This window comes from Shewanella sp. S1-49-MNA-CIBAN-0167 (genome assembly GCF_040310145.1).
Taxonomy (GTDB): Bacteria; Pseudomonadota; Gammaproteobacteria; order Enterobacterales; family Shewanellaceae; genus Shewanella; species Shewanella psychromarinicola.
The window spans coordinates 57,672-115,342 of record NZ_JBEOPO010000011.1 but is presented as its reverse complement, the minus strand read 5'-3'; the positions used below and the strand labels follow the sequence as shown (position 1 = coordinate 115,342).

Annotated in this window: 45 protein-coding genes (1 of these 45 only partly in view); 29 read left to right on the top strand and 16 right to left on the bottom strand. The window is 43.5% G+C overall.

All coding sequences use genetic code 11. The features are described from left to right. Positions 1 to 363 precede the first annotated feature (363 nt). Positions 364 to 1,056, top strand: coding sequence for a fumarylacetoacetate hydrolase family protein (locus AAEZ00_RS07290; protein WP_124011918.1), 693 nt, complete (start codon positions 364 to 366; stop codon positions 1,054 to 1,056). A gap of 307 nt (positions 1,057 to 1,363) precedes the next feature. On the opposite strand, the gene AAEZ00_RS07285 is transcribed toward AAEZ00_RS07290, so the two are convergent. Genes AAEZ00_RS07285 through AAEZ00_RS07260 form a run of 6 tightly spaced genes read right to left on the bottom strand, consistent with a single transcriptional unit; the run spans position 1,364 to position 20,133 of the window. Next, positions 1,364 to 1,621, bottom strand: coding sequence for a hypothetical protein (locus tag AAEZ00_RS07285; RefSeq protein WP_164839507.1), 258 nt, complete (start codon positions 1,619 to 1,621; stop codon positions 1,364 to 1,366). Between the two features lie 50 nt (positions 1,622 to 1,671). Continuing rightward, positions 1,672 to 3,297 (bottom strand): eicosapentaenoate synthase subunit PfaD, encoded by a 1,626-nt coding sequence (gene pfaD, locus AAEZ00_RS07280; protein ID WP_124011917.1) that lies wholly within the window; start codon positions 3,295 to 3,297, stop codon positions 1,672 to 1,674. A gap of 28 nt (positions 3,298 to 3,325) precedes the next feature. Then, the gene (locus AAEZ00_RS07275; RefSeq protein WP_351088487.1) at positions 3,326 to 9,223 is read right to left on the bottom strand and encodes a hotdog fold thioesterase; all 5,898 of its coding nucleotides are present in this window, start codon (positions 9,221 to 9,223) and stop codon (positions 3,326 to 3,328) included. Continuing rightward, positions 9,220 to 11,379: a PfaB family protein gene (locus AAEZ00_RS07270; RefSeq protein ID WP_124011915.1), complete on the bottom strand. Its 2,160-nt coding sequence runs from the start codon at positions 11,377 to 11,379 to the stop codon at positions 9,220 to 9,222. The genes AAEZ00_RS07275 and AAEZ00_RS07270 overlap by 4 nt, the downstream gene beginning before the upstream one ends. Continuing rightward, positions 11,376 to 19,268 carry an SDR family NAD(P)-dependent oxidoreductase gene (locus tag AAEZ00_RS07265; protein ID WP_351088486.1) on the bottom strand — a complete coding sequence of 2,631 codons (7,893 nt, stop codon included), beginning with the start codon at positions 19,266 to 19,268 and terminating at the stop codon, positions 11,376 to 11,378. Before AAEZ00_RS07265 ends, AAEZ00_RS07270 begins: the two co-directional genes overlap by 4 nt. Further along, the gene (locus AAEZ00_RS07260; protein ID WP_351088485.1) at positions 19,252 to 20,133 is read right to left on the bottom strand and encodes a COG3415 family protein; all 882 of its coding nucleotides are present in this window, start codon (positions 20,131 to 20,133) and stop codon (positions 19,252 to 19,254) included. Before AAEZ00_RS07260 ends, AAEZ00_RS07265 begins: the two co-directional genes overlap by 17 nt. Positions 20,134 to 20,900: 767 nt before the next feature. Here AAEZ00_RS07260 and AAEZ00_RS07255 point away from each other — a divergent pair. Further along, positions 20,901 to 21,809 (top strand): 4'-phosphopantetheinyl transferase family protein, encoded by a 909-nt coding sequence (locus AAEZ00_RS07255; RefSeq protein ID WP_124011912.1) that lies wholly within the window; start codon positions 20,901 to 20,903, stop codon positions 21,807 to 21,809. Positions 21,810 to 21,910: 101 nt separating this feature from the next. Here AAEZ00_RS07255 and queF read toward each other — a convergent pair whose 3' ends face one another. Beyond that, a complete protein-coding gene (queF, locus tag AAEZ00_RS07250) occupies positions 21,911 to 22,768 on the bottom strand; it encodes an NADPH-dependent 7-cyano-7-deazaguanine reductase QueF (protein ID WP_124011911.1) in 858 nt (285 codons plus the stop codon). Positions 22,769 to 22,822: 54 nt separating this feature from the next. Here queF and syd point away from each other — a divergent pair, with 54 nt between their 5' ends. Further along, positions 22,823 to 23,473, top strand: coding sequence for a SecY-interacting protein (gene syd, locus AAEZ00_RS07245; RefSeq protein WP_124011910.1), 651 nt, complete (start codon positions 22,823 to 22,825; stop codon positions 23,471 to 23,473). 76 nt (positions 23,474 to 23,549) lie between these two features. Here the strand turns inward: syd and AAEZ00_RS07240 are convergent, their stop codons facing one another. Next, positions 23,550 to 24,323 carry a Zn-ribbon-containing protein gene (locus AAEZ00_RS07240; RefSeq protein ID WP_101032300.1) on the bottom strand — a complete coding sequence of 258 codons (774 nt, stop codon included), beginning with the start codon at positions 24,321 to 24,323 and terminating at the stop codon, positions 23,550 to 23,552. Then, complete coding sequence (locus AAEZ00_RS07235; protein ID WP_124011909.1) at positions 24,324 to 24,692, bottom strand: hypothetical protein; 369 nt, start codon at positions 24,690 to 24,692, stop codon at positions 24,324 to 24,326. A gap of 157 nt (positions 24,693 to 24,849) precedes the next feature. Between AAEZ00_RS07235 and AAEZ00_RS07230 the strand changes: the two genes are divergently transcribed. Beyond that, on the top strand, positions 24,850 to 25,233 hold the full coding sequence (locus AAEZ00_RS07230; RefSeq protein WP_124011908.1) for a DUF3192 domain-containing protein: 384 nt from the start codon (positions 24,850 to 24,852) through the stop codon (positions 25,231 to 25,233). A gap of 34 nt (positions 25,234 to 25,267) precedes the next feature. Here the strand turns inward: AAEZ00_RS07230 and AAEZ00_RS07225 are convergent, their stop codons facing one another. Further along, on the bottom strand, positions 25,268 to 25,504 hold the full coding sequence (locus AAEZ00_RS07225) for a DUF2789 domain-containing protein (RefSeq protein ID WP_124011907.1): 237 nt from the start codon (positions 25,502 to 25,504) through the stop codon (positions 25,268 to 25,270). A 174-nt stretch (positions 25,505 to 25,678) separates the two neighbouring features. Between AAEZ00_RS07225 and AAEZ00_RS07220 the strand changes: the two genes are divergently transcribed. The 5 genes from AAEZ00_RS07220 to AAEZ00_RS07200 all read left to right on the top strand — a co-directional run bounded on the left by AAEZ00_RS07220 (position 25,679) and on the right by AAEZ00_RS07200 (position 31,176). Next, positions 25,679 to 26,308, top strand: coding sequence for a GNAT family N-acetyltransferase (locus tag AAEZ00_RS07220; protein ID WP_124011906.1), 630 nt, complete (start codon positions 25,679 to 25,681; stop codon positions 26,306 to 26,308). A gap of 66 nt (positions 26,309 to 26,374) precedes the next feature. Continuing rightward, a complete protein-coding gene (locus AAEZ00_RS07215; RefSeq protein ID WP_124011905.1) occupies positions 26,375 to 26,692 on the top strand; it encodes an Mpo1-like protein in 318 nt (105 codons plus the stop codon). A gap of 1,118 nt (positions 26,693 to 27,810) precedes the next feature. After that, the gene (gene msrA / locus AAEZ00_RS07210; RefSeq protein WP_124011904.1) at positions 27,811 to 28,404 is read left to right on the top strand and encodes a peptide-methionine (S)-S-oxide reductase MsrA; all 594 of its coding nucleotides are present in this window, start codon (positions 27,811 to 27,813) and stop codon (positions 28,402 to 28,404) included. Positions 28,405 to 28,589: 185 nt separating this feature from the next. After that, a complete protein-coding gene (locus AAEZ00_RS07205; protein WP_124011903.1) occupies positions 28,590 to 29,171 on the top strand; it encodes a beta-class carbonic anhydrase in 582 nt (193 codons plus the stop codon). Between the two features lie 1,297 nt (positions 29,172 to 30,468). After that, positions 30,469 to 31,176, top strand: a complete 708-nt coding sequence (locus AAEZ00_RS07200; protein ID WP_124011902.1) for a hypothetical protein — start codon at positions 30,469 to 30,471, stop codon at positions 31,174 to 31,176. Positions 31,177 to 31,358: 182 nt separating this feature from the next. Here AAEZ00_RS07200 and AAEZ00_RS07195 read toward each other — a convergent pair whose 3' ends face one another. Beyond that, positions 31,359 to 31,745 carry a DUF3301 domain-containing protein gene (locus tag AAEZ00_RS07195; protein ID WP_101032291.1) on the bottom strand — a complete coding sequence of 129 codons (387 nt, stop codon included), beginning with the start codon at positions 31,743 to 31,745 and terminating at the stop codon, positions 31,359 to 31,361. Then, positions 31,742 to 32,755, bottom strand: a complete 1,014-nt coding sequence (locus tag AAEZ00_RS07190) for a DUF3549 family protein (protein ID WP_101032290.1) — start codon at positions 32,753 to 32,755, stop codon at positions 31,742 to 31,744. The genes AAEZ00_RS07195 and AAEZ00_RS07190 overlap by 4 nt, the downstream gene beginning before the upstream one ends. A 48-nt stretch (positions 32,756 to 32,803) precedes the next feature. Between AAEZ00_RS07190 and AAEZ00_RS07185 the strand changes: the two genes are divergently transcribed. The 5 genes from AAEZ00_RS07185 to purU all read left to right on the top strand — a co-directional run bounded on the left by AAEZ00_RS07185 (position 32,804) and on the right by purU (position 37,368). Next, a complete protein-coding gene (locus AAEZ00_RS07185; RefSeq protein WP_124011901.1) occupies positions 32,804 to 33,166 on the top strand; it encodes a YqcC family protein in 363 nt (120 codons plus the stop codon). Positions 33,167 to 33,224: 58 nt separating this feature from the next. Then, entirely contained in the window at positions 33,225 to 34,106 is an 882-nt protein-coding gene (gene truC / locus AAEZ00_RS07180) for a tRNA pseudouridine(65) synthase TruC (protein WP_124011900.1), read from the top strand. Positions 34,107 to 34,435: 329 nt separating this feature from the next. Then, entirely contained in the window at positions 34,436 to 34,900 is a 465-nt protein-coding gene (locus AAEZ00_RS07175) for a flavodoxin (RefSeq protein WP_124011899.1), read from the top strand. Beyond that, a complete protein-coding gene (locus AAEZ00_RS07170) occupies positions 34,852 to 36,330 on the top strand; it encodes a PTS transporter subunit EIIC (RefSeq protein WP_124011898.1) in 1,479 nt (492 codons plus the stop codon). Before AAEZ00_RS07175 ends, AAEZ00_RS07170 begins: the two co-directional genes overlap by 49 nt. A gap of 165 nt (positions 36,331 to 36,495) precedes the next feature. Further along, the gene (gene purU, locus AAEZ00_RS07165; RefSeq protein WP_124011897.1) at positions 36,496 to 37,368 is read left to right on the top strand and encodes a formyltetrahydrofolate deformylase; all 873 of its coding nucleotides are present in this window, start codon (positions 36,496 to 36,498) and stop codon (positions 37,366 to 37,368) included. Between the two features lie 393 nt (positions 37,369 to 37,761). Here the strand turns inward: purU and AAEZ00_RS07160 are convergent, their stop codons facing one another. The 4 genes from AAEZ00_RS07160 to map all read right to left on the bottom strand — a co-directional run bounded on the left by AAEZ00_RS07160 (position 37,762) and on the right by map (position 42,644). Continuing rightward, entirely contained in the window at positions 37,762 to 38,106 is a 345-nt protein-coding gene (locus AAEZ00_RS07160) for a DUF3718 domain-containing protein (RefSeq protein WP_124011896.1), read from the bottom strand. 267 nt (positions 38,107 to 38,373) lie between these two features. Beyond that, positions 38,374 to 39,198, bottom strand: a complete 825-nt coding sequence (dapD, locus tag AAEZ00_RS07155; protein WP_101032284.1) for a 2,3,4,5-tetrahydropyridine-2,6-dicarboxylate N-succinyltransferase — start codon at positions 39,196 to 39,198, stop codon at positions 38,374 to 38,376. A gap of 50 nt (positions 39,199 to 39,248) precedes the next feature. Beyond that, positions 39,249 to 41,822 (bottom strand): bifunctional uridylyltransferase/uridylyl-removing protein GlnD, encoded by a 2,574-nt coding sequence (glnD, locus tag AAEZ00_RS07150; RefSeq protein WP_124011895.1) that lies wholly within the window; start codon positions 41,820 to 41,822, stop codon positions 39,249 to 39,251. A 24-nt stretch (positions 41,823 to 41,846) separates the two neighbouring features. Next, on the bottom strand, positions 41,847 to 42,644 hold the full coding sequence (gene map / locus AAEZ00_RS07145) for a type I methionyl aminopeptidase (protein ID WP_124011894.1): 798 nt from the start codon (positions 42,642 to 42,644) through the stop codon (positions 41,847 to 41,849). A 349-nt stretch (positions 42,645 to 42,993) separates the two neighbouring features. Between map and rpsB the strand changes: the two genes are divergently transcribed. The 15 genes from rpsB to rnhB all read left to right on the top strand — a co-directional run. Continuing rightward, positions 42,994 to 43,722, top strand: coding sequence for a 30S ribosomal protein S2 (gene rpsB / locus AAEZ00_RS07140; RefSeq protein WP_101032281.1), 729 nt, complete (start codon positions 42,994 to 42,996; stop codon positions 43,720 to 43,722). Positions 43,723 to 43,839: 117 nt separating this feature from the next. Beyond that, on the top strand, positions 43,840 to 44,691 hold the full coding sequence (gene tsf / locus AAEZ00_RS07135; protein ID WP_101032280.1) for a translation elongation factor Ts: 852 nt from the start codon (positions 43,840 to 43,842) through the stop codon (positions 44,689 to 44,691). Positions 44,692 to 44,759: 68 nt separating this feature from the next. Next, positions 44,760 to 45,497, top strand: a complete 738-nt coding sequence (gene pyrH / locus AAEZ00_RS07130) for a UMP kinase (protein WP_101032279.1) — start codon at positions 44,760 to 44,762, stop codon at positions 45,495 to 45,497. A gap of 133 nt (positions 45,498 to 45,630) precedes the next feature. Continuing rightward, positions 45,631 to 46,173, top strand: a complete 543-nt coding sequence (gene frr / locus AAEZ00_RS07125; protein WP_283107434.1) for a ribosome recycling factor — start codon at positions 45,631 to 45,633, stop codon at positions 46,171 to 46,173. Positions 46,174 to 46,254: 81 nt separating this feature from the next. After that, complete coding sequence (gene uppS, locus AAEZ00_RS07120) at positions 46,255 to 47,079, top strand: polyprenyl diphosphate synthase (protein WP_101032277.1); 825 nt, start codon at positions 46,255 to 46,257, stop codon at positions 47,077 to 47,079. A gap of 20 nt (positions 47,080 to 47,099) precedes the next feature. Then, a complete protein-coding gene (locus AAEZ00_RS07115) occupies positions 47,100 to 47,957 on the top strand; it encodes a phosphatidate cytidylyltransferase (protein WP_101032276.1) in 858 nt (285 codons plus the stop codon). Between the two features lie 5 nt (positions 47,958 to 47,962). Then, on the top strand, positions 47,963 to 49,153 hold the full coding sequence (ispC, locus tag AAEZ00_RS07110; protein WP_124011893.1) for a 1-deoxy-D-xylulose-5-phosphate reductoisomerase: 1,191 nt from the start codon (positions 47,963 to 47,965) through the stop codon (positions 49,151 to 49,153). A 12-nt stretch (positions 49,154 to 49,165) separates the two neighbouring features. Further along, positions 49,166 to 50,536: a sigma E protease regulator RseP gene (rseP, locus tag AAEZ00_RS07105; RefSeq protein WP_351088484.1), complete on the top strand. Its 1,371-nt coding sequence runs from the start codon at positions 49,166 to 49,168 to the stop codon at positions 50,534 to 50,536. A 31-nt stretch (positions 50,537 to 50,567) separates the two neighbouring features. Then, positions 50,568 to 53,057 carry an outer membrane protein assembly factor BamA gene (gene bamA, locus AAEZ00_RS07100; protein WP_101032273.1) on the top strand — a complete coding sequence of 830 codons (2,490 nt, stop codon included), beginning with the start codon at positions 50,568 to 50,570 and terminating at the stop codon, positions 53,055 to 53,057. A gap of 65 nt (positions 53,058 to 53,122) precedes the next feature. Then, on the top strand, positions 53,123 to 53,620 hold the full coding sequence (locus tag AAEZ00_RS07095; RefSeq protein ID WP_101032272.1) for an OmpH/Skp family outer membrane protein: 498 nt from the start codon (positions 53,123 to 53,125) through the stop codon (positions 53,618 to 53,620). 5 nt (positions 53,621 to 53,625) lie between these two features. Then, positions 53,626 to 54,651 (top strand): UDP-3-O-(3-hydroxymyristoyl)glucosamine N-acyltransferase, encoded by a 1,026-nt coding sequence (gene lpxD, locus AAEZ00_RS07090; RefSeq protein WP_101032271.1) that lies wholly within the window; start codon positions 53,626 to 53,628, stop codon positions 54,649 to 54,651. Between the two features lie 31 nt (positions 54,652 to 54,682). Then, positions 54,683 to 55,144 carry a 3-hydroxyacyl-ACP dehydratase FabZ gene (gene fabZ / locus AAEZ00_RS07085; RefSeq protein ID WP_101032270.1) on the top strand — a complete coding sequence of 154 codons (462 nt, stop codon included), beginning with the start codon at positions 54,683 to 54,685 and terminating at the stop codon, positions 55,142 to 55,144. Next, positions 55,141 to 55,911 carry an acyl-ACP--UDP-N-acetylglucosamine O-acyltransferase gene (gene lpxA, locus AAEZ00_RS07080; protein ID WP_101032269.1) on the top strand — a complete coding sequence of 257 codons (771 nt, stop codon included), beginning with the start codon at positions 55,141 to 55,143 and terminating at the stop codon, positions 55,909 to 55,911. The genes fabZ and lpxA overlap by 4 nt, the downstream gene beginning before the upstream one ends. A gap of 9 nt (positions 55,912 to 55,920) precedes the next feature. Further along, positions 55,921 to 57,069, top strand: coding sequence for a lipid-A-disaccharide synthase (lpxB, locus tag AAEZ00_RS07075; RefSeq protein WP_101032268.1), 1,149 nt, complete (start codon positions 55,921 to 55,923; stop codon positions 57,067 to 57,069). Between the two features lie 20 nt (positions 57,070 to 57,089). Continuing rightward, positions 57,090 to 57,671 carry the 5' portion of a ribonuclease HII gene (gene rnhB / locus AAEZ00_RS07070; RefSeq protein WP_164839506.1) on the top strand. It continues 57 nt past the right edge of the window, so only the first 582 of its 639 coding nucleotides appear in the window; it begins with the start codon at positions 57,090 to 57,092; its stop codon lies off the right edge, out of view.

Below are 57,671 nucleotides of genomic sequence, written 5' to 3'. Positions count from 1 at the left end.
TGACTAAATCGTTAAACTGGGGGGGTATTTCAGGCCTGTAATATCAGCCTTTACCTGTATTGGCGTAAACAGGGGTTTATTTAAAGTTAGTCATATTATCAAACCTGCCACGGTTTTTTGCTATTAAGGCGTATTGAAGCGTCAATCGCGGGCCTATTGTCAGTCGATAGCACTTCGATACCACTTCGATAGCGGAACAATGGGCTGGTTGATAACCGTTTGTTGATAACCGTCTATTATCCTTAATTGAAGTGACATATTAATAGACAAGCGATCATACTAGGCTTGATGTGTTAACGTCGTGATGCTTTTGTTGCTAAAGCGGTTAATTGTTCTCAATATGTCTAATCATTCGAGGTTAATGTGGATCGACAATCAGTAACGCTAACACAAGTTAATGGCCAAGTTTTACATATCATCCCATCAAAAATTATTTGTATTGGGCGTAATTATGCAGAACATATTCACGAACTAGGCAACGAAATACCTGATGATATGGTGGTGTTTCTTAAGCCTAATTCAGCTATTACCACCACGTTACGGAGCCATTTGGATGAGCCTTTACATTATGAAGCCGAGTTGTGTTTTATGGTAAGTAATGGCCAGTTTAGTGCCGTTGGAGTTGGGCTTGATATGACTAAGCGGCAACTGCAAGCTAAGTTAAAAAAACAAGGCCTACCCTGGGAGCGAGCTAAAGCCTTTGATGGTTCGGCCCTGTTTAGTGACTTTATTCCAATTACTCAAGGTATGCATAATGGGTGTTTTCAGTTAACGATTGATAACGTTGTGACTCAATTGGGGCATCAGCAATTAATGATGTATCAACCACAAGCTATTGTTAACGCCATTCGTGAATTTATGACCTTAAACGATGGTGACATTGTGATGACAGGAACACCTAAAGGTGTAGGTGAGGTGGCAGCCAATAGCCAATTTGAGCTTAGCATGTGGGCTAATATGCCATTTAGTGATTTTAAAACCGCTTTAGTCGGAGACAACACCATTGCGCAATCCTCTGGCGCCGCTGATATTGTGGCGCGCTGGCAAGCTAAATAACCCCAACTTGGTTTAGGGGTGGGATACGTTAGTCAAAAGCAGAATATTGAGTCTATTTCATAACCGTTTATTATCCCGAGCAGAGATTAAACAGGGCTTTTTACGCTGACTGCGTTTGTGATTTCTTTTTTTTGTTATCGCTTACTCATGTAGAACAACGACCGGTCATCACTCTGGCTTGTATTACATTGCGGCGCAAACTGGCAAGTAATTGACTTACAGATAAAAAATGGCCCAAACCCTCTTTAGTTAAAGAGGGTTTGGGCCATTTCGGTAGCATTATGTCATTAACGCTATGTCATCAACGCTATTTCATTAGCGCCACAGCTTCCATGTCTAGCTCGATGTCCGTGCAGCCTTTAGCGCAATAAATCCCTGGGGCTTTATTATTTTTTGGTGCCTTTTTGGTATTAGGCGGCAATAGAAGTGTTAGCGGTTTATTGCAGTCGGTGCAAGTCGCACTATTGCCTTTTAGCATGCGCTTAATCAGGTTTTTTTGCTGGTTAAACGACACAAGTGTCGGGTCGTTAACCGCCGAAAAATCGAGTTTTTGGATATCGCTCATGTTAGTTCCTATCTTTATCACTTATCTCGCGGTGAAGCGTGATAAGCCTATTATTTAATTTGGTCTACTGGGCGCCAGCGCTGTAATGCTACGGGAAGGCTAACACCTTGTGCCGTTAATAAATTCACTCGAGCTAAATAGGCTGCACCGTGCATTAAATGCTTGGCCAAATCGACGGCGTGACGTTGAGTGTAATCATCTAAATAGCTGCCTTTAGCCCACGCATTGAATGCTCCAAGCGAAGGACCGGCCCAAATTTGATAATCCATCTCGCGACCCACTTCACCCGTGTTTGACCAGCGACTTGATAAGCCTAAATACCAACGGAAAATCAATGCCATTTTACGTTTTGGATTGTCTTTAGCGCGTTCAATCTGTTTGGGATCTCGTTCATTAAAATGTGCCACAGTGCCGGCCCAAATATCATCAAGGCTTGAGCGAAATACTTGTTTTTCAAGTTTTTCACGCTCGTCGCTTGGTATGGCTTCGATTGAGTCATAGCGAGTATAAATTTCGTATAGTTTGTTGGCGCGCATGGGAAATAATGTGCCGCGTTTGACCACTTGTAACTTAACGCCCATTTCGAACATATCGGCGGCTGGCGCCATCGTCACATCGGCCATTTCTGTGGTGGCCAGTAATTTACGCGTATGTTCGCTGGCGCCGGCTTCCACGCAGGCTTGGTTGATGGAGCCGGTAACAATATAAGCTGCGCCCATATGAAATGTCGCCAATGCAGCATCAGGGGTGCCCACACCACCACCGGCACCGACGCGAAGAGGCGTTTTGTAATTGTACTGCGCTTGCACTTGATCTTTTAGTGCCAAAATAGTCGGCAGTAAGGTGACTAATGGACGATTGTCGGTATGGCCACCAGAGTCGGCTTCTGCGGTAATATCATCTGCCATTGGCACTAATTGCGCTAATGCCATTTGTTCAGGTGTAATCAAACCGTCATCAACCAGTTGTTGGAGCATTTTTACTGGCGCGGGTTGCATAAACTTAATCGCTACTTCAGTACGGCTGATTTTAGCGATCACTTTATTGTCGATTTGAATATCACCGTGAACGTCACGGCTTAAGCCTGCTGCGCGGTAATAGACAATTTGAGGGGTTAACCCCAAAAATGCAGATGCTTCGACGGTACGTACTTTATGCTTCAAAAATAGCTCGACACTGCCACGCTCTAGTGCGGGCTCACTCGGGCTGTGAATTAAATTAAACGCATAAGGGCCATTAGGCAGCGCCGTTTGAATGCGCTTAATGGCTTGTTCAACTCGTGATGGAATTAACCCCGCTGCGCCAAATGAGCATAAAATACCGGCTTGGCCTAATGCGATAACCAGCTCTTCAGAGGAAATACCATTCGCCATGGCGCCAGCATAATAGGCGTATTTTACCCCATGCACGCGGCGGAAATTACTGTCGCCTAAACTTTGGGTGCCAAGGGCTGGTGCAAAGGCGCTGACAGGTAGCGCATGGGCTGCTACGGCATCGGTCACCACTTGAGCCTGTTGCGCCACACCTAAGCCTTGCTGTGTATCGTTAACCACATAACATGGTTGCGATAAATCTTTGAGCTTTTTGTTCATCCCAGCGTGATCAAAACAGCTGTTTTGCAAGCTAACTTGCCATGGCCAAGGTGAAAGCTTTTCGTGTTGTAATTGAGTTGACATTATTTTTATTTCCTTGAAAAGCGAGCGGCTAAGCTTCTTCAATACAAATTGCGATATCTTTGACTTCGTAAATACGCAGGCTATCTTTACTTAAATTGGCATCACCAATAATGATGCGTTTACCGTGTTCATCTTTAATGGCACTGATATGAACATCGAGCGACATTTGTTTGTTTAATGGATTAATCTGACCGCGATATTTCCATTTTATATCAGATAATATCTGCCCAAATTTCGGGTTAGTGAAACCTTTACCTAAGTCTGTACTGATGGCGTAAGTTTGCATTAACTCGATGATAGCTTCAACGCCTAATGAACCTGGCATTACCGGATCTTGATGGAAATGGAATTGGAAGAACCAATCACTTGGATCAATCGTGCGAGATGCCGACAAATAACCGTTACCATATTTACCGCCTTTAAGCACCATTTCAGCCGTGTCGATAAAGTTAAGTTGGCCACCGGCTAAACGATAATGTGGCTGGTGGGCAGGAGCATTGAATAATCGCGACTGCTTATCCAGTAAGTTGACGCTGACATCTGCAGCCACATTATTGTCGAGGTGCCATGGCTGGGTTATTTTGCCATTATCTATGCCGAGCTGATTTTTAAGTGCGTCACCTTTAAAGTAGCCAAATACTGCGCTGCCGGTGTAAAACGGCTCGTTATCGACGCTTAGCTCAAACGTGAAGCTTTGAATAATATTACTGCCAGCGATGACAGTAGACAGCAAACGTGAGTCATTGACGATAGTTTTGCCGCGTAAATCGACTTCGCGCAGCAGGGTGCCGTGACCATCTAAGTTGCGGAAAAACAGTTCTTGCCCAGGAAAACCAAGAGTGGTGCCCATGTAGCCGGAAATAAAGCCATTAGGTTGTAATGAAATCTCCATTAATACCGAATAAGGCATTACCGTCTGGTGGCTGTTGTTAGCAAAGTACCAGGCATCTGCCGGCACTTCGTATTCAGCGATACAAGACGATGGCTTTTTCAGTTCGCCGCGCTTACCGTTAATGTCAACCACGCGAGTGGTTAACTGTAAATCGCCACAAGGCGTGCGCGGTGGGATCAGTCCGCGGTAGATACTAAAGTCAGGCCCGAAGCATTTTTCGATATCGCCAGTGGCAAATTCGAACATATGGTATGGCGTAAATGGCACGGTATCGGGTACGCGGTTGGCATACTTTGAATCGGCGCTTACTTGTGGCGCCTCAACGTGTTTAAGTGGAATAACGCCCTTGTTACTTGGGGCATTTAAATCTGGAACTTGCGCCATTAATGGGGCTTTGTTGGCAATATGTTTGCTGCTAGCGTTTGAATTTACAGCAGGGCTAGTGCCTGCTGTATCTAACGACAGAAGCGGGTAACGAGTGCATTCAGCTTCTTCTTTAATCATCACCCCAAGATTTTGGAAATCAACCACCACCTTGCCATTGAGCAAAATATCAATATTAGCTTTGGCGTAGGGACGAGGATGAACACCTATTTCGGTGACCTCCATGCGATAAGTCAGCTCAGCGGTTTGTGGTAACACTTGGCCACGACAACGCACTTTTTGTGAGGCATTTTCCAGTGGCTGGAAGCGACCATTGTCAACCAGAGTGTGCATCCCAATGTGGACCATAAAGAATTGCAGTAATTGACCACAACCTTCTGCCATTAACGAGCCAGCCATGACTTGGTCGCCTTGGAAATGACACGGGAAATACCAGTGATCTGGCGCAATGTGTTTATGACCTTCAAGTAAGCCTAAGCCCCACGCGCCACCGTGCACTTGAAGCTGGCTAACACGCTCAATCATTAAGAACTTTTCTGAGGCAAAACAAAGCGATTTTTGCAGCCCATTTTGCAGTTGGTGACCAACATGTTCACCGCCAAAACAGCTGCCAATATCAGCGGTTAATAAATGATGAATTTGGCCATAGTCAAACGCCGTTTGGTTACAATGCAGTAATGGTGTAAAGGTTGGTTTATTCGGATTATTAAGTACTTGTTGACGAAGTTTGATTTCCTCTTCGGTATGGATCACCCCTTTCCCATCGGCCAGTTCTTGGTCGGTAAAGAAGCCTGCGCAGCCGCCATCCATTTTGAGGATCATCTTGTCGCCAACAAAGCATTCGTACGAGAAGAAGAATAATAGCGTGTCGCCATTGCTGGCAAAGTTGTTGATTTTAATGTCGTAACGCAGGGTATCGCCGCCGCGAGGTAAATCAGCTAAGAAGGTCAGGGTGCAATCAAGTAATCGATAAACCCGCTCACCCTTGTTTTCAAAATCGATGCCTAAATAACTGATCAACATTAAATCGCACTGACCTGATTCAACGGCTACAGCCCAAGGGATTTGACCATCGACTAAGTAGGGCGCATCAACCGGGATGTCGTATTCTGTGGTCATTGAACAGGGTTGGTATTGATTTATGGTCGCATCAAGTTTAGTGACGCGCGACACCAATAAATAGTCGGTGGTTGGCAGCCTTACTCGGCGAGAATAACTGTCGATAATGGCGTAATCTGGACCAAATACCTTGGCAATATCACCTTCAGCATACTCGACTAAATCAGCGTAGTTCCAAATACATGGTTTGTCTGCCGGCGTCGGCGCGGTGTAAGCAGGTACGAAGGCATGATTGGGCTGGATTAACTGCGCAGGCATAGCTGTTGAGGCGTTAACGTCAATATTTACAACAGGCTGTGAAGCAACTGAAGCCAGAGGCGCTGGCTGGGCGGTAAAACCGGCCAATTGAGATCGTAATAAACTGTCGGCCACTTTCAAGCCTGCATCTCGGCTGGCTAAATAAGCTAAATGCGCTTGTTGTGCTAACCACTGATTTTGTTGAAATGCCGTTAAATGTGCAGGTGGAATCGTATGATTTGTCATACAGGCAACCCTTGGTTGCTTTGGAATCGTTTTATCGGGCATATTTTCTGACATAAGAGGCTCGGCGATATTCTCGCTATTATTGACGCTAAGAAGGCTATTATCACGAATAGTTGGTTGCTTACTTTCAATGGTGTTGAACACCGTTGGGGCGATATCAGCACATTGATTGATAATACTGTCGAGCGCATCAAGTGGGCTGTCGATAATGTGTTGGTAAATATCGCGACCGCCTAAACTGACTTGCTTAATTAAACTTACCTTACTGCCCGTGGCTAATTGTTGAGTTAAATTATTGCTCAGTCGAGCGTGCAATGCTTGTTGTTGCGCCGCCGAAACCGACAAATTCACTTGCGAGTATTGTTTTTCACTATTGGTGAAGACACTGGCATTGATAGCGGTTTTATTGATGTGACGTGTTTGCACTAAAGCGTGCAGCACACTGGCCATGCCAGAGGCGGCAAATGTATGACCGAGAATGTCATGGGCTTTACAGATTAGCGTCGCTGAATTAGCGGCTGTCGATGCATCCGCTATCCCTTGGGCAAACTGCTGGCCTTGCTCTGAGAATAAGCATTCCGGCGCTTGGTTTAACTCGATAAGGTCTGCCGCAATGGTGGCGGGCTCTTGCGACAATGGATCAAAATCAATGCTGTCGATACTGGCATAGCTGTGAAGGGTAGTGTGTTCGGCATTGGTTTGTTGCAGCACTAGCGCGCCAGCCCCTTCGCCTACTAGCCAATCAGTTGAACCCAAGCCTTTGGCATTAAGTTTAGCGGTATTGAACAACATGTTTTCAATACTGCCAGACAGATCCACGGCGGCAATAACGATTGCATCTAAAGGCTCTTGTAACGAGCCAAGGGCAAACAAGTTTTGTGCCACATCAATACAGCGATTAACTGACTGCTCGCCCGCTGAAATGGTAAACGCTGGACCATTGAAATCCCACAATGAGGCGATCCGCGACGCCATAATATTGCCAATAAAGCTGGTGTACTGGTTAAGCTTGGCTGCATCTAACACACTGTCCATTGCAATCGCTTCTAAGCTGTTATATTCCGCACTGGATAACTGGATCCCTTGGGCATTAAGGCTTTGAGCTATTTGGCTGTGTAAGTTAACTCGTCCGCGAAATTGGTGTAACTCAAGTTCGGTTTCCATGGCGACTAACACGGCGACTTTGCTGCCTGGTGTTAGCTTGGCATCGACAATGGCTTCATTGGCTATTTTGATTAACAGCAGCTGTTGAGAGATCAGCCGGTCATCTTCATTAGGCGGCACTTTAAAACGTAAGAAATCAAAATCGAATTGATCAATATACGCGCCTTGTGGTACTTGATTAATGCCATATTGGGCCAATAACTCTGGGTGTTTGTCTAAGCCTTTCCAGCGCTTTTTTGGCAATGGGATAAACAGTGCTTGCTTGGCGATGATGTTATCAGCCAGTGCATCGATACTGCTGCATTGGCCAAAATGCGCGGCCATACCGGTAATGTGCATCGGCGTTTCTGCATTGACTAATGCACTGTTATTAGATTGGCTATTATTGAGCAAAGCCTTGGTAGCGACGGCTTGAGCCGGAGCTTGATATGACTCAATCAGTAAATGGGCATTACAGCCACCAAAACCAAATACCGATACCCCCGCATGGCGGGCTTTATTGCCTGCTTTATCGGGCCAAGGCAACACCACGTTTGGTAAGGTTGCTTGACCAAATAATCCATTAGGCGAGGCGATAGGCGCACTAATATTAATACTGGGTGGCAACACGCCTTGGCGCATCGCAAAAATCATTTTCATGATCCCGGGCATGCCTGCGGCGGTGAGTAAATGGCCTAAATTGGATTTTGCTGAACCAATCAGTGGTGTCGCGCTGCCTTGAAGCTTATCTTCAAAAAACCGCTCCATTGAGGTGAGTTCAACTTTGTCACCTAATGGCGTACCGGTTGCGTGACATTCAATCACTTCAATACTGGCGGGGGTAATACTTGGGTCTATTGCCGCTGCATCGCGATAAGCACGTTCAAATGCTTGTACTTGGCCTTTACTGTTTGGGCTTAACACAAACTGGCCTTTACCGTCGTTTGATAAGCCGATCCCACTGACTAAAGCGTAAATATGGTCGCCATCACGCTCAGCATCTTCAAGACGTTTAAGCACTAATACCCCAGCACCTTCGCCAGCGAACAAGCCTTTACTGTTTTGATCAAACGGAGCTGAAATGCCGTGGTCGGGATAGGCGTGAAATATCGAAAATCCCATATTGATAAAGAAGGGATCGGCACCTGACACTGCGCCGGCAAGCATCATGTCTGCTTTGCCAGTATGCAAGTAATCGCACGCCAGTTTTAAGGCGTAAACCGAGCTGGCACATGCCGCATCTAAACTGAGCTGCGTACCACCTAACCCCAGAGCATCGGCAACGATTTTTGAGGCGTTATGGGCAATGGCACCATTACGCAAATTAACGGTCTGAGCTGTCGCATGTGCATTAGTTTGTGGCTGCTGGTCAACAGATTGCTGATCAAAGTGCTTATCATAACGCTCATTAAAAGAATGCAGGCTGAAGTTTGGCTGTTGTAGTTTGGTTTGTAGGGCTTTTTCTACCGCACTATGATAAAGCGGCACAAATAGCTCGTTAGATTTTGCCGTAGGAAATGATAAGGTTCCCATGACAATACCTGTGCGTTTGAGCAAGCTATTGTCTAGATCAATACCCGCATCCGTTAAAGCATTACGCGCAGTGTCGGTTGCCCACAAAAAGCTTTCATCTAAACCATCAAAGGCGTCACTCGCAATACGATATCCGTTTGGATTAAAGCTAAATCCTTGGATATAACCGCCTTTATCGCAATAAAACCGGTCTGACTCGCCTTGAACGCCCAAGTAGTCACTCGGTGAAGCATTGAGTTTGTTGGCACTGATTTGGCTGCGTGAGTCTTTTTTGTCTAATAAATTTTGCCAAAACGATGCAGGGGTATCCGCATCTGGATACTGATTGGCTAAGCCAACAATGGCTATTTTAGGGATCGCTTGAGAACTCAATGAGGTTCTCCTTCTAATGATGTTTCACTATTACGAATGAGAGATGAGCCGTCGGCTAACGCCGCCTGCTGGGATAATGTGTTAATCGTATCGTTAAGGCTGCGGATAAAGGGGCTTAATGACATCGGCACTCGATGAGTGATTAATTGCCCCAGACATTTAAGTAAACTGCTAATATCGTCGCCGCCTTTTGCATTAACAGCCATCGCATTGACTTTTGCATGGACCTTCGCTGGAGACGAATCGCTACTCTGAGCATTGATTTTATCAATTAAAGTGGTTATTTGACGATCTGCACCGACTTCAACAAACAAACGACAGCCATGGTGGCGAGCTTTATGGATCAATTGAGTAAAGTCCAATTGATGACAAAAGGTATCGGCTATCGATTGGGCAATGGCGTGTGAGGTTAACGCAACCGGATCTGCCTCGGCGGCTGAGATAAACTGTAATTGGTGGGGTAAATTCTCCACAAGCGGTTGCTGATAAAACTGGCTAACAGACGTGGTAATATTCAGTGCCGCAGGTGTGTGCATAGCGGTGACGCGATTAGCCGCAATGCCGCGTTTACCCGCTTGTTTTAACAAGGCTTTACAACTGGATTCACAGCCAGCGATAACGCAGGTATCACCTTGGATAATGGCAATATAAGCCCGCGGATGATCCGCTAAATGGGGCGTGAGTTCATCGATGCTCGCACGAGTGACAAAGCTGTTCCACACAATGGTTTCGTCATCGGCTAATTGCCATTGCTGGCGAACACAGCGGAGCTCGCCAGAAATATCTTGGCTAAAAATACTGCTGTTTTGCGTCGCGGCAATCATGCGATGCGGTGCCTGCCATACGTTTAAACTGGCCCACATGGCCGCTTCACCCATGGAGTAACCCAAAGCAAAGCGGGGCTCAATGGCAAACTCTTGCTGCAACAGTTTAGTTAATACATAACTGGCTCCAACGCCGGCAATCGCCAATTGACTCAGACTCATCTGTGCTGCACGGCTGTTATCTGCGCCATAGAGATATTCAGTTTGTAACATCGATTGCATGTCACCTTGGTTTTCAAGTTCGGCATATAAATCCGGGAAAACCAGTCCCAATTGACTAAGCATGTTTGGATAGACGGTGCCTACGCCGGGATAAACAAAACTTAAGCCATGATGACCAAGGGGCGCTGAGTAAAAGCAACTGCCGGCAGGGGTTTTATATTCTATGGCTGCATTTGAGCTTTGGGCAAGATCGCCATTAGCCGACATCTTTGACATCATCGCGTTGACTTCTTGCACCAATCCACTGCGGTCCGCTGCCATTAATACCAAGGCTAGGGGCGCATCCGTTTGATAATCTACCAATGTGGTGTTGATAAGCTTGAGTAGGCTAAGGTCGTCAGCAGTTGAGTTTAACTGCGTAGAAAAGTCCATCAGCTTAGTGCGTAATTGCGTTAATGAAGCTGCGCAGAGTGGCAACCATAAACGCTGAGTATTGATCAATGCCTTGGCGGCGATTAGCGCACGTCCTTGGGTTAGGATCATTGCCTGAACACCGGCGGCCGCTGGATAACATAAGGCCGCCACCCGACTTTGGTGCAGTGTGCTAAACCAATATTGACTGTTGCTGTTGTCTTTGGATGGTATACAGCGACTGGCGATAGACTCGACCAGGGTTACCATTGCCGTCAGCGTTGTTTGTGCATGAGTGCTGGCATGAGTACCAGCATTAGCATCAGCACTGGAAGTAGTACTAACATTAGCACTAACATCTAAACTGCCATCTAGCGCGACAATCTGCGGCTGAGCATGCAGACGTTTTGCATGGGCAAGGGCGAGTGTTACCGCTTCAACTTGATTGTCGCCAACTGCAATGCCGTTGATATAAGCATGAGCATGCACGCCGTGTTTAGCGGCAATCAGCCCCGGCATTATCCACAATCGATCGCCAATATTGACCATGTCATTGCGGGTGGATGATAGTGTCTCAACGCTGTGTAATAACGCCAATTCAAAGCCATCGACACGTTGAGTGTCAATGGCAATGAAGTGCTCATTTACCGAGTCAACATCAGGCTTGCTTAGCAACAATGCCAAGCGCATTGGCTTGGTTTGTTGCTCCGCAATACGCTCACTAATACTGCTTTGCGTTATGTTGCTTGATGCCGTCACACTGTTTCCTTGCTGTGGTGAGAAAGTTCAGCACCAGCAGCTTGATGTGCAATAAATGCCCCATTCAAACTTTTGCTAATGGTCACTTTAGCGTTAAGCATTTGGCAACTCAGGCGGCCATCTTGATGATATAAACTCACGTTAGCGATTAGCATTCTGCCACTGTGTTTAACCACATTCAGTTGAATATAACCTTTATCACCATTAGCAAATGGCCAAGCGGTGACACATTCACCGGTTGATGAAGGTAAACTTGCGGCACCGTATTTCAGTCTCGCCCATACCAGCATGGCTTGTAGCAGCAAATCTTCAGCGAAAATTTGGCTGCCACCTAATGCCGATGACGGGATAAAACCTTGGCAGTCTGCGGCATTAATCTGCGGCAATTGCACTCGGCACAGTAGCTGAGCATCATCAAATGCTAGCACCTGATTTATCCCTTGCAAACGCGGGCCATGAAACAAGGTTCCGTTTTGATACAGTTCAGCCCCTGAGTTCAATGGCACCATGTGCGACCACTTTGTCAGACTCGCTGTATCAATCGCTGGCTTGGTGATCTCAGTTGCCAAAATGGCACTATTGATCACCAATGTCGCTTGGTATTGCGGTTTCATGGCTGCACTTGGCTCATTGAGCAGACGAGAGGAGATCTGCGCGCTGATCTCAGCCTCCGTTTGGCTTAGCTCAAGTTGCAACAAATGTGGCTCATTGGTGTCAAAAATAACCCCTTTAAGCAATTTGTATTCAGCAATACTGACTGGCACATGACATAAAATTTCTGCCGCATCACGCATCCATTGCATGGCGCATACTGTCGGCAATACCGGATTGCCCGCAATACAATGGTCGCTAACAAAAGGCATTTCAGCCGGAGTTAAGACTCGAGTCACCGTCTGACTGATAATATCAGTAGCCGGTGTCTTAGTCTCAGATGTCTTAGTCGTAAATGCTTTAGTAGCAAATTTCAGCGAACCCTTGGCGATAAGCAAAGCGTCCGCATTAGGCTTTTTTGCAGCATTATCCTGTTCTGACGAGCCTTGCATATCAGAGCCAATGAGCAGTTGCGCCCCTTGTTGGCTTAATAAACTGTGGGCAAATAACTCGGCACCCGTTTGTAGCGGAATAACGTAAACGCCACGTTCAACAAACATTTTCTTTAATGCTGAACTGACCATACCGCCATCCCAAGGGCCCCAGTTAAAACTCATCACTTTAGCTTGCGGTAAAGTGTGCGCCAGTTTCAGGGCGGTTTTATTGAGGATTTCATTGGACATAGCATAATCACTCTGACCGCTATTACCGTAAAAAGCGGCAGCCGATGAAAACAGTGCAATAAGCTTAATCTGTTGTGGGTCGAGTGCGTTAAGGATGCTCGCAAGCCCAGTCACTTTGGTGTGGTAGACGCGGTTAAGCTCATCCAAGGTTTTGTCTTGTATATGCTTGTCGGCTAACACACCGGCACCGTGGATAATGCCATTAATGGTTAATGAGTCGCCCTTAGCATTAGTCAGGTTTTTAAGGCTAGCAGCTACCGCTGTGGCATCGCTGACATCCATCGATACATATTGGGCACTGGCACCGACCTTGCCAAAAGCGGCTAACGCACGATCGATTTCTAGGCTGCTGCTTATCGGCCACACTAGCGCATCTATCTGTTTTGGCGTGGGTTTATTACCTTGCGATTGAATATAAGCAATGGCAGCGGCTTTTAACTCAGAGGCTTGCTTGCCTTGAGCCCAAACCGGTAAGTCGCTAGCAAAATGTTGGCTGCGACCTGCTAACACAAAATGTGATTGGCACTGTTTGGCTAAGGTGAGGGCGCATTCAAACGTTACGCCTTTTGCGCCGCCGGTGACCAAAATAGTGTCATTACTATCAAGTGTTGCTGGCGCAAATTGCTCGCTGGCATTGGCTGCAACTAATGTCACTCGGCCTTGCTGACTGATCCCCACTTCGTTAATGCGATCTTCGCTTGCATTGGCACCATCGATATCAAACAACTCTGCTACGATAGCATCAGCAAAGGCGCTTGCATCAAGGTTATTAGCAATGTCTAAGGCGCGGCAAAACACCTGTGGCCACTCATGGCTTAAGGTTTTGCTAAGCCCAGACAAGGCTGCTTGGTTAAGTTCTGCTGTCGCTAATTGGCTATTATCTAAGTAGCCAAACCCACCGTCTAAACGACTCACAGTAAAGTAGCATAAGCGTGAAGATGTTGGCTTAGCGAATTCTGGGTGCAGATGCTTGGCCCATAAAAATGCATTGTCGACCGCAGCTTTAGCGGCAACCGTGCACGACATTAATTCGCTGCTGTTGGCTGTGGCTTGCGGCTGCAAATGAACAAAGCCCGCAATGGCCTGTTCAGCACCAATGTCGGCCTTAATATCGGCAATGACCTTGGCAATTTGTGCATCATCAATGCTATTCAAGGTGTAGCTTTTAATATCACTGCTTAATGGCGAATGCGCCACACTGATGGTTTGTGGGTGACGAATAACGGCGACGGTTAATCCCTTTGCATTGAGCTTTTCAGCCAGTAAACCTGCGTTGTGGCCATCGTCTGTGATGACAATACAAGTTGCTGTTGAAAAACAATCTAGGAGTTTATCCGTCGCTGGTAACTTTTTTAGCGCTACCTCGCTATGTGGAGGTAATGTTGTGGTGTCTAATTCAAGCTTGTTTGCGCTTAATGCTGGGGTTACTACTTCGGCAACTATGCCAGCAGCAGGCAGCTTGGTCTGCATGTAGCTGACAATTTCACCTAAGGTGCGACACTCGGCTAAATCTTCAGGGTTCAGTTCTGGTAAGCCTGGCAGCTCATCTTGCACTGTGCCTAAAATCTCGACGCGCTTAATGGAGTCGATACCTAAATCGGCTTCCATGTCCATACTCAGTTCAAGCATTTCAGCAGGGTAACCGGTTTTGTCGGCGACCACGCTTAACATCGTACGCTGGACGTTTTCTGCGCTTAAGCTGGTTGATTCAGGTGCAGCAGTGATAGACCCTGCTGTTACCGATGTTGATCCTGTTGATGCTGCAGTAACCGTGTTGGCTGCAGGCAGTTTAGTCTGCATGTAGCTGACAATTTCACCTAAGGTGCGACACTCGGCTAAATCTTCTGGGTTCAGTTCTGGTAAACCGGGTAGTTCGTCTTGCACTGTACCTAGAATTTCAACCCGCTTGATGGAATCGATGCCGAGGTCGGCTTCCATATCCATGCTCAGTTCAAGCATTTCAGCTGGGTAACCGGTTTTGTCGGCTACCACTGACATCATGGTGCTTAATACAGTATCAGCACTCAAGCCCGTTGTTGCAGGTGCTGATGAAGATACCGTTGCTACTGGAGCGACTGTGCTGGCCGCAGGCAGTTTGGTTTGCATATAGCTGACGATTTCGCCCAAGGTGCGACACTCGGCTAAATCTTCTGGGTTCAGCTCAGGTAAGCCTGGTAGCTCATCTTGTACTGTGCCTAGAATTTCGACGCGCTTAATCGAGTCGATACCAAGGTCTGCTTCCATGTCCATGCCAAGTTCAAGCATTTCAGTTGGGTAACCGGTTTTGTCGGCAACCACAGCTAACATGGTGCGCTGAACGCTTTCTGCGTTTAAACCTGCTGCTGGCGCAGATGCAATTGATGCTGGAGCTACTGTGCTGGCAGCTGGCAATTTAGTTTGCATGTAGCTAACGATTTCGCCCAAGGTGCGGCACTCGGCTAAATCTTCTGGGCTCAGTTCTGGTAAACCTGGAAGTTCATCTTGTACTGTGCCTAAAATTTCGACGCGCTTAATGGAGTCGATACCTAAATCGGCTTCCATGTCCATGCCAAGTTCAAGCATTTCGGTTGGGTAACCAGTTTTGTCGGCAACCACATTGAGCATAGTACGCTGGACGTTTTCAGCTGTTAAGTCAGTTGATGCCGGTGCAGCAGTTTCTACCGAGGTTGATCCCGTTGACGCGACAGCAACCGCGTTAGCAGCAGGCAATTTGGTTTGCATGTAGCTAACGATTTCACCCAAGGTGCGACATTCGGCTAAATCTTCTGGGCTCAGTTCCGGTAAGCCTGGAAGCTCTTCTTGCACTGTGCCTAAAATTTCAACGCGCTTAATGGAGTCGATACCTAAATCGGCTTCCATATCCATACCAAGCTCGAGCATTTCAGTTGGGTAACCGGTTTTGTCGGCGACCACATTGAGCATAGTGTCTAACACTTGTTGCTGTGTTAGTCCGGCTGTTGGTACAGAAACCGCTGCTGAGCTAACTTGCTGAGCCACAGGAGCTTGAACAGGTATACTGGCTGTCGGTTGAGATTGAACCGCTTGAGCCGCTTGAGCTGTTTGAACCTGAGCTGAAGCTGGAGCAACAGGTGCTACCACTGGCGAAGGTATTGCTGCTTGAGCTATGTGGTTTGACTGCACAAAAGCAGGTTGTACTGATGCAGCAGATACTGATGCAGGCATAGCCGCTGGCGTTTGCCCTTGCAACATGGCTAATGCAGCTTGGCTTGCTTGTGCTTGCAGTGTTAAGAATTGCGTATGACTTTGCAATGTTTGTGCTTGATGCTGGTGGAACATCTCCATCGAACGTTGCAAGCTTTCTGGAATGGCTAATCCCGATGACGCCATTTGTGCTTGGGCTGTCATCAGGTGAGCAAAGGTATCACCATATTGCTGTGGGATAGCTAAAAACTGCTGATGTAATTCAGCTGTTTGTTGCTGCGCAGCAAAAAATGCACCGATACTATCGGCAGACGCTGACACATTTGAGCGAACCGGTTGAGCTTTAGCTATAGGAGCTGCTGCAGCTAAAGGTGCAGCTACTGCAGATGCTGGTGCGGATGTTGCTGGCACTTCAATATATTCAGTTTTAATGACTTCTTTTTCCACAATTTTTTCCACTACTTTCTCGACTGGCACTTCCACTGTCTGGCTGGTAACTGTGCCAGTTTGAAGTGACTTGTTCATTTTGGCTTGGGTGTTGGGACTAATATAATTGCTGGCAGTTAACTTGACGTTCATCGGTGAGACTTTTGCAAGCTCAGCGATAGGCGCTTGATATGGGTCAACCTCAGTTAACGTCACACCTAACACTGCAAGCTGGCAAGCAGCTTGACGCAGTTGGGTATCACTGCTGCCCTTTGGATTGGGATTTAAGCTAACCACACTCACAGGCTCAGCTTTATTGCCTAATGTTGCCTCAACCAGTTTTTGGAGAATGTTTTTCGGACCAAACTCAACAAATACCCGTGCGCCAGCGTCGTACATAGCTGTTAATTGCTCGCTAAAACGAACCGATTGCAGCATATGATCAGTCAATGCCGCCTTGATTGCTTTGGGATCATTAGGATGTGCTTTGCCGGTGCCGTTGGCATAAAGACTCAATTTGGGCTTGGCAAATTTGACCTTGCCGATTGCGGCTGCAAAGGGTTGCTGAGCATGTGCCACCAATGGGGTGTGGAACGCGCCAGAAACGGGCAGGGCAATCGCTTTAAAGCCCAGCTCGGTGGTGATAGCTTGTGCCGCTAAGGTGCATGATGCTGTTGGCCCTGCAATAACAAGTTGGGTCGGTGCATTGTAATTAGCCACCTTGACGCCTTCGAATGCACTGATGCACTTTTCAACTTGTTCTGTGCCTTGCTCAACCGATTGAGCCGGAACAATAATCGCGTACATGACCCCAGCGTCTTGATCTTTAGGCGTGGCAGCCATTGCTTGGCCACGAGCAAAGGCCAATTGATAATAATCAGCTTGGCTAATAACGCCTGCAGCACATAATGCTGACAATTCACCAAAACTATGACCAGCAACAATGTCGGCGGTAAAACCTGCTTGAGTCAATAATGCATATTGGCCCATGCTCACCGCACCAATAGCACTTTGGGCATTAGCTGTATTGGTTAATGCTGCGTGTTGTGCGGCAATATCGTCGGCTTCAAAAGCAGGATTTGGGTACATAACTTGTGACAATTGTGTTTGCTTATGTTGGGCAAATACCTTATCGGCCTGCATCAGTTGTTGACGCATTTCTGGATACAAACAGGCTAAATCTGCACCCATGTTTAGATACTGTGCCCCTTGTCCGGCAAATAATGCCGCCACTTTATGGCTTGCCGATTCAGGATGGATCAATGCTTGCGCGCGATAACTTGTGCCTGAAGGTAATTGCCAGCTGTCTGCAGTATTTGAGCTTAACTGCGCTTGCGCTTGCGTTAGCTGAACGGTTAAGTCTGCTAATGAAGCAACGACTAAGCCTATGCGTGCCGCATTTGGGGCGATGGTATTTAAGGCAAATCGTTTGCCTAAGTCGGCTAACACAATTTCTTGACGATTTTGCTGTGTGGTATCAACGCCATTAACTTCAGCTTGAAGTGCCGTTAATTGAGCCTGTAATGCGGCTTTGTTTTGCCCATGGATTAACAGCGTTTGTGGCACTGAACGTTGACGATACTTATCACCTCGAACATGTTCTTGACGATACTCTTCCAACACAATGTGGAAGTTAGTGCCGCCAAAACCAAAGGCACTAATACCGGCGCGACGCGGGGTATTGTCTGCTCTTGGCAACCATGGACGGGTTTCAGTGTTTAAATAAAATGGCGAGTCCTGAATGTTTAATTTTGGATTCGGCTTACTGACGTTAATGGTCGGAGGCAATACTTTATGATGCAGCGCCAGCGCGACTTTAATGACCCCAGCGGTTCCTGCTGTCGATTTAGTGTGACCTACTTGTGATTTAACCGACCCAAGGGCAATGTGCTGTTGGGTATCATTATCTTCAGTAAACACCGATTTCAGGCCATTAAATTCTGCCACATCGCCAGCTGCAGTACCGGTACCGTGGGCTTCAATTAAGCCAACAGTGTTCGGTGCAAAACCGGCATCATCATAAGCACGTCTTAATGCTTTAGCTTGGCCTTCTGGGCGAGGTGCATAAATACTTTTAAATTTACCATCAGATGACGAGCCAACGCCTTTGATAACAGCATAAATGCGGTCACCATCGCGTTCAGCATCATCAAGGCGTTTAAGCGCCATCATGCCAATACCTTCACCAATCATCATGCCTTTTGAATCAATATCGAAAGGTTGAATGGTGTCATTAGTGGTAAATGCCGGTGTTTTTGAAAAGCTCATGTACATTGATGGAGAGTTGTCGGTACACACGCCACCGGTGAGCATCATGTCACTGCGACCTTCAACTAACTCAGTGATGGCCATACGCATAGCCGCCAACGATCCCGCACAAGCGGCGTCAACAACACAATTCATGCCGCCTAAATCAAAGCGGTTAGCGATACGACCAGCAATCACATTGCCGAGGGATCCTGGAAATGAGTTCTCTTCCCAGTGAATATATTGATCCTGAAACTTTTTGATCAACATATCGGTGTCTTCGTCGCTTAGACCGCTATTTTTAAATACTTTTTTGAGTATAGGGTATTGCAAACGACCACTTAGGCTATGATTGAGCTTTTGACCACCGCCGACGCCCAGTGTAATACCGATGCGATCGGTATCGTACTGTGCATCAATACCAGCATCCGCTAGCACTTCTTTGGCAACCACTAACGATAATAGTTGCGAGGTGTCTGTTAGTTCGAGGATGTTAGGTGGCAGGCCAAATTCCATTGGATTGAAATCGACTTCAGGTAAAAAACCACCGCGTTTACAGTAAGTTTTATCGGCCATTGATTTATCGGCATTGTAGTAATCTTCAGCATTCCAATGGGTTTCTGGAACGTCGATAATGGCATCAATTTTTTCGCTGATTAAATCCCAAAATTTGTTTAAATAGCGTGAGTTTGCAAAAATACTGGCCATGCCGACAATGGCGACAGGCATGTCTTTTAAGCGTTTGTTTAAACGCTTATCTATATTACTGGATTGGCTCATATGAGTCTCCGTTTGATAACTGAGGTTCAGTTATCTGGTGTTGGGATCCAGCTGCATGAGTGGTGCTAGTGGATACTGCGGCTGGCTGACCTGCTCCAGGAAATCGAGCAAGAAAAGTGTGATAGTTGCGAACCAATAACTTACGTAAATGAAACGGTCCGTGCTTTAAGACATGCGTAATATAGCGATTACTCGCCTGGGTATGGCTGTCTTGGTAAATATCGAGGTAAACCCAGTCAGACTTAAAATCGACCCCAAGCAGAACGGAATAGGCATGTTGTTCTGTTAGTTGAGGCGGAATACTTAACGACACCACTTGTACTACGTTGTCCGGATCTGGACTCGGTAGGGCCAAGGTGTCAGCTAAAGTCTGCGGGTTAACGGTATAGGTTTGAATATTTGCGCCCTGAGTGATCGGCAGCTGATTGAAGAATTTTTCTGGCACAAAAGGGCTATCAAATTCGTCGAGTTTTGACACCCCAAAGCGTTTTAAGCAGCGGGCAAGGCCGGAGCGAGAGACATTGGGGTTGATAAATTGTTGGGTGACTTTTAATAACCTGTCTAAGGGCATCTTTAATTGATAACGCAGGCCCAGCATCACGTACTCTTCCATTGGGGATAGTGTCGTGTTGAGTTTGTGCGGGGTGTTTGGGGTGTTATCAATTGAGTCACGTTTACGCCACTTACGCACGGTGGCTTCGCTGATATTGAGGATTTTTGATAATTGGCTGACGCTGTAATCGGATTGCTGAATAAATTGACGCATCTCCGGCGTTGTCGTCGCGTTACGGTGATTAACCGTTTTTTGACCAGGCTTACCCTCAAATAGACTCGACTCTGGATGTGTAGTTATCTTTTTTGTCATCTAGACAGGGATTCCAAATAATCTATTGAGACTTTAGCGCATTTAAACTTACCCATACTTACTTAAGTCATACTTAAAGAAGATAAAAATTAGTCTAAATATCCATTTATGCTTTTTTTAGCACAAAGCAGATTACCTGAGGTTTCACTCCGATACAATCACCCGAGACTAAAAACACGTAACGTGTCGCTTAAAAGCCCTCTTTATAGATACAAAGCTCGTAATTTGAAACGGGTGTCTTGTGATATTCTATTATCCATTATGTAGGTAAAACAATATCGTCCATGCTTATGCTACTGTTATATATGATTATTAATCGAATCGCTTGTTGGTGGTTCAATGTTCTATTGTGGTTTAACATGCTAACTCAACGCTGACTTTTTGTATTATAACGGATGGATTAATATCACCCTTTATTTGCTCATAAAATTGATTAGGTTTATTGGTATATTGTAAAGTAGATCAATAATTTATTCGTAATGAATTATTAGCTATCGTCTAGTAGTTATCCTCTACTAACAATGATTTTACTCGGAGGACAGACTGCTTAGAATGTGGGTAAGCACATAATCTTCGTATGAGATTATTAGCATTCACCTTAGGCGTGAAGTCTGGGGGTTACCCATGGAAATTAGCATTATGTTAATGCTAATACTATTTTTCGCGTCAATTGAGAATCATCGCGATTATTGACAAATTCCTCGCTGAAGAGGGCTTATTAAGGTAATTTAGCCGTATCGCCATTTAACTGAGTTTTGTTTGCTTTAATGCCTGCCACTTTTTCGATATCCCAATTAGACTCGCTTGCTAAGCCGCATATTTACTTTGTGCGACTTGATGGTGGGTTTTCAACTGCAGATTATGATGCAGGTTTAGCCTTAGGTTGGTTAAGTGCTGATGAAGTCGCCAAGGTTGGCCGCTATAAAAGCGTGTCGGCGCGTCATAATGCGTTGCAAGTTCGTATCGCGCTTAGGGCGGTATTATCACTGCATAGTGAGCGAAAACCCCACGAGTGGCGTTTTCGTTATGGTGACAAAGGTAAACCAGCGCTTAGCGATGATTTATTGGCTCAAACTGGGCTACATTTTAATATAAGCCACAGCGGCGAGTGGTTGATGATTGGCGTGGTTACAGGTGGACAAGCGTTTAAAGCCGACTCCGATGTGAGTTTTGGGGTTGATATTGAACGTGAACGAGGCAGTACAGATATTGTGCCTATTTTAAATCATTATTTCACCCAAGCTGAAACTGATGCTTTGTTGCAATTACCACCATCATTACAGCGGCAACGTTTTTTTGATTTATGGGCGGTGAAAGAGTCTTACATAAAAGCACGCGGCTTGGGGCTGGCATTGTCGCTTAAATCGTTTGCGGTTGATTTTAGTCAGGCAACACCGCGCAGTATTGATTTACTCTCAGTTGATAAACAAATGCTTGATAATCAGAGTCAATTAATAGCATTATGCCAAGCCGTTAAGCTGCATTTTACTAATCCTCAAGATGTTGCGACAAAGATAACTTGGCAGACGGTGATGGGACGACTTGATCAAACATACCGTTTTGCCGTTACCTTAGGTTTGGCGAATCAATTGATGGCGACAACTACACCCAACCCGCTTGCGATTTTTGATACACCATTATGTTATCAATTAAGCCTCGCTGATATATTGCCATAAAGCTAAAAACGCTTAACTCTATTATCATTCACTCATCACTTACAAAAAAACCAACCTCAGTGAGATTGGTTTTTAGCGAATACTGATAACCGCTACGGCGATTATTGTCTCGCAAGGCGGTTTGATTCTGGTGGGTTTTCAAAGTCACTGCGATATGGGTTGATGTCTAAGCCACCGCGACGGGTATAACGCGCATAAACGGTTAACTTAGTGCACTGGCAGTATTTTTTTAAGTCGACAAAGATACGCTCAACGCATTGCTCGTGAAATTCATTGTGCTGGCGGAAAGAGATTAAATAGCGCAGCAGTTTTTCACGATCAATTTTAGGGCCTTGATAACGGATCATCACACTGCCCCAGTCAGGCTGTGAGGTGATTAAACAATTAGACTTCAATAAATTTGAATTTAGTGTTTCCGCCACGTTTTTGTCAGGATCTGTACCACCGATTAAATGATCTGGATTAAATGCGTATTCGTCGACTTCAATATCCAAGTCATCAATACAAGTACCCGGTAAATCAATAATACGTTCAAGATTAAAATGCTTAGGTTCGATGACTTTTACGGTCATATCACCTTGGGCACAAGCGGCTAAATCGCGGCTTAAGGTTTCTTGTACGGCTTCGACACTGTCAAACTTAGTTTGGTTAAAACTATTTAAGTACAGTTTAAAAGATTTAGATTCAATCAAATTGACACTGTTGATATCTAACTGAACTTCCAAAATGGCAACAACAGGCTTGCCTTTAGCATTAAGCCAAGACAATTCATATCCGGTCCAAATATCGGTACCGTGAAAAGGGAGTTGACCACTTAATTCAATAGCATCTCGGTTAAGTTTACGTGGAACCCCTTGCAGCAGTGACGCGTCATACTCAGCTTGATAAGCAGTTGCTTGGCCTAATGTTAAGCCTTTTAATGCTGCTGCATCACTATAAGGGTCGTGATTGTGTGTCATCTAATCGGATTCCGTGTCAAAATATGGTTTTATTATAAACTACGAGTGGCTTAAGTGTCTTGTTCATCTGCATTAGATTGCTTTATAAAAAACTATCTTAAATCTTATCAAGATACTTTATCTGAATTTCCGCGCTATTATCCTTTGGGCGAAGACTCAATATGTATTCAAGGAACGTTTGATGCAAATCGCGATGAAATAGTGTTCTGGCAGCCTGTTAAACGGGATAATGCAGCTGATTTTAGCAATGTGGAGCATGCATTAAATATTCAGTTACACCAAGATATTCATGCATTTTATGGCCAATATTTTTCAGCACCATTACCGTTTACGGCCTCGTTTGGCGACGGTGAATTAATTCAAGCGTGGAATCAAGCCGACTTTGAGAATTTGCAACAAAATGTAATTGGCCATTTGATCATGAAACAAAAGCTTAAACAACCATCTACTTGGTTTATTGGTGTAACAGGTGATGATGATCAAATGCTAACGGTAAACAACGATGATGGCAGTGTATGGATCGAAATACCAGGCCAGAAACAAAGCACTCAAATTGCGCCGTCATTAACTGAATTTCTGCAGCAACTATCTCCACTGATAAAACCGCCGGTTAAACCGATTGAAGAAACTGAGATTGTTGCCGATCATCCGGGTATCTTGCAGCGGATCAAAACCATGTGGCAATCGTTACGCGGTAAACAATAATATATACACTTTGAAATGGCAGCAAAACACATCGTTCAGTCTTTGAATGATGTGGTTACTGAGTGTTTTAATCTGCTTATTGATGATCCCAAGATAAATTCGACACTATGCGGCAGGGTTCACAGCGAAAATGGAATAGATCTAAAAGCGGTTGTTCCAGCTTCCAAGCCTGTGAGCCACAACGTGGACACTCCCTGTTCATTTCGCTTTCTAATGACTCGCCACCCACACGGTATAAGTAATAATAGGTGGGGATGTTAGTTAAATATTCTATCCTGCCACGTAAATCCCAACCGCGTCTAAATAGGTCACTGTCTGTCCGAGTTATTTCATCTAATGCTGCAAACTCAGCTTTTGTAGCTGCTGCCATTTGCAGTTCATCACACGCTTGCCATTCTGTTTGCCATTTTATGATGCGTTTATGATCGCCATTAAAAGTTGCTGGCAGTTGATATAAAGGTATTGGCAGCAGATTATCGCCATTGCGAAGCGGTGAACACATATGCACATAACTGGTATACAACACCTGCCATGACGGGGCGTCGGTATTACTGGCTTCAGAGTTGATGTCTTGGCCGATGAATTTTTCTCTAGGCGCCAATAGTTTGGCTGCCGTCAAGCCTGCTAATGTCACTTTTACCCAAGGGCTATTATAGCGATTAGCCAGACTGGTTTTTTCGGGTAATAACAAACGAGCCCTAAATTCGCCGTCATTAAAGGCGACCGCAAATTCACGTCCAAGAATTTGTCCATTAGCCCGAAGAGCTTCAAGAAACGCATTAATGGCTTTTTCTGCCGCCTCAATGGTGGTGTCGGCAAAACATTCAAAACGCAGTTCGAAGACAAACATTTATTGGTCGACCTTATTATTAATTATATTGCTTTGGACGACCTGGTTTGCTAATTGGCGTTCTAGCTCAGCGACTCGTTGGCTCAGCTGATTAATCTGTTGTTGCATGGCGATAACCTGTTGGGTGACTTGAGCGATAGGATCGGGTTGCTCATCAGTTGGCACATCTGCCATTGATTGCATGTCCGTTAATTCTGCTATGTGCTGCCATTCAGATTTAGGTAACGCTTTAAATTGCTGTAAACCTTGGATCAGGATTGGCATTGAAATTCGATTACCTAAGCGACTTTTTATCAGCGCTAAACTGGGAGTATGTCCATTGTTGGCAATCGATTTAGCTGCTGCAAGCACCTGTTCAATTGGACTCATTGTTGGTGAAATTCCTTAATGTTTTATAGTGAGATTAACTAACGCATGTGATATTAAAAATAAACCCATATAAATCAATATATTAATTGTGGCACGATTTTGGCTTAAAGACTATGTAAATACAATTCGGATTATATTTTAACAAAAAGGACGCAACATGAAATTAAAACTTATCGCAGCAGGATTAATTGGCGCAACATCACTGATGTTAAGTGGTTGTGTGATCAGTGTTGGTGGTCATGAATCGGGTAAAAGTGCTGACTATTGGCAAGAGCAACAGGATGAAAATCGTCAACTAATTACCAAATTGTCTATGGGAATGAGCAGTGATCAAGTGACAACCCTGATGGGCATAGCAGATTTCAGCGAAGCTTATGCTAAGCCGACTCAGGACCGCGCCGAGCAGTCTATCAAAGTGTTGTTCTATCGCACCCAATGGGCTGAAGGTGATGGTAAAACAACTAAAGACGAATGCACGCCAATTGTGTTCCGAGACGACGTTTTAGTGGGCTGGGGTGACGCCGCCTATAAACAAATTTAGTCATTGAGTCACGTCATCTGACATTAACAATCAATTACGCTTCAGCTCGCATCATCACGTCCAATTGGTCAATCACTTCTGACCATTGGGCGTCTTCTAATAATGCCTCTTTTAAAAATGCTTTTTGAGCTGGGTTCCAGCAATTAGCATCAGTGATTAATGTGTGCTTATCAAGTTTATTTTGGATAACAAAGTCATCGATCCCCTCTTGATGATGAGGCAAACCTAATTGCTTAAATAAGTGACTTAGATCATTTAATGTTGTGTCCATTTGATGCATTCCTTGTAATGGTTAAGTCGATAAATTCAGTATCAATCTTGATGACAAAAAATGCAAACAACTGTCGTATATAACCGTTTTGTAGGTCAAACGCATAAACAAAACTTGTAGATTGTTTCAAACTTGTTAAATTAAGTTCAGAGAGTTAATCAACAAGGAATAATAATGGACAATAACACCTTGGAAACCCTACGTGCAGTGTATTTAACCGCTGAAGACATACGGGTTGCAGCTTCCATTCTCTATAATGCTTATCATGATGACCCTTATTTTATCGAGGTACTCGGCCAACAAGATACTCAACAATATGAACAAAAACTTCGTGCCGCTATTCGTGAAGAGTTAAATGAATTATGGCAACAAGAACAACCTTTGATTGGCCTATTTGACGGTGACCGTTTAATCGGTGTTGCGTGTGTTATTACTCAACAAGTGCCGCTGGGCGAGGGACGTTATTGGCATTGGCGTTTCAAAATGATGTTAGGGACTGGCTGGAAATCAACTCAGGGATTAATGCAAAAAGAAACCTGTATTTTAGAACATCTTCCTTCTCAAAAATGCGGAATTTTACAATTTATTGCCTTATCACCTAATGAGCAGCATAAAGGTTATGGTGCCAAACTCATTCAAGCGGTATTGAGTTGGTGTGATGAACAACGTAGGCTCGATGGGGTCGGGGTATTTGTCAGTAATCCTTCACATCATAAAGCATTAGTACAACAAGGGTTTACTAGTATTGCCACCGTTAACGTTGGCAATGTCGAGGGTGAAATATTATTTTACAACAAGGTATAACTCAAGACTACATAATCTAATATTAACAGAGCATATGATTAGCTGGTGATTAAAAAGGAGTGAGTAATGCAACCTAAACGTTATTCTTCATTTGCAGAGTTTTACCCATTTTATCTGTCGCAACATCAAGATCCTGTTTGTCGAAGACTGCATTACATTGGCAGTAGCATTATTTTGGTGATTGTTGTTAATACCTTGATTAACCAGCATTGGTGGCAGCTGTTGTGGGTGCCTGTAGTTGGGTATGGTTTTGCATGGTTAGGGCATTTTATGTTTGAAAAAAATCGGCCAGCTACATTCACTTACCCGTTATACAGCTTGTGGGGTGATTGGGTCATGTTTGGTCAAATGTTAATGCGTTTATGGCGTAAAAAAATCCGATAGTAATAACTTGCTCACACTTCTGTAAGCCATATCCTACAAGTCTGTAGGGGATCCTATTTTAAGTTGTCAGTGTTTAACGTCATCAATTATTTTTAACCCTACAAAATCAGCTTCTTATAACTTTTTATGCTTTTTTAGATGTTGCTAATTTGTTTGTTAAATGTCGTGTGTCTTTTTCATGGCGTTTTATGTGGTTAGAATATTGTTATCGAAAGCGAGTCATGAGTTGCTTTTCTTAGGATGAGAAATAAAACGAATGATGCTTAAGAATTTCAAGGATGAGACTAGGAAGGACATGCTCACGGATTAGGGCATAAACTCGGCAGATGGATAGCCGGATCAAGGAAGAGTGTAGACAGTAAAAAGTCGACACAAGGGTAAAGGGACAGGACTGCAGGAAGCAGTATGGATGATTCAACGGATTGATATGGATTTAACGCTCAGCCAATGGACCGGCTGTTCAATGGAATGACACTCATGAGTCTTTTGTTATACACAAATAGACAAGGAAATGAGAACAGGGAAAAGGACTGCAGGAAGCATGATTACATGGATGGTGCAGGGAGCAAACTTTCAGCCGGATTGCTGACAAAAGCGTTTAATGGGCACAACCTTATAACTTAAGGTTGTGCCTTTTTGCTTTTTGGCGAAAAGTTTATGGCATTTGGATCCTGTGAATAAGGTTGTGTAAATAACAAATCTAAGATTCATAATAAGTCCCAAAGTGTAAACTGATTTAGGATGTCATCATATAGGCATGCAGCTTAATAGCGCACTCATTACGATGAATATTTATCTATCCTTGTGGAGTCTTATGTTTGCCCTATGACCTAATTCATACAGTGAGTATGCCTATTTCTATATTGATACCCTGAATTCGTCATCTTGAGCATTCTGACGCGCGTGACCCTTAGCCTAAATAATAATTCAATGATTAACCTATTGCGTTAACAACGCTGATTTAGCAGTAAAACTATCTATTATGTAAAAATAGACAACAAATCCGAGGTAATCATCACGACTCTCGGGCATAGTGAACCTCTAAATCATTAACTTCGTAATGTAAATATCTTAGATACAAACACATCAATAAACTCGGAAAAATAATGGAGGGTATTATGAAAAACACACTAGTGTTAATAATATTAGCAGCAAGTTTATTGTTTTATGCTGCTAATGCCACTGCAGATAAAACCATTTTGGCCGGAGGATGTTTCTGGTGTATGGAATCAGACTTTGAAAAACTTGATGGCGTAACCGATGTGATCTCAGGATTCACAGGCGGAATCTTAAAAGACCCCACATACAATGGCAACCATGACGGTCATTTTGAAGCGGTTCAAATAACCTATGATCCTAGCAAGGTGAGTTACAAAGAGTTGTTAGATTATTACTGGGTTAACATAGATCCCTTTGATGCAAAGGGGCAATTTTGTGATAAAGGTACAAGCTATTTAAGCGCGATTTTCGTGGCAAACGATAAAGAAAGGGAAATTGCCCAACAGTCTAAAAGGGACATTGAAAAGCAATTTCCCAATAATAACGTTATTACGCCAATCTTAAATGCTTCTATTTTTTACCCAATTAAGGGCGATGAAAGTTACCATCAGGATTACTATAAGAACAGTCCCATTCGGTATCATGCTTATCGCTGGAATTGTGGTCGAGACCAAAGGTTAACAGACATTTGGGGAGATAAAGCGACACATTAATCTGATTGATGTTAGTCAAACACCTATGGGGTCGATTGATAGTTGGTTAGTTTATGTCATTGCTTATATCAGTCTGTAACAGATTCTGTGTAATTACCCCAGAATTGAGATAATAACCGCGACATTCATAATTGCGATGTAGTGGACGCACAATAAAATACGCTTCACCACAAAGGAGAACAAAGGTGAGTAAAATAGTACAAGAAATAACATCAGCAAATGCTGATTATGTAGCTGGTTTTGGGGATAAAGGCAATTTGCCAATGCCTCCTGGCAGGCAGTTTGCCATCCTGACATGTATGGACGCACGTTTAGATCCTGCTAAATATGCAGGTCTTGCCGAAGGTGATGCCCATGTAATTCGTAACGCAGGCGGCAGAGCAAGTGATGATGCTATCCGTTCATTAGTCATTTCTTACAAATTACTTGGCACAAAAGAATGGTTTGTTATTCATCATACAGATTGCGGAATGGAAACATTTAATAATGAGATAATGGCTGATTTGTTGTCTGCAAGTCTAAAAACATCAAGTGTTGACGGATCAGGCTGGCATGATAGTCATGCTGGTGGTGGCACTACAGACGGCAAGTTTATTGAGTGGCTGACTATTAGTGATCAAGCTAAAAGCGTGTTATCTGATGTAGAAAGAATTAGAAATAATTCAATGGTGCCAAGTGATATCCCTATTTATGGTTATATTTATGATTGTAAAACGGGGAGTCTTGTTGAGGTTCCTGAAGCAACAGAAGCGGGAAAGGCAAGTTAGAACCTAACAAAGCAAATTCACTCGGATGATTAAAAAAACGGTGCGGCTTTCACTGCAGCCACACCGCTTTTAGCTGTCGATGATTTGCAGCGTTAAGCATATTTTTCTCAGCAACATTTCTCGAGTGAGGATCTTCGTTTAATTTATTTTTGTCCAAGCATGACTTGTCGAAAATAGGCCCGCGAAATTATCCTTGTGTTAGATTCTAGGGCGGACGCTGTCCTTCGAGGACGCTTCGATTCTAGGATCTAGGACTTAAGATCTAGGAATAGTGATATTAAAAGGGAGTCACCATCATCTTCAATCACTGCCTTGATCCGTTACCCTACGACAGCTCTGAAACGAGCATCTTGAAGTGGCTTGGGTATACCCGTTATTAGCGTATTACGGTTGCTCTCGTGATTTGCTGGTTTGCCGCACTCATCAATACCAACTCTCCTTCGGTTATATGGATTAAGGTTAAGCAAAATAGCGGATTTAAGCCAGGGTTTGAGCTGTTTGCTGGTTTAGGATGTTTAGTTAATAGTAATCGTTAACTAGATGTTTACCTTTTTTGCCTGCCGCCTTGTGAGATATATCTCACAAAGTGTGTGAGCCGAACCACCTAATTGATAGCTTATATGTCTTCTGAAAATTTAATTTATTGATTTTGTTCATTATTTTAATTTATGTTGTCTGTGAAATATTTTAATCATTTACAGGTACCTGTTTACGTCTAGGTAAATGAATTATTATTTATCTCGTTCCTAGGGAAGGGACATTACAAGGTAGTAAAGCGGTCGTGGAAGACCATGAGTATATGGATATAATGGACGGTATTAAGTTTCAGGATGAAACGTTAGGCTTGCTCAATGGACGCAATAGCGGATTAAGCGGGTTTTATAACATTATCAGGATGATAGTGTGCAATGGATGCCAGATTGTACGCAAATGATTTGCGACAGGATAGAGTAAGAATTTCATGGATGATATAAGGACACGCTTAGGATGGAGCAGGCTCGGTAAAAGGATAATCGAGTAAGAGGGAAAGTACTTTATTGTACATGGAACATCAAGGATTGAACAAGGATAGAGCAGGAAGCAAGCGATACGTATGGATGGTGCAGGGAGCACATTTATAGCTGGAAAGCTTAACAAGAGATCAAGAGGCCGCGGCAGTTACTGTCGCGGCCTTTCTTTTGCTTTTTTTCCGTGATGACTGGAACTTATCGTTGTTATGTTGTCAAATTGTAAACACTATGATGTTTGAACTTAAGCATGACGTTAGGTTGATATTGGGTTTGATTAAGGAGAAAACATGAAGCTGTTTAAATTAGTGATGGCGATGAGTCTTGGTTTTATTTGCTATAGCGCTAATGCCGAGGTGACTCCAGAGGAGCAACAATGGGTTGAGCAGGCATTAAGCGATATTAATCATAATACCGATGACTCAAATGTACGTTGGCAATACGCACAGCATACGGTGATGCCTGACTTAACACGGATAGAGCAATTTGATGCTTCACAGCCTGAAACACAACGATGGACGTTAGTGTCTGAAAATGGTGAAACACCGGATAAAAAACGTGTAGACAAATATCAACAACATCAACAAGATCTTAATCAAGACAAAGATGAAAACAGTCATGAAGTGGCATTTTCTGATCTTATTGATGTAACCACACTTGTATTTGTTGGTGATGATGACTCCAACCTAGTGTTTAAATTTGTACCCAATATTGAAGAACTCGATAATGAAGCCCTAACTGGCGTGCTTTATTTAGATAAAGCGTCTAAGCAGTTAAGAAAAATTTTGATCAGCAATACCGATGAGTTGAATCCGGCATTTACCGTCACGCTGACTAAATTTGAATTAGAGTTGGTATTTGGTGTTTTTGAAGGTTTAGTGATGCCTGAACATACATCAACCATCATTAACGGTACTGCGGCAATTTTTAAATCTCTTGATAGCATCCAAACGGTGACTTATCTCGATTATAAAGTGATTGATAAGCCTAAAGCCTAATGGCGAGATCGATAATGCATTTCCTTTGTCGGTAAATCGGGTCGACAATAAAAACGCTATTTTGCTCATGAATGGCAAAATAGCGATAAATGAACCTCAACTCGGGAAGAGGTGAGCTTACTCGGTAAAAGCGGCTTGACGTGCCCTTATAATGCTTAAATGAACCTTACTCATTTGACTCACTAGTTGCATTTGCCTGAACCGCAACTTTTACTGCTGCCGCATCCGCCAAATTTACCACTGGCCATAGGGGCATCCATCCATTCTGGTTCTGGAAAAATGGGCCATTCGATTTTTTTTACACGATTACCATGCATTAAAATATGGCCTTGATATTGGTTGAGGCCATCGGTACTAAATTCGAACATAAATGTTGCTTTCCAACAGATACCGGTACTGCCACCGATGCTTGGACGGGCTGACACCATTGCAATAGCGAGCAATTGTACATTTTGTTTTTTACAGGCTTGTTCTGTAAGGGTCCTGCTTAACTCTGCCATTTGTCTTAGCTGCCAAAAAAAAGCCGCTACCACGACTAAAGCAACAATTAATAAAAAATCACTCATCATAGGCTGGTTGCTCTAAATAATCCGCCAATAGCGGTTGCTAATTGAACGCTTCTGTCTGGATGCCTTAAGTCGGCTAATAATCCTTGACGCAAGCTAGGTATTGCCACGATATCAGCAAAAACTTGATTAAAGAAGGGCTGTGGCTGTTTTGCTAGCGCTTCCAAATAGTGTTTACGAATGGCATCATCTTTTAAGGCTAACCAATTACGTGCCGCAATGGTTATTAGCGTGTTGTTGTCTAACCCTCGTTGGTCATTTAACTGATTAATCGCTGTCATACTGTATTGAACATCAGACGCCAATGCCGCTAAATACATAACTTTTATATGATCTTCAGCTTGTTCTAATTGGTTAAATAAATGCTCTGCAAGGCGTTTACCAATATTAATGTGTTCTAAGCATTGGCAAAGTGCGGCTTGCACTTCCATTGGAGCATGATCAAGTGCGTTAATCATGTCATTAAGATGGTTAAATTGATGTGCGCGAACGCAAATATCGGCTAAACCTTGTAAACCCAGTTGTGGCCAAGTGTCTTGTGCTGCTTGACCAGACAAATATTGTGCGGCAAATTCATATTGGCTCGATGCAGCTTGGCCAAGTTGAAGCCTGACTAATGCATTAAATAATGCCAATTTGTGCTGATTAGGCTTAAAGCTAAAAGGATGATTGGCTAATTGCTCTTGCTGCTCATCCGTTAATTCTTGGGTTGGATTACGCCCTAGCGCTTCTAAGATCATCTTAATAAACTGAGTCCGCGGCGCCGGTGATAATAGGCCTTGCTCATCTAACGGTAATTTTACAAACCAAATATAAGGTAATTGCTGTTGTTGCCAAAATACGATAGCAAACTGCGCATGACCTTGAATGGGATAAGGATATGGCGCCAGTAAAGAGTCAATTTGCTGAAAGGCGACCATATCGATATGTTGCACCCGGCGACCTAAATCATATATTTGGAATTGAGTATTTGCGGTCGTTAGAAACTGGCTTAAGGTGGTTATTTCGGTCATGGTGTTGTCACTAAATCAAAGAAGTTGGATGGGTATTCAATTGACTAAATGATATCATATTCCGACTTAGCCTTGATGTTGTTGTTCACTTTTATGCTTTATTTAACCAGTAAAAATCATTTAATTAAATTAGAACAATTGCTTAAGGATTTTCAGCTTTGGTCTGATATTTCACCATCTGTATCTGCTATGACCAGCACGGCGCCATTTTGCTGCGATGTAATGGCATTTGAGCAATGGCTGCAGTTTATTTTCATTCCCAAAATGACTGAGCTTATTGTGCTGCGACAACCTTTGCCAACCAATATGGCCTTGGCTCCAATGGCTGAACATGTGTGGCAAAGTAAGCCCCATGGTAGTGTTATGATTACCCAGCTACAACAATTTGACGCCTTGCTAAGTCAGCGTTAAGCGAACTACCCATAAACGTCATCACATTTGGCCAATACAAAATAAGAAAGTGATAAACATGATCTCAAAAGATAACGATGTTGAATACTCATTGGATAATGATGACTTATGTGATCAAAGAAGCTCAGACGACATTGATGATGCCTCTGCTGCAGACACCGAACACGATGACGACTTACCGCCTCCTCATATCGATATATTATTTGAAGACGAGCATATTGTAGCGATACATAAACCGGCGGGTTTATTAGTTCATCGCAGTTATTTAGCCCGTAGAGAGCGCTTTTTTGCGATGCAGATGACCCGTGATTTGGTGGGGTGCCATGTTTTTCCGGTGCACCGCCTTGATCGACCTACATCTGGAGTGTTGCTGTTTGCTAAATCCAGTGAGGTGGCCCGGCTGTTGTGTGAACAATTTGCCGATCACAGTATTAAGAAGCAATACTTAGCCATCGTTCGTGGCAACATGCATGAGTCTGGTATCTTAGATTATGCCCTTAAACAAGAGTTTGATGATTTGGGCGATAAGCATGTTGATCCCAATAAAGCGGCACAAGAAGCGGTGACGGATTATCAACCATTATTGAATACCGAAATACCTTTTAGTTCAGGTCGCTATCCAACTAGTCGTTACGGATTGGTAAGACTCAGTCCCCACACAGGGCGAAAGCATCAGTTACGTCGCCATATGGCGCACTTACGTCATCCAATAGTCGGTGATACCACCCATGGCGATGGCAAGCAAAATAAGTTTTTTCGTGAGCACTTCCATGTTAATCGCCTATGGCTCATAGCCAAAAGCTTACAGTTTGTGCATCCTGTAACGCAGCAAGCAATGCACATAGAGACGGAACTAGAGTCTGAGTGGTTAGATATTTTCAGCGAGTTTGGCTGGGGTGATGATCAATTATCATCGATACCAAGTATCTTATTAAGCTAATTCATTCGATCAGCCAGCAAGGCTTTGAGTTTTTCAAATTCCGCGATGGGCGGTAAGCTCTCGTGTTGCTTTTGCTCCATGTGGAAATAATAGTTGCGGCGAATGTGGGCGAATTTGTGTTGGAGTTTTAATTTTCGCTTTCTGCTCAGTTGTCGCATCGTCTTGGTTCCGTTACTGCGTTGCTTTATATTAAACCAACCTGCGTTGGGCGGTCCAATTAAACAACATACTATAAAAGACACTTGCGAGAGACCAAAAGAATACAGTAAGGTAAGTTATTAAGACTCAAGGTATTTTATATCGCATTTCATTTAAGGGGAAAGTATACCATGAAAAAGGTCAACGTTGTTTTTGGTACCGTTTATGGTAGTGCACAATTTACAGCTGAAACAGTGACTAAGGCAATTGCAACGTTAGGTTTTACCACTAAACTTTGGCAACCTAATGAATTATCTGGTTTTGTACCTCCTCAAGATGAGCTATTGATTATCGTGTCTTCAACCACTGGCGAAGGGGAGGTACCTGAAGATATTTTTCCTTGGTTTAACGAGCTTAAATCCAGTGCACCGTATTTACCATTATTGCAATACAGCCTAATAGGATTAGGTGATTCAAGTTATGACACTTTTTGCGGGGCTATTAAGCAATTTGATCAATTGTTAACAGAGCTAGGAGCCACACCGCTTACTGAACGATTAGAGATTGATGCCTGTGAAACGATGGAACCAGAAACAGAAGCTAAAAAATGGATAGCCAGTTGGCACAACGCCGTCACATCGGAAAACGTAGTGTAAATTTTATTACCCAGCAGTGGTTTAAGTTTGCCCAGCGCCTAAGCCAGGCGCTATTGATCCCGATTGCGATCTTGCCTGCAGCAGGGGTAATGCTAGGCTTAACTGTCAATCCATTGTCATTTATTCCGCCAGAATTAAATACTGTGTTGTTTGCAGTAGGTAATCTGGTATTTACTATGATGCCTTTATTATTTAGTGTCGCGGTGGCCATCGGATTTTGTCGAGATCAAGGCATTGCCGCATTTTCTGCCGTGTTTGGTTTTGGGGTGTTTTTATCCACCATGGGTGCCCTGACCGACATATATGGTTTAGTCTCACGGCCACTGTGGGGCATGCAAACTATTGATACCGGTATTGCGGGTGGAATGTTAGTTGGGGCAATCACTTGCCTAGCGGTTAGAATCAGTCAACATGTTAAATTACCGGCTATTTTTTCATTTTTTGAAGGCCGTCGTAGTGCACCCATAATTGTTATTCCTCTGTCTATGGTGCTGGCCTATTTGCTGGTCCATGTCTGGCCGCCTTTGTCGCATGTTATTGAAAATCTTTCTGATTGGTCTGTATACCAAGATCCCGCCATTGCGTTTGGTGTTTATGGCACCGTTGAACGTTTATTAATTCCACTCGGATTACATCATATTTGGAATGCGCCATTTTATCTTGAAGTAGGACAGTACATTAACCAAGGCACCGTGGTAAAAGGTGAGGTGGCTCGTTATTTAGCCGGTGATCCGTTGGCGGGAAATCTCGCCGGAGGTTACTTAATTAAAATGTGGGGCTTACCTGCTGCAGCGCTAGCTATTTGGCGTTGCGCAGATAAACCTCAGCGCAATCGGGTTGCAGGGATTATGTTATCTGCGGCTACGGCAAGTTGGTTGACTGGAGTGACCGAGCCAATAGAATTTGCCTTTATGTTTGTCGCGCCCATTCTCTTTATTGTGCATGCATTACTGACCGGTATTGCTTATAGCGTGTGTATTTTACTCGAAGTACATCACAGCATTGTGTTTTCCCATGGCTTAGTCGATTTTAGTTTATTGTTTTCTCGCTCTGCCAATACCCATTGGATCTGGTTGCTTGGGCCGCTGACAGCATTAATCTATTACGCTATCTTCAGGGCCAGTATTTTAGCCTTTAATTTAAAAACACCAGGACGAATAGAGCCAAGTCATCACCCTGCAGAGCCAAAAGAGAGTTTACGCGCGATGATTTCAGCCTTAGGTGGTCGCGAGAATATTGTTGAGATTAATGCGTGTTTAACCCGCTTACGTATTAGTGTTAATCAAGCTGATTTAATCGATAAAGCGAGATTAATGCGTTTAGGGGCCAAAGGCGTGGTGGTCATGGGCAAAGGCGTACAAGTGGTCTATGGCACCAAGGCTGAAACACTGCGTAAATTACTGCAAAAATATCTAGACTCTCGACGTTAGCTCGGATGGTTGTAGCATTTTTGATTCACTTGTAGTGCATTTTTGAGGTTTTTGTTTTTAAACAAACCTTTTTTATCTTTTATGAGTCATTCCCATTAAAAACATCCCCCAAATTTGTATTTCAATGGCACACTGTTAGGCCGTCATTTAACAGGAGTTGTACGCGTGAGCCATCAAGATAAAACCATTATTAATCCAGCCAAATTACAGCGAAAAGTGTTGATAACCGATTGTGCTGATGCTCAGGGGTTAATTGCCAAAATCACCAACGTATGTTTCGCTCATCAATTAAATATTATTAAAAACACCGAATTCGTTGACCATACTCAAGGTCGCTTTTTTATGCGCGCAGAGCTTGAAGGCCTGTTTGATGATGAGCGCCTATTAACTGAATTACGTGATGTCTTGCCTGCTCAAAATCGCATGAGGCTAGTCGATACGGGTAAAAAGCGCATTGTTATCATGGTGACCAAAGAAGCGCATTGTTTAGGTGATATTTTAATGAAGTCTTATTACGGCGGCTTAGATGTTGAGATTGCTGCTGTAGTGGGTAATTATGATGTGCTGCAACAATTAACTGAAAAGTTTAATATTCCATTTCATTATGTTAGCCATGAAGGCTTAAATCGCCAGGAACATGAGCAGGCGATGTTAGCGGTGATTAAACCTTATGATACCGACTTTTTAGTGTTAGCTAAATATATGCGAGTGCTAACGCCTGAGTTTGTGTCAGCATTTCCAGATAAAATTATTAATATTCATCATTCGTTTCTGCCGGCTTTTATTGGTGCATCACCTTACAAACAAGCCTGGGATCGCGGTGTTAAAATCATCGGTGCCACCGCTCATTTCGTGAATAACAATCTTGATGAAGGGCCTATTATTAAACAAGATGTGATTTCGGTTGACCACAGCTTTAGCGCTGAAGAGTTAGCTCATAATGGCCGTGATGTTGAAAAAAGTGTATTAAGCAAAGCATTGCAATTAGTTCTCAACGAGCAAGTTGTGGTGTACGGTAATAAGACCGTAGTATTTTAAAATAAAGTGTTTTAAAGCACAGCATCTAAATCATAGCATTGCAGCAATAACATTTTTAACCAAGATGATTTACAGACTCAAACAATCGCTTTTTAGGATTAGTATTTAAAAATAGACTAAAAATTCATTGCGTTGCAATGACGGTACTCGATGTTTGACTAGGCTTCAGGGGGGAGGCATTGCAACTCTCTTATTAATGGTCATTTAACGCTTATTAATGTTGATAGACTCATTTTTAGATGCATTTTAGCGCCTAGAGCCGCATCCCTGCGGCGCTATAGATTATGAATTTAGCTTGGTGATTTATAGGGGTAAATATTGGCTTAGGTGTATATGGGTTAATACGGATTGTCTTCATTGTTAGGTGGTTAAGGGTTATTACAAGTATTATTGTTAATAGCGAACATCATATAAAGGCTGGGTCTCACCTAGATAAGCTAAGTCACGAATGCTGACATGAGCTTCGGCATAGGGCGCAATTAAACGGGCTGTTTTATCGGCATTGCGACTAAGGGTAAATTGATGAAAACTTTCGCCGTTACAAACGAGGCGAGGAAAGATCCTAGCCTTATTGATACGATAGCTTTTCATTGTGTCATTAAATTGGAATACCTTATTGCTAGCGCCAGCTTTACAGACGGCAATTAAGGTGTTTTCTACATTGGGATCCATAGCAGCTTGGCTGTTCATTGACCAAAGTGATAAGGATAAGGCTGTAAGTACGATAATAGTTTTCATAGTGACTCCTTTACCTAACCTTTAAAGTAAAGGCCATTTTCACCTAGAAATGAAGTGTAATTGGTGTCACTTTGTGTAACAAACCCCCCTCAGTTCGACAAAATGTAACTGGGAGTAACAAATCGTGTCGCATTCAGAGTGTCGCCACATAACTAGTTGAAAGAAAAGGGCTTATTTTTTATTATCATGTTTTTTCTAGTGAATAAAAGCTAATTGTATGAAAAGGCTCAATAATTCATTGAGCCTTATTATTTCATCAAAGATCAATTAATCAACGATCCGTAATAGTTCATTGATCCCGACTTTACCACGGGTTTTCGCATCGACCTTTTTAACAATAATCGCCGCATATAAGCTGTAAGTGCCACAAGCCGATGGCAAGTTACCTGATACCACAACCGATCCTGCTGGAATGCGACCATAATGCACTTGGCCGGTTTCGCGATCAAAAATTCGGGTGCTTTGACCAATGTAAACGCCCATTGAAATCACGCTACCTTCTTCAACCACCACACCCTCAACGATTTCGCTGCGAGCGCCAATAAAGCAGTTGTCTTCAATGATGGTTGGGCCAGCTTGTAACGGCTCTAATACACCACCGATCCCAACCCCACCAGATAAGTGAACGTTTTTACCAATCTGTGCGCAGGAACCAACCGTTGCCCATGTATCAACCATAGTGCCTTCATCAACATAAGCGCCTAAGTTAACGTAAGATGGCATTAATACAGTATTTTTACCGATAAATGAGCCTTTACGAACGGTTGCGGGTGGCACAACACGGATCCCTTCTGCTTTAAAACGAGCTTCGTCATAATCGGCAAATTTCTGCGGGACTTTGTCGAAATACTTGGTGTCACCACCGTCAATCACGCTGTTATCAAAGATGCGAAAAGACAGTAGTACGGCTTTTTTGAGCCATTGGTGGACATGCCATTCACCAGCAATTTTTTCTGCAACACGAACTTGGCCTTTATCGAGCATATTGATCACGGTTTCAACATCGGCGCGAACACTTGGTTCTACGTTAGATGGTGAGATGTTTTGACGTGTTTCGAATGCTGTTTCAATGCGTTGGCGTAAAGCCTCCATTGTTTTCTCCCGGTATTAAATGATTAGTAGCATAATAGTAAGGTTAAAAATTAGTTAGATGATTTTAGTGCAAGTGTTAGCGCAGCAGACAATTGCTGTTGTTGTTGCTCATCTAGGGCTGAAGCACTTTGGTTTTGTAAAATAAAAAAGTCTTCTGCACGTTCACCAATAGTGGTAATTTTAGCCGCCAATAGTGTCACATTACAACGATAGAGAATGTCACCGACTTTGGCCAATAGGCCAGGCGTGTCTAAGGTGATTAATTCCATCATACTTGTACCATGGCGAGCACTGGGTAAGAAACTCACATGAGTGGCAACATTAAAAGGTTTCATGATCCGGGCTAATTTTCTAAACTTCGGCAGTTTTGGGTTTTCAGTAGCCAAGGCTTTTTCGAGTGCTTTACGGATACTTTGAATGCGCGATAATTGGATAATCGGTTCGCCATCTTGTTCTAAAATCACAAAGGTGTCGAGTGCATAATCATCTTTTGATGTCATGATGTTAGCGTCATGAACATTGATATTTTTATTGTCTAAAACCGTCATCACGGTGGCAAAAAGTTTGGGTTTATCTTTGCTGTAGACAAAGAGTTCTGTACCACCTCGAGTGGTATGCTTTGACATTAACACTAATGGCTCGTCGTGATGATGTTTTAAAATGGCTTCTGCGTGCCAAGCCACTTGAGTCGGTTGATGGCGTAAAAAGTATTCTGCTTTGAAACGTGTCCAGAGTGCATCCATGTCTTTTTCTTTTAGGCCACGACGAATAAGTTCTTTTTTAGCTTTGGCTTGGATCTCTTTAACTCGCGCTTTAACATCGACTGGTTTTTCTTTACCCCGAGCTAATACTCTTTGGGTTGAAAAATACAAATCGCGCAGCAATGATCCTTTCCAATTATTCCACGTTTTCTCATTGGTGGCACAGATGTCGGCGACAGTGAGGCAATATAAATAACTTAAATGCGCTGCGTCGCGGACTTTTTCAGCAAACAGTGCAACCACTTCTGGATCGGAAATATCTCTGCGTTGAGCTGTGATCGACATCACGAGGTGATTTTCAACTAACCATGCCACTAAACGTCCGTCATGGTCATTCATGCCATGTAATTTACAGAAATCGATGGCATCTTTTGAGCCTAATTTGCTGTGATCGCCGCCACGGCCTTTGGCAATATCATGAAAAATTGCCCCGAGTACCAATAAACCTCTTTTCGGTAATTGATTAATTAAGATGGCGCCCAGTGGGAATTCATCTTTTTGTTCAACGTGTGAAAATCGGTCAATATTGAGCAGTAATCTATGGGTGTGTTCATCAACGGTATAGGCATGAAATAAATCAAATTGCATCTGGCCTTCAATCTTGCGCCAAGCCGGTAAGTAAGACGATAAAATACCGTGTTGGTGCATTAATGAAAATGCAGCAATACCTCGTGGATGTTTTAGGATCTCCATAAACACTTTTCGACACGCGGGGTTTTCCTGTAAGGGTGATGTTAGTGATCTACGAGTATTACGCAATAATCTTAACGTGGGCGCATAGATTTCTTGGATATTGGAATTTTTAGCCACCAGTAGAAATAAACGTAATATTTCTTCGTTATGACAGCTAAACAAATCGTCATCCAACACTTCGATATAACGACCTCGACGTTGATAAACCTCACTAATGGGCTGTATTTCTAACGCTTGAGTGTGACCTAATGTGGCGCGCTTAAACAATTGCAGCAGCATCTGATTAAGCTCCATCACGCGGCGCACCGTGCGATAGTAGCGTTTCATCATCTGCTCGACGGCTAATTGGGTTGCATCTTCGTAACCTAATAAACTGGCGATTTGTCGTTGTAAATCGAACAATAAACGGTTTTCGTTACGATTAGCGGTGATGTGGAGTGCAAAACGGATTTCCCAGAGAAAATTTTGGCATTCCAGTAATTCAGCTAATTCGGCTGGCGCTAGAAAATCGTGCTCGACTAAATCTTCTAATTTAGCAGCATCAAAATGGCGCATCGCGACCCATGCTATGGTCTGAATATCGCGTAATCCGCCAGGGCAGGTTTTAATGTTAGGTTCTAAATCAAAGGCACTGGCTTTACTGTGGCGCGCGGTTTGTTCATCTTTCTTGGCGTTATAAAAGTCATAAGAGGGCCAAAAGTCTTGTTGACGGACGGCGTCATATAACACGTCAAATAGGAATTCACTGCCGGTGAGTAATCTGGCTTCGATCAGATTGGTCGCAATGGTGATGTCTGCTTTGCCTTGCTCAATGGTTTGCGAGATAGTGCGAACACTGTGGCCTATCTCAAGCCCAGTATCCCAAAGATAAGTAATAAGTTGACTCAGCTGGTTTTCAATCTCTGGCGATAGTTGTTCATCGTCAACTAAAAACAGTAAGTCAATGTCTGAATGTGGATGCAGCTCACCACGGCCATAGCCGCCAACGGCAACGAGGGCAAGATGACCATTATTTAATGAGAAATCTTGCCAAGCTTGCATTAGTAAAGCATCAACAAATTGACAACGGTGTTTAACAATATCAACAATAGGATGTTTTGCTGTGTATTGCTCAACTAAGCGCTGGTTTAAGTCAATTAATGCGTTTTTGGCGGCCAGCGCAGTATTCATTGATGTCCTTACTAATTTAAGTCTTTAGTGGTTAATGATCCGTGGGAAGTCTTCTTCTTCACGCAAAGTTAACACTTCTACACCGGTTTGGGTCACTAACAGTGTATGTTCCCACTGTGCTGAATTCTTACCATCAGAGGTCGTGACCGTCCAATTATCATTTTTATCCAATACTGTAGTATGACGACCAGCATTGATCATTGGCTCGATCGTAAAGCACATACCCGGTCTTAGCACGATTTTATCATTATTCTTATAATGAACAACTTGAGGTTCTTCGTGGAACCCTGTGCCAATACCGTGACCACAATAATCTTGTACGATGGAGTACTTATCAAGCCCTGTTTTGCTTGTCTTAATGAATTTTTCGATGGTTGTGCCAATTTCACCTAATTTTAAACCAGGTCGTACTTTACGAATGGCTAAATACAAGCTTTCTTGGGCAATGCGACTCAAACGTTTGTCTTTTGCTGACACTTCGCCGATTAAAAACATTTTTGAGCTATCACCATGATAACCGTCTTTGATGACAGTAATATCAAGGTTGATCATATCGCCATCTTTTAAGACGTATTCACAAGGGATACCGTGGCAGACGACTTCGTTAACCGAGGTACAAATAGACTTCGGAAATCCGTGGTAATTCAATGGCGCAGAAATAGCCCCTTGTTCTTCGGTATATTGAGCACAAATCTCATTTAATTCATTTGTGGTCACTCCTGCCTTAACATGTGGGGCCACTATTTCTAATACTTGCGCCGCTAATTTACCCGCTGCACGCATCTTTATTATTTCGTCTGCATTTTTGATCACAATACTCATGAAAACTCTCTATCCTTTGACGGTCAAAATAGGCATGTTTTATCCAAGGTTTTACGGCAAAAAGTTGTATTTACATGCCGTTTATGGTATAAAGCGCGCCGTTATGTGTAAAATCGTTGTTGTACGGTTCGAGTTAATATGATGTCAATCGCGGCTTTTTTAAGCTAGATATACATCTTGTTCGGCAAATCGTAAAATATTGCGGTCATTATACATGGCAATTAACTTAAATACTAAATCACACACGTATCGACACATTTTTCGGGGTGCTTTCTCATTCTTAACGGAAGTTAGAAAGTCGAGACATGGGATGCGTGGAGGTCTAACCCCTTACATTAAGGTATATACAATGACTACTGTTTCAATGCGCGACATGCTACAAGCTGGTGTTCACTTCGGTCACCAAACTCGTTACTGGAATCCTAAGATGAAGCCTTTCATCTTCGGCGCTCGTAATGGTGTACACATCATCAACCTTGAGCATACCGTGCCAATGTTCAACGAAGCTTTAGCTTTCATTAGCAACATTGCTTCTAAGAAAGGTAAAGTATTATTCGTAGGTACTAAGCGCGCTGCTGGCGAAGCTATCAAAGCATCTGCACTTTCTTGTGATCAGTACTATGTTGATCACCGTTGGTTAGGCGGCATGCTAACTAACTGGAAAACTGTTCGTCAGTCAATCAAGCGTCTTAAAGAGCTAGAAAGTCAGTCTGTAGACGGTACTTTCGACAAGTTAACTAAGAAAGAAGCGCTAATGCGTACTCGCGAATTAGACAAGTTAGAAAAGTCTTTAGGCGGAATCAAGAACATGGGCGGTTTACCTGACGTATTATTCGTTATCGGTGCTGACCATGAGCATATCGCTATTAAAGAAGCAAACAACCTAGGTATCCCAGTTGTTGCAGTTGTTGATACTAACTCTGCACCAGATGGTGTTAACTATGTCGTTCCAGGTAACGACGATGCGATGCGTGCTATCCGTTTGTACACTTCTACTGTTGCTGAAGCTGCTAATGCTGGCCGTGGTCAAGATTTAGCGGTACAAGCAGAGCAAGACGGTTTCGTAGAAGCTGTTTAATAAGGCGTGATGGTTTCCATCCCCCTTATTTGCCAATAAGATAATTGGTGAGCAGGGGCCAATCGGCCCCTGTTTTATAAATGCAATATTAGTCGAATTAAATTAGAGGATTTAACAATGGCAATTACTGCTGCCCAAGTTAAAGAACTTCGTGACCGCACTGGCGCTGGCATGATGGACTGTAAGAATGCACTGACTGAAACTGACGGTGACATCGAACTAGCAATTGATAACATGCGTAAAAGCGGCGCCGCGAAGGCTGCTAAAAAATCAGGTAACATCGCTGCTGACGGTACAATTCTAATCAAGAATGGCGACGGTTTCGCTGCACTATTAGAAGTTAACTGCCAAACTGATTTCGTTGCAAAAGATTCAAACTTCCTAGCATTCGCTAACTCAGTGTTAGACGTTGCTGCTGCATCTAAAGTTACTATCGAAGACTTAAAAACACAGTTTGAAGAAACGCGTGTTGCGCTAGTAACTAAAATCGGTGAAAACATCAACGTTCGTCGCGTTGAGTATATCGAAGGTGCAAACCTAGCATCTTACCGTCACGGTGATCGTATTGGTGTTGTTGTAGCCGGCGAAGCTGATGAAGAAACGCTAAAGCACATCGCAATGCACGTTGCTGCTTCTAAGCCAGATTTCGTTAACCCTGAAGATGTTCCTGCTGAACTTGTAGCAAAAGAGCAAGCGCTTCAAATCGAAATCGCGATGAATGAAGGCAAGCCTGCTGAAATCGCTGAGAAGATGGTTTTCGGTCGTATGAAGAAGTTCACTGGTGAGATATCTCTTACTGGTCAAGCTTTCATCATGGAACCTAAGAAAACGGTTGGCGAAATTCTTAAATCGAAAGGCGCTAAAATAACCAATTTCGTTCGTTTAGAAGTGGGTGAAGGTATCGAGAAAAAAGCAGAAGATTTTGCTGCTGAAGTAGCTGCACAAATTGCAGCGACTAAAAAAGCGTAATCGCTTTTATCTAAATACCCTAAGACCGCAGCAACCGCTGCGGTTTTGTTATGATCAGGATGAAAATTATGAGCACCAATCCAAAACCGGCGTTTAGACGCATTCTGCTTAAATTAAGCGGTGAAGCATTAATGGGTGAAGAAGGCTTCGGCATTGACCCAAAAGTACTTGATCGTATGGCACAAGAAGTGAAAGAGCTTGTTGAACTTGGAATTCAAGTTGGTGTGGTTATTGGTGGTGGTAATCTATTTCGTGGCGAAGGCTTAGCAAAAGCAGGCATGAACCGCGTAGTGGGCGATCACATGGGTATGTTAGCAACCGTAATGAATGGCTTAGCCATGCGTGATGCCTTGCACCGTGCATATGTTAATGCCCGCCTTATGTCTGCTATCCCGCTCAAAGGTGTATGCGATGACTACACCTGGACAGAAGCAATTAGTTTATTAAAGTCTGGTCGAGTGGTGATTTTTGCCGCGGGTACCGGTAATCCATTTTGTACAACGGATTCTGCAGCATGTCTACGTGGTATTGAGATTGAAGCTGAAGTGGTACTAAAAGGTACTAAAGTAGATGGTGTATACTCTGCAGACCCGATGAAAAACCCTGAAGCGGTTAAATATGAAACGCTTACTTTTGCGGAAGTCCTTGAATCAGAATTAAAAGTAATGGATCTTGCTGCATTTACTATGGCGCGTGATCATAATATGCCTATTCTTGTCTTCAATATGAATAAGCCAGGTGCACTTCGCCGGGTGATTATGGGTGAACAAGAAGGTACGATTATTAGCAGTAAAAAACCTGCTTAATCACAGACACAAAAAATATTACATTATATAATTTAAATGTTTGAGCCGTTTTATTGCATGTGTCATTCTTAGGCTAATGCTCAGACACAGATGAATTTGTGACAAAAAGGAAATTATTGTGATTGATACTATTATGTTAGATGCGCGTGAGCGTATGAGTAAATGCGTTGAGTCTACTAAAAACCAAATGGCGAAAGTTCGCACCGGTCGTGCACACCCAAGTTTATTAGATTCTATTCAGGTTTCTTGCTATGGCTCTACGTCACCCCTTAATCAAGTGGCTAACGTGGGTGTAGAAGACTCTCGTACATTAACTGTAAACGTGTTCGATAGATCGATAGTTCAATCGGTAGAAAAAGCAATCATGAGCTCTGATTTGGGCTTAAACCCGATGACTGCCGGTGCAACGCTACGTATTCCGTTACCTTCGTTAACTGAAGAACGTCGTAAAGACTTCATCAAAGTGGTCCGTAACGAAGCAGAAAACGGCCGTATTGCTATTCGTAACGTGCGTCGTGATGCGATCAGTGAAGTCAAGAAGCTTGAAAAAGCCAAAGACTGTACTGAAGATGATGTTCGTCGTAGTGAAGATGAAGTGCAAAAGCACACTGATTCATCTATCAAAAATATTGATCAAATTCTAGCAACGAAAGAAAAAGAGTTGATGGAAGTATAATCTGTCAATTTAGACGCTAGAGTTAACACGCCGTGTAAGGGTATACTACACGGCGTTTGTTTTTATAAAGGATTGTCGTAGATGTCTTCTACAGTTGAGTTTGAATCAGACCCTAAAGCCGATTCGGAGTTAATGACTTCGCAATTGCTGCCAGGACAATTATCTGATGCGGTAAAACAATCTCTGCCTAAGCATGTTGCGATTATTATGGACGGCAATGGCCGCTGGGCACAACTGCAGGGTAAAGCGCGGGTTTTTGGTCATAAAGCGGGTGTTAAAGCGGTGCGTCGTGCGGTAAGTACTGCAAGTCAACTTGGTATTGAATCATTAACCTTGTTTGCATTTTCCAGTGAAAATTGGCGCCGACCAGATAAAGAAGTCAGTTTGCTAATGGAACTGTTTTTTACAGTGTTACAACGTGAATTAAAATTACTCGACAAAAACCAAGTTAAGCTCAATATTATTGGTGATATCAGTCGCTTTTCGCCTCGCTTGCAAAAGCAAATTGCGTCGGCTCAAGACAAAACGGCTGCCAATACCGGTTTGATATTAAATGTGGCGGCGAACTATGGCGGACGTTGGGATATCTTGCAAGCAGCACAAAAATTAGCCGAAAAAGTTGAAAGTGGTGAAATCAGCAGCAGTCAGATGACTGAAGAAGCATTAAATGAACATTTGTGCATGCAAAGTCAGAGCGAAGTTGATTTAATGATCCGAACTGGCGGTGACTACCGCATTAGTAATTTTGTATTATGGCAGGCCGCCTATGCCGAGTTTGTGTTTACTGACACTCTATGGCCTGACTTTGATGAGCAAGCATTTCGAAATGCCATTGCCATTTTTGCCCGTCGGCAGCGCCGTTTTGGTTTGACCGGGAGTCAAATTGAAGAGATACGCGCAATATAAATCTTAAGAGGATTAGTTTCTTGCTAAAACAACGAATAATAACAGCATTGTGGTTAATCCCAATTGTACTCGGGGCTATATTTTTACTATCAGCAAATGTGTTTGCTTGGGTGTTAGTGCCAGTGTTTTTAATTGCAGCAAAAGAGTGGGGCAGTTTTATTGACCCAAGCTGTAATGTCACCCAGTGGTCTTTTACCGCGACACTCGGTCTTTTACTCATAGCGCTTAATTTAGCTGTACCCATTGATGTGTTGTGGTTTAAAGGGCAATTACACCCTATGTACCTTGCCATTATCACTATCGGTGTATTTTGGTGGATAGTCAGCAGCGTATTGGTGTTTAGTTTTCCTAAAAGTGCCAAAATATGGAAAGACAGCCCAATGTTGAAATCCATGTTTGGCCAGTTAACACTCATACCGTGTTTTGCCTCTTTGATCGCGCTTAAATCATTAAGCAGCAACGTTCACCCCTATTATGGTGGTGCATTAGTGTTTCTTGTCATGCTAGTGGTTTGGGCTACGGATACGGGGGCTTATTTTGCTGGCCGTAAGTTAGGTAAGCATAAATTGATGCCGAGTGTGAGCCCAGCTAAAACACTTGAGGGCTTAGTGGGTGGCTTAATTACCACTATGGTTGTGGTTGCGGGTATTATGTATGTCGCGCCAGAACAAGAGTTAGGCTTGCTCATTGTGGTCACGTTAGTCACTGCGCTGGCATCTGCTTTTGGCGATTTGTCTGAAAGCATGTTTAAACGTGCTGCTAACATTAAAGATTCAGGCTCTATTTTACCTGGTCACGGTGGTGTTTTGGATCGTATCGACAGTTTAACCGCAGCACTGCCAGTATTTACCTTTATCTATATCACCCTGTGGATGTAATACCAATGCAGAATATAGTGATTTTAGGGGCAACAGGCTCAATAGGTGCAAGCACTTTAAGCGTGATTGTAAATAACCCTACCGATTTTCATGTCCATGGATTAGTGGCCAATGCCAGTGTTAATAAAATGCTGGCCTTGTGCATCACCCATCAGCCTGAATATGCTCATATGGTGGCCGAGAGCGCTGCTATGCAGCTGAAAGCATTATTACCTAAAAACTGCATTACTCAAGTGACGACAGGGGCTGAGGCTCTGAACGCGTTAGTGACAGACAGTCGCACTGATACCGTTATGGCGGCCATTGTTGGTGCTGCTGGTTTAGTGCCGACATTTGATGCCGTTAAAGCGGGTAAACGGGTGTTGTTAGCCAACAAAGAAGCATTAGTGATGTCGGGTGAGTTATTTATGCACACGGCTAGAGCATCGGGAGCAACCGTTTTACCTGTCGACAGCGAGCATAATGCGATTTTTCAATGTTTACCGACTAATGTACAAGCCCAGTTAGGCTATTGCGATCTGACTGCCAATGGCATCTCACATATTTTATTAACCGGTTCTGGTGGGCCGTTTTTAAACACTGATTTAACCACCCTGAGTGCGATGACGCCTGCTCAGGCGTGTAATCACCCTAATTGGTCTATGGGACCTAAAATCTCTGTTGATTCAGCCACTATGATGAATAAAGGTTTAGAGTTTATCGAAGCCCGCTGGCTATTTAACACGCAGGCTGAACAACTCAAAGTGGTCATTCACCCGCAAAGCGTGATTCATTCAATGGTGCAGTACCGAGATGGCTCTGTTATTGCGCAAATGGGTAACCCCGATATGCGTACACCCATTGCTCATTCTATGAGCTATCCGCAAAGAATTGACGCTGGCGTTGAACCTTTAGACTTTTTCAAAGTCGGACAATTAAGCTTTTGTGAACCTGACTTCAGTCGTTTTCCCTGTTTGCGTTTAGCCATGCAAGCCTGTGAACAAGGGCAAGAAGCCACCACAGTATTAAATGCTGCTAACGAAGTTGCCGTTGATGCTTTCTTAAAGGGTCAGATCCGTTTTACTGATATTGCAACTATAAACGCACGTTGTTTAGACCAGGTACAACAAACTCGCTTAGCCAGTATTGACGATATTTTACAGTTAGATGCACAAACACGCACGACAGCAATGTCTGCCATTAAAGCACTTAATTAGTTCAGAGGAATAATGATAGATTTTTTTTGGAGCTTAGGTTCTTTTATTGTCGCTTTAGGTATTTTGATTACCGCACACGAATATGGCCACTTTTGGGTTGCCCGTCGCTGTGGTGTTAAAGTCGAGCGCTTCTCTATTGGTTTTGGCAAAGCGATTTGGCGCAAAGTGGGTAAAGATGGCACTGAATATGTTGTCGCCATGATCCCACTCGGTGGCTATGTCAAAATGCTCGATGAGCGCGTTGAAGAGGTGCCTGAACATCTACTTGATCAAGCGTTTAACCGTAAAACAGTGTGGCAGCGTATTGCGATTGTGTCAGCAGGCCCCATTGCTAACTTTATTTTTGCTATTTTGGCCCTATATGTCATGTACCTTATTGGTACTCCGTCGATAAAACCGGTCATTGACAGTACCAAGTTAGATAGCCCTGCCAGTGTTATTCGCTTGGTTGAGCCGCAACAGATTATGGCAGTATCAGGACGCAAGGTACGCACTTGGCAAGAGGTTAACTTAGCCTTAGTCGGTCATATTGGTGACGACAGTATTGAGTTAACCTTGGCGCCACTATCTGAATTATCAGGCATGGATATGCCGGCTCGCACCGTAAAACTTGATACCCGCCAGTGGGCATTTGATCCCGAAAAAGAATCTCCTATAACCTCATTAGGTTTGGGTATTTTTCGCCCTGGGATCGATCCAACCATTGCCGCAGTCAGTAAAAACAGTGCGGCAGAGCAAGCAGGTATTAAAGTTGGCGATAAATTAGTCAACATTAATGACACGCCATACAGCGATTGGAATACGTTTGTTGATGTGGTACAAAGCTCTGCTAACAAAAATATTAATATGACATTGATACGTCAAGGTGAACTCATCAATGTTAATGTTGTGCCAAAAGCACAACAAAATCCTGACGGTGAGACTATCGGGATTGTTGGAATTAGCCCAACCCAAGACCCATGGCCTGATAATATGCGCTTTGAGCTTGAGTATGGCATAGTAGATTCGGTTATTGCTGCAGCTGACAAAACGTGGCAACTCGTTGTCGTCAGCTTTAAGATGATCGGGAAATTATTTACCGGCGATGTATCGGTGAAAAATCTTAGTGGTCCTATTTCGATTGCACAAGGCGCAGGCGCCAGTGCAAGTTACGGCTTAGTGTACTTTCTAGGTTTTATTGCGCTCATCAGCGTTAACTTAGGCATTATTAACTTAATGCCTCTGCCAGTGCTCGATGGTGGACACTTGCTGTATTACTTTATAGAAGTGATTACTGGTAAGCCTGTACCCGAAAAGGTGCAGGAAATAGGTTTCAGGTTTGGCGCAGCTATGCTGCTAATGTTGATGGGTGTTGCCTTATTCAACGATTTTGCCCGACTCTGAGCAAGGACAGACTAATAATTAGAAGTGCTCTATGAGATTTAATAAAATTTTTGCCTCGATGTTATTCGTCGGCGCGTCTTTTTCAGGGAATGGTTGGGCAGAGTCTTTCCAACCTTTTGAAGTGACCGACATCCAAGTAGAAGGTCTGCAACGAGTTGCTCTCGGTGCAGCACTATTGAGTTTACCTGTGAAAGTAGGTGACACGGTAGATGAAGTTAAATTACAGCAAGCGATTAAGAGCCTTTACGGTTCAACCAATTTTGAAAACATCAGTGTCAGTCATGAAGACGGTATACTCTTTGTCACGGTTAAAGAGCGTCCTACTATCAGTATTATCTCGTTTGAAGGTAATAAAGATATCAAAGACGAACAGTTACAAGAAAGTCTTGACGGTTCTGGTGTTAAAGCGGGCGAATCACTTGATAGAACCATGTTGTCAGGCATTGAAAAAGGCTTGCAAGATTTCTATTACGGTGTCGGTAAATACGGCGCCAAAGTTGAAGCTCAAATCATCAACTTACCCCGTAACCGTGTTGAGCTTAAATTTAAGTTTACCGAAGGTTTAGCGGCTGAAATTCGCCAAATTAACGTGGTAGGTAACACAGTGTTTTCTGACTCTGAGCTCATCAGCATGATTGAGCTTAAAGACTATGTGGCATGGTGGGATTTATTTGGTGAGCGTCGCTACCAAAAGCAAAAGCTACAAGCTGACTTAGAAACAATCAAAACCTATTACCATAATCAAGGCTATATTCGTTTTGAAGTCACCTCAACACAAGTGGCGATGACACCGGACCGTAAAGGTTTGTACATCACTATTAATGTGGATGAAGGCGAAACGTACAAGGTAAAAGAAGTTAACTTAATTGGTGACCTTATGGGCCGCGAAGCGTTAATGAAAGGTATTTTACCAATCAAAGCAGGCAATATGTACAACGGTGCCGATGTAACATTCACCGAAGAAATGTACAGCAAATATCTTGGCCGTTTTGGTTATGCTTATCCTGAAGTGAAAACCTATCCTGAAATTGATGATGAATCCAAAGAAGTGGTGCTCAACATCAATATCAAGCCAGGTAAGCGTGTTTATGTTCGCTCAATTAACTTTACCGGTAACACGGTAACCAAAGACGAAGTACTGCGTCGCGAATTACGTCAAATGGAAGGGGCGTGGTTGAATTCTGCTCAGATTGAGCAGTCTAAACTTCGCCTTAACCGTTTAGGTTATTTTGAAACCGTTGATGCCGAAACAATTCAAGTGCCAGGCAGTGACGATTTAGTCGATGTGGCCATCGCAGTAAAAGAGCAGCCATCAGGTTCGTTTAACGCCGGTGTGGGTTATGGTACTGAATCAGGTGTGAGCTTGCAGTTTGGGGTTGAACAAAATAACTTCCTTGGTACAGGTAACCAAGCGGGTATTAGTATCAATACTAATAAATACTCGCGCAGTGCTAACTTGTCTTTCACCAATCCATACTTTACTAAAGATGGTGTTAGTTTAGGCGGCAGTGTGTATTGGAACGAATTTGATGCCAACGAGGCTAACCTTGAGCGCTATAAGAATCAATCTTATGGTGTTGCATTAAACTCAGGATTTCCGATTAATGAATCCAACCGTTTAAACGGTGGTATTGGTTATCGTCATAATACTATTTCAGAAATATCGGCTTATGAACAAGCATTGCGTTTCTATAATGTGTATCGTGAAACGGATGATGCAAACTCAGACTTAAGCTTTGATAACTTTGAATTGAATGCCGGTTGGTATCGCAGCACACTTAACCGAGGTACGTTCCCGACAGACGGTTCATCGCAACGTTTAAGCGGTAAAATGACCGTGCCGGGTTCTGACTTACAGTACTTTAAAACGGATTTTGACACTAATTTCTACTTCCCGCTGACACCTCAACATGGGTTTGTATTTTTGGCTCGTGCCCGTTTAGGTTATGCAAACGGTTATGGTCAGTTTAACGACAACGATCAAATCTTACCGTTCTGGGAAAACTATTACTCTGGTGGTAGCAGCTCGTTACGTGGCTTTAAGTCGAACTCAGTCGGTCCACGTTCGTTCTATGCATACCGTGGTAGTGAGCCATGTTCTCCGGACATTGCTGGTGATGGTTGTAGTATAGCTTCGCCTGGTGACCCAACTAAGGTTCAGGTGAGTTCTGGTCGTTCAATTGGTGGTAATGCGATTGCGACAGCCAGCTTTGAAATGATCGTGCCGACGCCATTCCTCGATGAAGCGTACACTAACTCAGTGCGGACCAGTTTCTTCGTCGATGCCGGTAACGTATGGGATACCGAGTTCGATTATGATTCGTATCGCACTCTGCCAGCAGATCAGTTTATTAAGTTAGAAGATTATAGTGATCCTGAGCGCATACGTGCCTCGTGGGGTATGAGCGTACAGTGGTTATCGCCAATGGGTCCTATGGTATTCAGTTTAGCTTGGCCACTCAAAGAGTATGAAGATGATGAGACAGAGATTTTCTCATTCAATATTGGCAAAACGTTCTAAAACAAATACACTCGGCATGTTTAGCTGATAACGACAATTTTAACAAGGAGTCTACTTTGAAAAAGATGGTAAATCGCGCATTAATTACATTGGCATTATTTGCTACCCCTATGCTAGCCCAAGCGGAAAAACTCGCGGTGGTTGATATGGGTGAGGTGTTTGAACAGCTGCCACAGCGCGAACAAATTTCTAAATCATTAAAAGCTGAGTTTGGTGATCGTGTTGCTGAAGTCCAAAAAATGCAGGAGGAAATGCGTTCTTTGGTCGAAAAGCAACAACGTGACGGCGCCTTAATGAGCGACACACAAAAGACTGATTTAGTCCGTAAAATGGAATCATTAAAATCTGAATTCCAATTAAAAGGCAAAGCATTAGACGAAGACATGCGTCGTCGTCAAGGTGAAGAGCAAAACAAGCTATTAGTTCTAGTTCAAAAAGCCATTAATACCATTGCTGGTAAAGAAAAATACGACATGGTGCTGCAACGTGGCGCAGTTATTTTTGTTAAGCCAGAAGCTGACATTAGCAGCAAAGTGGTAGAAGCCTTAAGCAAAGGCAAATAATAAGTATGCAGAAAGTGACTTTAAAAGAGCTTAGCCAATTATTGGGCGCAACGGTTAAAGGTGATGGATCACTGGAAATTACTAGTGTAGCCACCCTTGAACATGCAATCCAAGGTCAACTCTCTTTTTTAGCCAATAGTAAATACCGTGCAAAGCTTGAGGCAACTCAAGCTAGCGCGGTGTTGCTAAGCGAAAAAGAAGCAAGCCGTTATCATGGTAATGCCCTTATTGTCAGTGACCCTTACGTGGGGTTTGCCCGTGTGGCGCAATTACTTGATACGACACCTAAAGCGGCATTAGGTATACACCCTTCGGCACAAATAGACTCGTCAGCCATTTTAGGTGACGGTGTGGCTATTGGTGCAAATGCGGTGATTGGTGCCAATGTTATTTTGGGTGAAAATGTTCAGATTGGTCCAGGTTGCGTCGTAGGTGAAGCCAGTATTATTGGTTCAGATTCACGCCTTTGGGCGAATGTTACCGTTTATCATAATGTACATATTGGCCACAATTGCATCATTCATTCCGGTTCTGTTATTGGTTCGGATGGATTTGGGTATGCAAATGAGCACGGTAATTGGATTAAAATCCCCCAAACAGGTGGCGTGCGCATTGGTAATTATGTCGAAATAGGTGCATGCACCAGTGTTGATCGTGGCGCGCTGTCGCACACCGAGATACACGATGGTGTGATCATCGACAATCAAATTCAAATTGCCCATAATGTCATCATTGGGCAAAACACCGCAATTGCAGGTGGGTCTATAATTGCAGGGAGTTCTACCATAGGTAAATACTGCATTATTGGTGGTGGTAGTGCTGTTGCTGGACATCTTAGTATCGCTGACGGTGTCCATGTTAGCGGAGGAACCAATGTGACTAGCATTATTCGCGATAAAGGTGTGTATTCGTCCGCGACTGTCGCAATGGAAAACAAACTGTGGCGTCGGAACACGGTGCGCTTTCGTCAATTAGATGAACTATTTAACCGCGTGAAAACCCTCGAAAAAAGTGCTAAGGGCACAGAATAATTGTAATTCTGCCTTATTAAAGGAATGTAGTGTGTCAAATCAATTAAACACCATGGATATTAAAGAGATCCTTAAATATCTACCTCATAGATATCCATTTTTGTTGATTGATCGTGTATTGGATTTTACCGTGGGTGAGCAATTACATGCGATTAAGAATGTCACGATTAATGAGCCATTTTTTCAGGGACATTTCCCTATACAACCCGTTATGCCAGGTGTGCTTATTTTAGAAGCCATGGCACAAGCAACGGGTTTACTTGCTTTTAAAACCATGAGCACTGAGCCGTCGCCAGAAGTATTGTATTATTTTGCCGGTATTGATAAAGCGCGTTTTAAACGTGTTGTTGAGCCGGGTGATCAAATACATTTTCACGTTAAAATGATTAAAGAGCGTCGTGGTATTGGTGTGTTTATTGGTCAAGCCTTGGTTGATGGTGAACTGGTTTGTTCAGCTGAAATTATGTGCGCACGCAGAGAGATTAAAAAGTGATAGATAAATTAGCATTTGTTCACCCAACAGCCAAAATTGGTAACAATGTCACTATTGGTCCTTGGACCTATATTGGTGAGAATGTTGAAATCGGCGACGACACATGGATAAATTCGCATGTTGTGGTTAAGGGGCCAACGGTTATCGGTAAAGGTAATCGTATTTTTCAATTCGCTTCGGTTGGCGAAGAGTGTCAAGACAAAAAGTACGCCGGCGAACAAACGCGCTTAATTATCGGTGACAATAACATTATTCGTGAGTCGGTCACTATTCACCGTGGTACCACCCAAGACAAGGGTGAAACCCGCATAGGGTCTAATAACCTGTTAATGGCGTATGTACATATTGCCCATGACTGTGTTGTTGGTGATAACGTTATTATGGCTAATAATGCGTCAATTGCGGGTCATGTGCACGTTGGCGATTGGGTTATTTTGGGCGGCATGACCGGTGTGCACCAGTTTGTACATATCGGTGACCATGCTTTTACCGCTGGAGCGTCACTTATTTTACAAGACGTACCGCCATTTGTGATGGCAGCGGGTTCCCCTGCTGTACCTCGTGGATTAAATTTAGAAGGCCTAAAACGCCGTGGTTTTACCAAAGAAAGCCAGCGGGCAATCTTTAATGCGTATAAAGCAGTATTTCGTAAGAGCTTAACCATTGAAGAAGCCAATGCCGAATTGGCTGAGTCTGCTGAAAAGGACGTAAATGTAAAAGCGTTCGTGGATTTTGTAAATCACTCCGCTCGCGGCATCATTCGATAGACGGAAACGATGACCAACTCTTCCCCAAAAGTATTTGCCATTGTCGCCGGAGAACTCTCCGGCGATATTTTAGGTGCCGGTTTAGTTCATTCACTCAAGCAACGCTATCCTGATGCGCGTTTTATTGGCATTGGTGGCCCTCGTATGCAAGCTCTTGGGTTTGAAAGTCTATTCCCAATGGAAGAACTGTCGATCATGGGCTTAGTCGAAGTGTTATCACATTTACCTCGACTGCTTCATATTCGCTCAAGTCTCGTGAAACACATTACGGAATTAGCGCCAGACTGTTTTATTGGTATTGATGCGCCCGATTTTAATATTGGCCTAGAGCTTAAATTAAAAGCCAAAGGGATTAAAACCGTGCATTATGTCAGCCCGTCAGTGTGGGCTTGGCGTCCAAAACGGATATTTAAAATTGCCAAAGCCACTCATATGGTGTTGTCGTTATTGCCGTTTGAAAAGGCCTTTTATGACAAGCATCAAGTGCCTTGTACCTTTGTTGGCCATACACTTGCGGACGATATTCCGATGCACAGTGATAAGCTGGCCGCACGGCAGCTATTAGGATTGGATCCCAATGCTGAATACTTGGCGGTATTGCCAGGATCCAGAGGCGGTGAGCTAAAGCAATTAGCTGAACCGTTTGTCAAAGCCGCTCAGCTCGTTAAACAAGCCTATCCAGACATCAAATTTGTCACTCCAGTAGTTAATGATGCTCGCCGGCAACAATTTATTGCTGCGCTTGCGCAGTTTGCTCCCGATTTAGAAGTCACCATTATTGAAGGTCAATCTCGTGAGGTGATGGCTGCCGCTGATTGTATTTTATTGGCCTCTGGCACTGCGACTCTAGAGGCTATGCTGGTTAAACGCCCAATGGTGGTGGCTTATCGTGTAAGCCCCATTACCTACGCGATTGGCATCCGTATGATGAGTATCACCAACTATTCGCTGCCCAACTTATTGGCAAACGAAACGATAGTACCAGAATGTATGCAAGCTAATTGCCAGCCGCAGTTGATTGCAGATGAGGTGATCAAGCAACTCAACCAAGATTTTACGCCACTTAATACAAAGTTCGAACAGATGCATCAATTACTTAAGTGTAACGCCAGCGAGCGAGCTGCCGATGCCGTGGTGGCATTATTGCAAACGCAGTAACCTGACTAGGATAAGTTAATATGTTGACATTACCGGTTGTGATAAAAAATATTACCCCTGAACAAGTGGCCATCATTTCACAAGGGCTGGTTGCCGGTGTTGACGAAGTTGGACGTGGTCCATTGGTTGGCGATGTGGTAACGGCTGCTGTGATCTTAGATCCGAGTAACCCCATTGTTGGACTCAATGATTCAAAAAAACTGAGTGAGAAACGCCGTAATGCTTTATATCAAGTGATTATGGAAAACGCATTATGTGTCAGTGTCGGCCGTGCAAGCCCTGTTGAAATTGATCAGTTAAATATTTTACATGCCACCATGCTGGCAATGCAGCGCGCCGTTGCTGGCTTAAGCCTTCAACCAGAACGAGTATTAGTCGATGGTAATCGTGTGCCCGATTTTGGTATAGCCAGTCATGCAATCATAAAAGGTGACGGATTAGTGGCCGCCATCAGTGCAGCATCCATTATTGCCAAAGTCACTCGTGATGCAGAGATGGACACCTTAGACAGTCAGCACCCACAGTATGGTTTTGCTAAGCATAAAGGTTATCCGACCAAAGCGCACTTTGAAGCATTAGCCTTGTATGGCGTGTTAGCGGAA

What these genes read in the sequence shown, in the direction of transcription:
- bamA (WP_101032273.1), top strand. Translation starts at nt 50,568, where the DNA reads ATGAGATTTAATAAAATTTTTGCCTCGATGTTATTCGTCGGCGCGTCT.
- AAEZ00_RS07220 (WP_124011906.1), top strand. Translation starts at nt 25,679, where the DNA reads ATGGACAATAACACCTTGGAAACCCTACGTGCAGTGTATTTAACCGCT.
- ispC (WP_124011893.1), top strand. Translation starts at nt 47,963, where the DNA reads ATGCAGAATATAGTGATTTTAGGGGCAACAGGCTCAATAGGTGCAAGC.
- rpsB (WP_101032281.1), top strand. Translation starts at nt 42,994, where the DNA reads ATGACTACTGTTTCAATGCGCGACATGCTACAAGCTGGTGTTCACTTC.
- AAEZ00_RS07195 (WP_101032291.1), bottom strand. Translation starts at nt 31,745, where the DNA reads ATGATGAGTGATTTTTTATTAATTGTTGCTTTAGTCGTGGTAGCGGCT.
- AAEZ00_RS07235 (WP_124011909.1), bottom strand. Translation starts at nt 24,692, where the DNA reads ATGAGTCCAATTGAACAGGTGCTTGCAGCAGCTAAATCGATTGCCAAC.
- AAEZ00_RS07265 (WP_351088486.1), bottom strand. Translation starts at nt 19,268, where the DNA reads ATGAGCCAATCCAGTAATATAGATAAGCGTTTAAACAAACGCTTAAAA.
- AAEZ00_RS07160 (WP_124011896.1), bottom strand. Translation starts at nt 38,106, where the DNA reads ATGAAAACTATTATCGTACTTACAGCCTTATCCTTATCACTTTGGTCA.
- AAEZ00_RS07185 (WP_124011901.1), top strand. Translation starts at nt 32,804, where the DNA reads ATGATATCATATTCCGACTTAGCCTTGATGTTGTTGTTCACTTTTATG.
- tsf (WP_101032280.1), top strand. Translation starts at nt 43,840, where the DNA reads ATGGCAATTACTGCTGCCCAAGTTAAAGAACTTCGTGACCGCACTGGC.
- uppS (WP_101032277.1), top strand. Translation starts at nt 46,255, where the DNA reads ATGTCTTCTACAGTTGAGTTTGAATCAGACCCTAAAGCCGATTCGGAG.
- AAEZ00_RS07260 (WP_351088485.1), bottom strand. Translation starts at nt 20,133, where the DNA reads ATGACAAAAAAGATAACTACACATCCAGAGTCGAGTCTATTTGAGGGT.
- lpxD (WP_101032271.1), top strand. Translation starts at nt 53,626, where the DNA reads ATGCAGAAAGTGACTTTAAAAGAGCTTAGCCAATTATTGGGCGCAACG.
- AAEZ00_RS07200 (WP_124011902.1), top strand. Translation starts at nt 30,469, where the DNA reads ATGAAGCTGTTTAAATTAGTGATGGCGATGAGTCTTGGTTTTATTTGC.
- AAEZ00_RS07215 (WP_124011905.1), top strand. Translation starts at nt 26,375, where the DNA reads ATGCAACCTAAACGTTATTCTTCATTTGCAGAGTTTTACCCATTTTAT.
- AAEZ00_RS07175 (WP_124011899.1), top strand. Translation starts at nt 34,436, where the DNA reads ATGAAAAAGGTCAACGTTGTTTTTGGTACCGTTTATGGTAGTGCACAA.
- AAEZ00_RS07190 (WP_101032290.1), bottom strand. Translation starts at nt 32,755, where the DNA reads ATGACCGAAATAACCACCTTAAGCCAGTTTCTAACGACCGCAAATACT.
- pfaD (WP_124011917.1), bottom strand. Translation starts at nt 3,297, where the DNA reads ATGTCAACTCAATTACAACACGAAAAGCTTTCACCTTGGCCATGGCAA.
- rseP (WP_351088484.1), top strand. Translation starts at nt 49,166, where the DNA reads ATGATAGATTTTTTTTGGAGCTTAGGTTCTTTTATTGTCGCTTTAGGT.
- AAEZ00_RS07170 (WP_124011898.1), top strand. Translation starts at nt 34,852, where the DNA reads ATGGATAGCCAGTTGGCACAACGCCGTCACATCGGAAAACGTAGTGTA.
- dapD (WP_101032284.1), bottom strand. Translation starts at nt 39,198, where the DNA reads ATGGAGGCTTTACGCCAACGCATTGAAACAGCATTCGAAACACGTCAA.
- AAEZ00_RS07285 (WP_164839507.1), bottom strand. Translation starts at nt 1,621, where the DNA reads ATGAGCGATATCCAAAAACTCGATTTTTCGGCGGTTAACGACCCGACA.
- AAEZ00_RS07230 (WP_124011908.1), top strand. Translation starts at nt 24,850, where the DNA reads ATGAAATTAAAACTTATCGCAGCAGGATTAATTGGCGCAACATCACTG.
- AAEZ00_RS07225 (WP_124011907.1), bottom strand. Translation starts at nt 25,504, where the DNA reads ATGGACACAACATTAAATGATCTAAGTCACTTATTTAAGCAATTAGGT.
- queF (WP_124011911.1), bottom strand. Translation starts at nt 22,768, where the DNA reads ATGACACACAATCACGACCCTTATAGTGATGCAGCAGCATTAAAAGGC.
- frr (WP_283107434.1), top strand. Translation starts at nt 45,631, where the DNA reads ATGTTAGATGCGCGTGAGCGTATGAGTAAATGCGTTGAGTCTACTAAA.
- pyrH (WP_101032279.1), top strand. Translation starts at nt 44,760, where the DNA reads ATGAGCACCAATCCAAAACCGGCGTTTAGACGCATTCTGCTTAAATTA.
- map (WP_124011894.1), bottom strand. Translation starts at nt 42,644, where the DNA reads ATGAGTATTGTGATCAAAAATGCAGACGAAATAATAAAGATGCGTGCA.
- AAEZ00_RS07255 (WP_124011912.1), top strand. Translation starts at nt 20,901, where the DNA reads ATGCCTGCCACTTTTTCGATATCCCAATTAGACTCGCTTGCTAAGCCG.
- msrA (WP_124011904.1), top strand. Translation starts at nt 27,811, where the DNA reads ATGAAAAACACACTAGTGTTAATAATATTAGCAGCAAGTTTATTGTTT.
- glnD (WP_124011895.1), bottom strand. Translation starts at nt 41,822, where the DNA reads ATGAATACTGCGCTGGCCGCCAAAAACGCATTAATTGACTTAAACCAG.
- AAEZ00_RS07095 (WP_101032272.1), top strand. Translation starts at nt 53,123, where the DNA reads ATGGTAAATCGCGCATTAATTACATTGGCATTATTTGCTACCCCTATG.
- AAEZ00_RS07240 (WP_101032300.1), bottom strand. Translation starts at nt 24,323, where the DNA reads ATGTTTGTCTTCGAACTGCGTTTTGAATGTTTTGCCGACACCACCATT.
- lpxB (WP_101032268.1), top strand. Translation starts at nt 55,921, where the DNA reads ATGACCAACTCTTCCCCAAAAGTATTTGCCATTGTCGCCGGAGAACTC.
- truC (WP_124011900.1), top strand. Translation starts at nt 33,225, where the DNA reads ATGATCTCAAAAGATAACGATGTTGAATACTCATTGGATAATGATGAC.